The sequence below is a fragment of the Pseudoalteromonas sp. genome, assembly GCF_036960685.1.
Classification (GTDB): domain Bacteria; phylum Pseudomonadota; class Gammaproteobacteria; order Enterobacterales; family Alteromonadaceae; genus Pseudoalteromonas.
On sequence record NZ_JBALXK010000027.1, the window covers coordinates 1 to 57,671 of the forward strand.

Annotated in this window: 41 protein-coding genes, 2 pseudogenes and 1 CRISPR repeat array; of the genes and pseudogenes, 27 read left to right on the forward strand and 16 right to left on the reverse strand. The window is 40.9% G+C overall.

What is annotated here, in order from left to right:
* The first annotated feature begins 78 nt into the window (after positions 1-78).
* Together V7783_RS18015 and V7783_RS18020 are read left to right on the forward strand one after the other, a co-directional pair.
* On the forward strand, positions 79-861 hold the full coding sequence (locus V7783_RS18015) for a TlpA disulfide reductase family protein (protein WP_335679893.1): 783 nt from the start codon (positions 79-81) through the stop codon (positions 859-861).
* A gap of 4 nt (positions 862-865) precedes the next feature.
* Positions 866-1,177, forward strand: coding sequence for a hypothetical protein (locus V7783_RS18020; protein WP_192541342.1), 312 nt, complete (start codon positions 866-868; stop codon positions 1,175-1,177).
* 340 nt (positions 1,178-1,517) lie between these two features.
* Here V7783_RS18020 and V7783_RS21220 read toward each other — a convergent pair whose 3' ends face one another.
* The 7 genes and pseudogenes from V7783_RS21220 to V7783_RS18045 all read right to left on the reverse strand — a co-directional run bounded on the left by V7783_RS21220 (position 1,518) and on the right by V7783_RS18045 (position 10,389).
* Entirely contained in the window at positions 1,518-1,814 is a 297-nt protein-coding gene (locus V7783_RS21220) for a hypothetical protein (RefSeq protein ID WP_442961394.1), read from the reverse strand.
* A complete protein-coding gene (locus tag V7783_RS21225) occupies positions 1,786-2,577 on the reverse strand; it encodes a methyl-accepting chemotaxis protein (protein ID WP_442961396.1) in 792 nt (263 codons plus the stop codon). The genes V7783_RS21220 and V7783_RS21225 overlap by 29 nt, the downstream gene beginning before the upstream one ends.
* A pseudogene (locus V7783_RS21230) lies at positions 2,560-3,074 on the reverse strand (Cache 3/Cache 2 fusion domain-containing protein); the annotation flags it as partial. The pseudogene V7783_RS21230 and the gene V7783_RS21225, both read right to left, overlap by 18 nt.
* A gap of 116 nt (positions 3,075-3,190) precedes the next feature.
* Complete coding sequence (locus tag V7783_RS18030) at positions 3,191-3,610, reverse strand: hypothetical protein (RefSeq protein ID WP_335679894.1); 420 nt, start codon at positions 3,608-3,610, stop codon at positions 3,191-3,193.
* A 111-nt stretch (positions 3,611-3,721) separates the two neighbouring features.
* The gene (locus V7783_RS18035) at positions 3,722-5,305 is read right to left on the reverse strand and encodes a carboxylesterase/lipase family protein (RefSeq protein ID WP_335679895.1); all 1,584 of its coding nucleotides are present in this window, start codon (positions 5,303-5,305) and stop codon (positions 3,722-3,724) included.
* 199 nt (positions 5,306-5,504) lie between these two features.
* Positions 5,505-8,930, reverse strand: a complete 3,426-nt coding sequence (locus tag V7783_RS18040) for a LamG-like jellyroll fold domain-containing protein (protein WP_335679896.1) — start codon at positions 8,928-8,930, stop codon at positions 5,505-5,507.
* 496 nt (positions 8,931-9,426) lie between these two features.
* Positions 9,427-10,389, reverse strand: coding sequence for a glycoside hydrolase family 43 protein (locus tag V7783_RS18045; protein WP_335679897.1), 963 nt, complete (start codon positions 10,387-10,389; stop codon positions 9,427-9,429).
* 555 nt (positions 10,390-10,944) lie between these two features.
* Between V7783_RS18045 and V7783_RS18050 the strand changes: the two genes are divergently transcribed.
* From V7783_RS18050 to V7783_RS18070, 5 genes are all read left to right on the forward strand, one after another.
* Positions 10,945-13,776 (forward strand): TonB-dependent receptor, encoded by a 2,832-nt coding sequence (locus V7783_RS18050; RefSeq protein WP_335679898.1) that lies wholly within the window; start codon positions 10,945-10,947, stop codon positions 13,774-13,776.
* A gap of 525 nt (positions 13,777-14,301) precedes the next feature.
* The gene (locus tag V7783_RS18055) at positions 14,302-17,100 is read left to right on the forward strand and encodes a TonB-dependent receptor (RefSeq protein WP_335679899.1); all 2,799 of its coding nucleotides are present in this window, start codon (positions 14,302-14,304) and stop codon (positions 17,098-17,100) included.
* Positions 17,101-17,335: 235 nt separating this feature from the next.
* Complete coding sequence (locus tag V7783_RS18060; RefSeq protein ID WP_192541347.1) at positions 17,336-18,673, forward strand: MFS transporter; 1,338 nt, start codon at positions 17,336-17,338, stop codon at positions 18,671-18,673.
* Between the two features lie 59 nt (positions 18,674-18,732).
* A complete protein-coding gene (locus V7783_RS18065; RefSeq protein ID WP_335679900.1) occupies positions 18,733-21,186 on the forward strand; it encodes a beta-L-arabinofuranosidase domain-containing protein in 2,454 nt (817 codons plus the stop codon).
* Between the two features lie 10 nt (positions 21,187-21,196).
* On the forward strand, positions 21,197-21,628 hold the full coding sequence (locus tag V7783_RS18070) for an FKBP-type peptidyl-prolyl cis-trans isomerase (RefSeq protein WP_335679901.1): 432 nt from the start codon (positions 21,197-21,199) through the stop codon (positions 21,626-21,628).
* Between the two features lie 82 nt (positions 21,629-21,710).
* On the opposite strand, the gene V7783_RS18075 is transcribed toward V7783_RS18070, so the two are convergent.
* Positions 21,711-22,721, reverse strand: coding sequence for an arabinan endo-1,5-alpha-L-arabinosidase (locus tag V7783_RS18075; protein ID WP_192541348.1), 1,011 nt, complete (start codon positions 22,719-22,721; stop codon positions 21,711-21,713).
* A gap of 104 nt (positions 22,722-22,825) precedes the next feature.
* Here V7783_RS18075 and V7783_RS18080 point away from each other — a divergent pair, with 104 nt between their 5' ends.
* The gene (locus V7783_RS18080) at positions 22,826-23,848 is read left to right on the forward strand and encodes a glycoside hydrolase family 43 protein (protein WP_335679902.1); all 1,023 of its coding nucleotides are present in this window, start codon (positions 22,826-22,828) and stop codon (positions 23,846-23,848) included.
* Positions 23,849-23,903: 55 nt separating this feature from the next.
* Here the strand turns inward: V7783_RS18080 and V7783_RS18085 are convergent, their stop codons facing one another.
* The 5 genes from V7783_RS18085 to V7783_RS18105 all read right to left on the reverse strand — a co-directional run bounded on the left by V7783_RS18085 (position 23,904) and on the right by V7783_RS18105 (position 27,847).
* Complete coding sequence (locus tag V7783_RS18085; RefSeq protein ID WP_335679903.1) at positions 23,904-24,263, reverse strand: hypothetical protein; 360 nt, start codon at positions 24,261-24,263, stop codon at positions 23,904-23,906.
* A 103-nt stretch (positions 24,264-24,366) separates the two neighbouring features.
* Positions 24,367-25,137 carry a BNR-4 repeat-containing protein gene (locus tag V7783_RS18090; protein ID WP_335679904.1) on the reverse strand — a complete coding sequence of 257 codons (771 nt, stop codon included), beginning with the start codon at positions 25,135-25,137 and terminating at the stop codon, positions 24,367-24,369.
* An 8-nt stretch (positions 25,138-25,145) separates the two neighbouring features.
* Positions 25,146-25,526, reverse strand: a complete 381-nt coding sequence (locus V7783_RS18095; RefSeq protein WP_335679905.1) for a glycoside hydrolase family 88 protein — start codon at positions 25,524-25,526, stop codon at positions 25,146-25,148.
* Positions 25,492-26,070 carry a DUF4861 family protein gene (locus tag V7783_RS18100; protein WP_335679906.1) on the reverse strand — a complete coding sequence of 193 codons (579 nt, stop codon included), beginning with the start codon at positions 26,068-26,070 and terminating at the stop codon, positions 25,492-25,494. Before V7783_RS18100 ends, V7783_RS18095 begins: the two co-directional genes overlap by 35 nt.
* Before the next feature lie 148 nt (positions 26,071-26,218).
* Positions 26,219-27,847, reverse strand: a complete 1,629-nt coding sequence (locus V7783_RS18105; protein ID WP_283709101.1) for a sodium:solute symporter — start codon at positions 27,845-27,847, stop codon at positions 26,219-26,221.
* Between the two features lie 232 nt (positions 27,848-28,079).
* On the opposite strand from V7783_RS18105, the gene V7783_RS18110 reads away from it, so the two are divergent.
* From V7783_RS18110 to V7783_RS18135, 6 genes and pseudogenes are all read left to right on the forward strand, one after another.
* A complete protein-coding gene (locus tag V7783_RS18110; RefSeq protein ID WP_064665161.1) occupies positions 28,080-28,826 on the forward strand; it encodes a FadR/GntR family transcriptional regulator in 747 nt (248 codons plus the stop codon).
* A 40-nt stretch (positions 28,827-28,866) separates the two neighbouring features.
* Positions 28,867-29,646 (forward strand): SDR family NAD(P)-dependent oxidoreductase, encoded by a 780-nt coding sequence (locus tag V7783_RS18115; RefSeq protein WP_335679907.1) that lies wholly within the window; start codon positions 28,867-28,869, stop codon positions 29,644-29,646.
* 97 nt (positions 29,647-29,743) lie between these two features.
* Positions 29,744-30,451: a sulfite exporter TauE/SafE family protein gene (locus V7783_RS18120; protein ID WP_064665159.1), complete on the forward strand. Its 708-nt coding sequence runs from the start codon at positions 29,744-29,746 to the stop codon at positions 30,449-30,451.
* A gap of 37 nt (positions 30,452-30,488) precedes the next feature.
* Positions 30,489-31,364, forward strand: coding sequence for an SMP-30/gluconolactonase/LRE family protein (locus V7783_RS18125; protein WP_335679908.1), 876 nt, complete (start codon positions 30,489-30,491; stop codon positions 31,362-31,364).
* Between the two features lie 80 nt (positions 31,365-31,444).
* Entirely contained in the window at positions 31,445-32,662 is a 1,218-nt protein-coding gene (locus V7783_RS18130) for a J domain-containing protein (RefSeq protein ID WP_335679910.1), read from the forward strand.
* Between the two features lie 102 nt (positions 32,663-32,764).
* Positions 32,765-33,283 (forward strand): annotated as a pseudogene (locus V7783_RS18135) (WYL domain-containing protein); the annotation flags it as partial.
* A 29-nt stretch (positions 33,284-33,312) separates the two neighbouring features.
* A CRISPR array of direct repeats spans positions 33,313-33,647; the repeat unit is 30 nt; unit sequence TGTGTTCCCCGTACTCACGGGGCTGAACCG.
* Between the two features lie 352 nt (positions 33,648-33,999).
* Here V7783_RS18135 and V7783_RS18140 read toward each other — a convergent pair.
* A complete protein-coding gene (locus V7783_RS18140; RefSeq protein WP_335679913.1) occupies positions 34,000-35,442 on the reverse strand; it encodes a sensor domain-containing diguanylate cyclase in 1,443 nt (480 codons plus the stop codon).
* Between the two features lie 219 nt (positions 35,443-35,661).
* On the opposite strand from V7783_RS18140, the gene V7783_RS18145 reads away from it, so the two are divergent.
* Positions 35,662-36,549: a cation diffusion facilitator family transporter gene (locus tag V7783_RS18145; RefSeq protein ID WP_335679914.1), complete on the forward strand. Its 888-nt coding sequence runs from the start codon at positions 35,662-35,664 to the stop codon at positions 36,547-36,549.
* 134 nt (positions 36,550-36,683) lie between these two features.
* The gene (locus V7783_RS18150; RefSeq protein WP_335679915.1) at positions 36,684-38,054 is read left to right on the forward strand and encodes a cache domain-containing protein; all 1,371 of its coding nucleotides are present in this window, start codon (positions 36,684-36,686) and stop codon (positions 38,052-38,054) included.
* A gap of 1 nt (position 38,055) precedes the next feature.
* Here the strand turns inward: V7783_RS18150 and V7783_RS18155 are convergent, their stop codons facing one another.
* Positions 38,056-42,597 (reverse strand): EAL domain-containing protein, encoded by a 4,542-nt coding sequence (locus V7783_RS18155; RefSeq protein WP_442961395.1) that lies wholly within the window; start codon positions 42,595-42,597, stop codon positions 38,056-38,058.
* A gap of 291 nt (positions 42,598-42,888) precedes the next feature.
* On the opposite strand from V7783_RS18155, the gene V7783_RS18160 reads away from it, so the two are divergent.
* The 4 genes from V7783_RS18160 to V7783_RS18175 all read left to right on the forward strand — a co-directional run bounded on the left by V7783_RS18160 (position 42,889) and on the right by V7783_RS18175 (position 47,365).
* Complete coding sequence (locus V7783_RS18160; protein ID WP_335679917.1) at positions 42,889-43,452, forward strand: isochorismatase family protein; 564 nt, start codon at positions 42,889-42,891, stop codon at positions 43,450-43,452.
* A 156-nt stretch (positions 43,453-43,608) separates the two neighbouring features.
* The gene (locus tag V7783_RS18165) at positions 43,609-43,869 is read left to right on the forward strand and encodes a hypothetical protein (protein ID WP_084447997.1); all 261 of its coding nucleotides are present in this window, start codon (positions 43,609-43,611) and stop codon (positions 43,867-43,869) included.
* A gap of 116 nt (positions 43,870-43,985) precedes the next feature.
* The gene (locus V7783_RS18170; RefSeq protein WP_335679918.1) at positions 43,986-46,133 is read left to right on the forward strand and encodes a TonB-dependent siderophore receptor; all 2,148 of its coding nucleotides are present in this window, start codon (positions 43,986-43,988) and stop codon (positions 46,131-46,133) included.
* Positions 46,134-46,150: 17 nt separating this feature from the next.
* Entirely contained in the window at positions 46,151-47,365 is a 1,215-nt protein-coding gene (locus V7783_RS18175) for a PepSY-associated TM helix domain-containing protein (protein WP_335679919.1), read from the forward strand.
* Here V7783_RS18175 and V7783_RS18180 read toward each other — a convergent pair.
* Positions 47,362-47,919, reverse strand: coding sequence for a TMEM165/GDT1 family protein (locus V7783_RS18180; RefSeq protein ID WP_192542548.1), 558 nt, complete (start codon positions 47,917-47,919; stop codon positions 47,362-47,364). The genes V7783_RS18175 and V7783_RS18180 overlap by 4 nt on opposite strands.
* 493 nt (positions 47,920-48,412) lie before the next feature.
* Between V7783_RS18180 and V7783_RS18185 the strand changes: the two genes are divergently transcribed.
* The 7 genes from V7783_RS18185 (at position 48,413) to V7783_RS18215 (ending at position 57,475) form a co-directional block, all read left to right on the forward strand.
* Positions 48,413-51,115 (forward strand): TonB-dependent receptor, encoded by a 2,703-nt coding sequence (locus V7783_RS18185; protein WP_335679920.1) that lies wholly within the window; start codon positions 48,413-48,415, stop codon positions 51,113-51,115.
* Positions 51,116-51,191: 76 nt separating this feature from the next.
* Entirely contained in the window at positions 51,192-51,968 is a 777-nt protein-coding gene (locus tag V7783_RS18190) for a family 16 glycosylhydrolase (protein WP_335679921.1), read from the forward strand.
* Between the two features lie 49 nt (positions 51,969-52,017).
* On the forward strand, positions 52,018-54,540 hold the full coding sequence (locus V7783_RS18195) for a glycoside hydrolase family 3 protein (protein WP_335679922.1): 2,523 nt from the start codon (positions 52,018-52,020) through the stop codon (positions 54,538-54,540).
* Between the two features lie 61 nt (positions 54,541-54,601).
* A complete protein-coding gene (locus V7783_RS18200) occupies positions 54,602-55,654 on the forward strand; it encodes a sensor histidine kinase (protein WP_335679923.1) in 1,053 nt (350 codons plus the stop codon).
* A complete protein-coding gene (locus V7783_RS18205) occupies positions 55,654-56,448 on the forward strand; it encodes a LytR/AlgR family response regulator transcription factor (RefSeq protein ID WP_192542552.1) in 795 nt (264 codons plus the stop codon). Before V7783_RS18200 ends, V7783_RS18205 begins: the two co-directional genes overlap by 1 nt.
* 16 nt (positions 56,449-56,464) lie before the next feature.
* Positions 56,465-56,923 (forward strand): GNAT family N-acetyltransferase, encoded by a 459-nt coding sequence (locus tag V7783_RS18210; protein WP_335679924.1) that lies wholly within the window; start codon positions 56,465-56,467, stop codon positions 56,921-56,923.
* Positions 56,924-57,268: 345 nt separating this feature from the next.
* Positions 57,269-57,475, forward strand: a complete 207-nt coding sequence (locus tag V7783_RS18215) for a hypothetical protein (RefSeq protein WP_335679925.1) — start codon at positions 57,269-57,271, stop codon at positions 57,473-57,475.
* The last annotated feature ends 196 nt before the right edge of the window (positions 57,476-57,671 follow it).

A 57,671-nucleotide genomic window follows, 5' to 3' on the forward strand; every position in this document is an offset into this window, starting at 1 on the left:
AAAAAGAAAATGGCAGGGCTAGACGATGATTATCGCTCAACCCTGTTAGAATCTGGGATTAAAATGCGCTAGCCGTGAGTGATCCCCTTATCACTGTTAATTATTTTCGTTGGCTTGTTTGCTTTTTGGAGTTTTACCTATTTGCAAACACGCAAGAATCCTCAACAAAAAGCAATCTTAGACGCTGTATCTAGGGCGATTATAGTGGGCTTTTTCGCTGCACGGGTGGCTTTTGTGATCACAATGTGGCAATCCTACCAGGCTAACTTATGGCAAATTATAAATATTAGCGATGGTGGCTTTGTCGCTTTTTATGGTTGGCTGAGTGGTGGTGTCGTGCTGCTATTTTATGCGCGTAAGAACAAGCAACTCATCAAGGTTTATTTTATTTCTGCGATGTTAGCGGCTTTAGGGATGGCGATTCCGACCTTTAGTTTGGCGATCTATCAAACGGGCATCGAGCTACCCAGCGCCAAAGTTCATAATATGCAGGGCCAAGAAATTGATTTAACAGATTATAAAGGTCAACCTGTAGTTATTAACTTTTGGGCCTCATGGTGTCCCCCGTGTCGCAGAGAAATGCCTGTATTAGCAAGTGCACAACAGAAATACGCTGACGACGTAGTGTTTATATTTTTAAACCAAGGAGAGAGTAAAGCAACCGTTCGTCAGTTCATTAACTCTGAGCAGTTGGCATTACAGAATATGTTTCTTGATCCTGCCAGTAGGGTCAGTCGAGAGTCAGGCTCAGCAGGCTTACCCACCACATTGTTTTATGATGCCCAAGGTGGGCTGGTGGAGAGCCACATGGGTGAGTTGTCGCAGGCGAGCCTCAATTACAATATCCAAAAAATAAGGTAGCTTTATGAATAAGTTCGCTTTTTTAATATTTTTAGTGCCATTTCATTTAGTTGCTGCGATTCTTGGTTCAGATAACCCGGAGGGAGAATTTAACAAGTTTGAAAGTGGCATAACTTTTAATTCCTTAAAATCTTTAGCAACAATACCTGAAGAACTTAGAGCCAAGCTAGAGCAGAATCATCAGATCATGTCTGCTATGGGGGCAAGAGCAACACCTGCGACTTTTTATCATAACCAAGCTGGGCAGTTGAAAATGCAGATGGGCTTACCGCCACAGGCTGCGATGGAAGATATTTTAGGAACGCTTGAAGATTAGCCGTGTTTGCACTCCTCATATTTAATTGATGATCTAACTCTTTAAGCGAAGCGGCTCTTAACCTCTTTGTGAATAAATCACTTAAATCTTTCGCGGTGGCAAGCCACTCGCTTACAAAACCATTTTACACAAAGAGAAGACAATGAGAGGAAATGAGCGCTTCAATCTTAGAAAACAACTTAACACGATTGGTATAACATATGAAAAGCTAAGTCTAGACCACTTATTAAAAAGCATTAGTATTACATGGCGTCTTAAACAACAAAACACAGCCCTCATTGCTGTAAAGTGGTCAGGACTACTCGTCATGAACTTAGATGACAAGTAGCCATTGGTATGTTTATTTAACTTTAAAGAAGCTGATTTGCTGTTTTATTTTATTTGCTAATTGAATCAACTCATCAGCCGAATAAATTGTTCTTTCTGTTCTTGATTCAGCATCTTTGGCCAGTTGGCTTATCAAGTGTAAGTTTTGCGTGATCTCATTAGCAACGGTACTTTGTTGCTCGGTTGCTTCGGCTATATTACTGGAAGAACGGGTTAAATCACCGATGCTTGCGGTGATCAAGTTAAGTTGTTCTCCAGTTTGTTTACCTTCATTTGCTGACTTAATTCCTAGTTGCTGACTTTGCTGCATTTAGCGCTAATAAGTTAGTTTGCTCTGCAATCGCATTAATCACTTCAGTGACTTTACTGATTTCATTACTCGCCAAATTAACTTGTTCAACCGCTTGATGGCTACTATTGAGTTGTTCACTAAGTTGCATTAAATCTTCGATCACTTGATTAAGCTGTGAGCGGCCCGATTGTGCATCTTTATCTACTTGTCCAGTGCGTTCAGCACCTTCATTGGCGTTGTTTGCAACATCTTTAATTGAACATGACATTTGCTCAATCGCAGTGGCGATTTGTGCTGTTTGCGCCATCATTTCATGAGCTTCTTGACCATTGGTTTGCGCTTCGGTTTGACTTTTTACTGCGTGGGATTCAAGTTGTTCCATGGATGATTGCAGGGCAAAAATAAGCTTACGTAATTCTTCAGCCATAGCACTGACACTGACACTGACGGTGATTTGATCAACTTCATTGTTACTATGTCTATCTGAGCCCGATAGTTGCTCAGATAAGTCGCCATTACCCAGTCTATCCACTGTTTTAGTGAGTTGCTTTAATGGTTTGAGGGTTTTCACGAGTACCCATGACAGTAATGCCGTTATCATAGCAATACCAACAACAGATGCTATGGCATTGACCGTCATTAGCTGAATACTTTCATCAGCTAGTTCATTTGCATTTACTCGTGAGAGTATGGTCCAGTTCCAGCCTTTAATTGGCTTATACACAGTCATATATTCATTGCCAAACAATTGGGCATAGCCTTGATAGGTATCACCTGCCATTAAGGTTTGATAGCCAGGGTGCTTTTTACCTAAGTAAGTGCCTACAGCTCGTTGACCGTCCGATTTTTTTAAAGAAGTCGCAATACGGAAAAATCATCGCCATCTCTGACGAACACAGTAGCATTGCCTCGTGTGAGTGCCGCATACTGATCAACGACTGCCATGTCATTATTTACGGCTTCATTATTGTGTAATAGTACTGGCACTTGCTGATTAACCACAGTTACTCTTTCATTTGAGAGCTGAAAGTCACCTGGGTACATGGTTTTAAAAACATCGGCGTTTTTTGATGCTATTGCCAGCAGACTGTTGTATTGCAGTTCGAGTAAGTTAACGATTTGATGGGTTTCAGATTCAATGGCTGATTCACTTTTATCGGTGAAAATCGCGGTGGCGACCATATAGGAAGAAACACCAACGATACTAAAAACACACAGTGATAGCAAAAATGCCAGTGCACCAATCTGTTTGGCAATAGGCCAGTTTCTATAACTCATATTAATACCCACTTGTTGATATTGCGCTTATTTAAGTATAGTGAAAAAAACACTAATGCTAATAATAGAATATGAGCAGTACTACAATAGTAATAACTAATCGCGTTTTCAGCTGATCACACCATGGCACTGACAAGCGAACCAGTGTCGGTAATACCAGCTTCTTTCATTGCTTCAGCGATTGTTTGCACTAACGAACCCATTTGAGCTTGCATTGATACAATCATATTAGTTTGTGCTTCGACTTGTGCTTTAACAGCTTCATCTTGCTGGTTATCTAGCGCTTTTAACTTAACGAGTTGTTCTTTTTGTTGTTCAATCTGTTCTTTGATTTTTTTCAGCTGTTCGATCATTTTAGCGATATGATCTGGCATATCTGAACTGGCCTCTTTTTCCGCTTTCTCTTTAGTTTCCCTGCCTGATAAGTTGTCTAACTCTTTTTCTGACAAGCGGTAGCCAGTAGTATCGTTACTTTTTACCGTTGACTCTGATGGTGACGCAATTGGCTGTCCCAGTGATTTATGTATCTGCATCATGGCTCTTTATAATGTGGTATAAGCACATTTATCGGCTGGATGAGGTGTAACTAAAGAGGTGAAGAGTAAAAAGCCAACGATTAAATTGGCTTTTATTTATATCGCTGCAAATTAGTGAATTTGGTTAGCCCATTTTTCACCGGCTGGTGTGCGGCGCCATTTAAAATACTCATCAAGTATTTCTAGCGCTTGTTTGTCGGGCACAGGGCCTACTTTCGCTTGTTGTTGAAAATACATAGTGCTTGGTTTGCTTTCATTAAAAGCGGGCCAATGGGGCAGTGTATTGTCATTTGGGTTGCCATTTTTGGCAAAGTTAGTCCAATAGGTGGCCATAGTATCTGACATCTTTAAATCATTTTCAGTTACATTCGGATCTGCTTTATTAAGGTTTTTAAACATATAGGCAATTTCATGACCGTGGCCAGAGCCATGATCTTCATCTTTGCCGCCAAGTTTACGCTCAGGGTGATGATCAAAGTAATAAAGGTAAGCGGGTGCATTACCATACTGGCTTTGTAATTTAGCCCAGCTCCAAGTATGCCAACCAAATGCCGCATCGCGTACAAGGTTTCGAGCACTGCGAGGAATGCTATTTTTTGCCACCGGGTAAGCTTCAAGCAGACTTGGCGCAAACTGACCGAAACGAGTCTTTACTCCGTCAACAAAGTTATTTACATCAGGGTCCCATACAAAGCTGACGCCTTCATCCGAGTTATAACCAATTAAAGCGGGTACGTCATTAAACTTGCCTTGCTGATAGAGTTTATATTGATCGCCTTTGATCACATAACCGTCAACGATAGGCCAGCCACCAGGCAGCGACCAACCTTTTGGAATAAAGGTGTCTGCGCTCATTTTTCGCAGTTGTGTAATGGAGGTTGTGCCAAACTGTTTTACATAGTCGAAACCTTCTGCTTGAGCCTGTTGTAAGGTCGACATATTTTCACCGGGGTAATTTTTTATGCGAGTAGGGCCAAATGAACCGCCACTTTGTGAGATAACTTTGTTAATTAACCCTTTCGCTAACGGGGACGCTGCAAGCATACTCACTGAAATACCGCCCGCGGATTCTCCAGCAATAGTGACATTATCAGCATCACCGCCAAACGCAGCAATGTTCTGTTTAAGCCACTTTAACGCGGCAATTTGATCGAGTAAGCCGTAATTTCCAGAGACACCTGCTGGGCTTTCTTTGTTAAGCTCTGGGTGAGCTAAAAAGCCAAGTTGACCAACGCGATAAGCAATCGAAACAACTATCACGCCTTTATTCGCAAGTTCACTACCATCAAAAATGGGGTCTGATGAACTGCCAAAACTAAAACCACCCCCATATATCCAAACGAGTACAGGGAGCTTTTCATTATCGGATTGTGCGGGTGTCCAAATATTCAAATATAAACTATCTTCGCTGATCCCAGATACAGGGTCACCAGCTTGAATTGGGGCGGATGCATATGCTTGTGCTTTAAGCACACCTTGCCATTTTTCAGCCGGTTGAGGGGCTTTCCAACGTAATTCACCAACGGGTGGTTTAGCAAACGGCACACCTTTAAAAACTGCCAGGTTTTGCTGTGCAGTGCCTTCAAGTTTGCCTTGTGCCACGCTTACTTGGGTTAACGGCTCAGCGTTTACACTGGCCGCTGTTGTAGCAAAAAATGCAGCCCATAAAAGCCGCTTAAGTGTTGAGGTGTTCATAATCATTCCTTTTAAAATTGCTTTGCTTTTAAGGTGATTAAAAAGTGTTACATAGCTCCTTCCTTAGTTAATATTGTATTATAAATATCACTGTATATGATGTTGTGTTTGTTGAAAATAAAAAGTTAAAAAAAGCCAGACTCTCGTCTGGCTTTTTATGACAACAAACTATTGGGTAAGGCAGCTCACCCTAAATAGCTTACTCTTGTGCATTAGCTGCATCGTAGAGTGCTTTGATTGCGTCAGCATCGATTGCTCCGTTAAATATTTTTAACTCATCAACCGCGCCGTTGAAAGGTGTATCCCAGTAGTTTACACCTAACGCAAATTCATTGGTTTCGCCTGCAACAGTAAATACGCGAGGGAAGCCGCCTGCTTCAATTTTAAGCTCACCGTTTACATACATTTTCAGCGTATCACCATTATTACCATCTACCGTCATAACTAAATGAGTCCATTCACCTTGTGGGATACGGGTATCAAGTTCACCATTATCAAAGAACGCACCGGCAGTAGCCCATAGGCGCGTTTTGTTGGTGCCATCCATTGAAGGTACTAAGCTTATCCATGCAGACGAGCTTGCACCTGCGAAAAATGCTGTGGTGTAACTAGTAAATGCATCAGGTTTTAACCACAATGAAATTGAATAGTCATTGGTGGTGATCAAGTTATCAGGTAATCTTACCCCTGTGGAGCCATCTAGGTGAACCGCTTGGCCAATGATTCCGTCTGTAAAGGTGACTGCACCACCTTGATTATCAATACGGTTGCCTGTTGATTTGCCGGCCTCATAAGCTGCTTTAAGTTCAGCTAAGTCGCCTTCAAAACTATATTCTGCAGGGGCAAGTGATTTAACTGTAACTTCAAAAGTTTTAGTATCGGTAAAGTCTTTATAGTTAATTGTTGCTGTTAAAGTAACAACTTGGTCACCAGCATTGGCGCTTGGCTGATTAACAATGGCAGTGCCATTAACCGGTTTTAAGAACTCCTCATTATTTGATGTCCAGCTAATCCCTGACACAAATGGCCCAACACGGGGTAAGGTAAAGCTTTCACGGATAGCCGTTGTATCACCTAAATCAAGTGCATCAGTAATGAAGGTTTCAAACTTAGTTGGATCAGTTAGGTTGTTTATCGCTGCACCATTGATATCTAAGCTGTTTAATGCGTAATCATAGACAATAAATTCATCTACTTGACCTTGGAATGGTGTATCCCAGCCAAAATTTACACCAAGTGCAAATTTAGCTGTATCAGCACTAAACATATCAGGGCGTGGCATAGTGCCCACAAGCTGACCATTTCGATAGTATCTCATAGTCCCATTTGAATAGCTCAGGGCGACATGTGACCATTGGCCGGCAGTTGCGCCGCTCGTACCTTCAATTTGATTCCATTGCTCAACCTCTGGTTCAACTAGGTAGCGGCTCCATACTAGATGGTTAGTTGTGAAGTGAGGGGCGCCGCCAGGAATATAGCTAATCCAACGATCGGCATTTTCAGCAGCAAAAAATGCCGGAGTATAGCCTGAAACGACATCTGGCTTAGACCAAAATGAAACGGTGTAGCTGTCAGAATTGATAATGTCATCCGGTAACCGAACACCGGTTGCGCCATCAAAGTTAAATGCTTGTCCTGTTTGACCAGCAGCATAGGCTGGCGTACCAACACCTGTGTTGTCTAAATTGTTATCAGTGGTCATGGCATCAGCAAGGTTGCTTAAATTATCTGTTAAGCCGTTTTCAAAGCTATAGTGCGCAATCGCATTTTTAAATACGGGGCGTGCTTTTAGATTAACATTGAACGTTTTGGTGATAGTTTCACCATTAAGTGACATATTAGCGGTTAATGTAACAGCTTGGTCGCCACGATCAGGGGTGGGAATAAATACGGAGCCATTTGCATCAATGTAGTATTCATTGCTTGATTCCCAGCGAATAGTTGTACCCGCTTTCCCTTTGGTTGGTAATGAATAACCTTCATCAGCAATTGTCAGCTCAGTTTTTATATCCAGTGCATCGCTCACGGTTGCTAAAACACTGGCAGTTTCATCAATTTCCGCTACTTTACTGCCCCAGACGGTGGTGTTTTCTAGTGATACTGCAGAGAAAGTAACCACTAAATCTTGCTTGCCATCATCCCATTGCCATTTAGCCACACCATAGTAAGTGCCAGATTCAAGTTCAAGTTTAACGCTTGAATCATCAACCATATACCAAATACCTGCTTCATCACCTGTTACTGAATGATCGGCATTTAAAGCAATGTGAGTAGAGCGCACTGCGCTGGTATTAACATCAGTCCCATGGTTTATAAATTTGTAGTAACCGTATAGCTGCTCAGCCACCACTAAATTATCACCCTCTAATGGCACATAACGTTGCGGTGAGGTTACCGGCCAACCGGTTGAATTAATGAACATCTCATGCACGCGAACTTGGTGAGCTTCACTCGCTGTCGGAAACGGTGTAGAGGTTTGCGGGAAACGCGTGTGGGTAATCAATAAGTGACGGCCAGTCGCTTCGTCATAATGTGCTGAATTATGGCCCGGTGATTGATAACCCCAAGCAGGTGAGGTTTCACCTAGCTCTTGAGTGTACTCAAAGCCACCTAATAGTTTTTCACCAATTTCTAGACCACCAACAGCGGCAATATCATTGCCAGCGGTATCTAAGTATGGGCCATCTGGTGTTTTTGAACGTGCTACACGGATATTGTAACCACCGTTTACATCAAAACCAGCTACTGAGTAAAATAAGTAATAGTAGTCACTTTCTGGGCTATACATAGCAAACGCCCCTTCGATAGCCCTAAAGTCACCACCCACTAAGTGTTTACCATAGCCTTGGCCTGCTTCAGGCATACCCGTTTCTTCATCCATTGCCAGTACAAAAATACCGCCAGAATATGAACCATAAACCATCCATAATTGGCCGTCTTTATCATAAAAGGCGGCAGGGTCAATGGCATTCGGGTCAACCGCACCATTCCACGTTGTTTGGCCATTATCAAGAGGGTATGCAGTAAATTCTTCAGCATTTCGATAGCCACTGCGTAAAAATACCCCTTGGTCAATGTAAGGGCCCTCAATGGTATCAGCTTGAGCTAAACCTAAATAAGAGCGGTTCCAGCATACTTCATCAACAACACCTGGAGTATCTGGATTATCTTGTGCACAGTGGTTGTAGTAAAACCAAAACTTACCATTGGGTGCTTGTACTACATCAGCAGCCCAGTTACCTGTGAAGCCATCAGTCCACTCAATACCTTCGGCGATTTCGCTCGTGTAATTAAAGTCAAAAAGCGGGCTTTCATTCACGGCTTCATTAGCGGAAAGACTTGAAATCATTTCCCAATTTAACAAGTCAGTAGATTTAGCGGCTGCTAAATGCGAGCCAAAGATATAATAGGTGCCATCATTTTCAATGACTGATGGATCGTGTACGCCAACATAAGTTACTGCTACCTTACCTTCTTCGTTGTACTCAACACTATCACTGACGGTTGGTTTTGCACTTTGTGGCTGGGCAACTGCTGGTGATGACTCAAGCTTAGTGCCTTCCTCAGAGCATGCTGTAACAGCTAAAGCGCAGGTGATCACCATCGCTAATTTGGTTAGTTTCATTTTGTGTGTCCTCTTATTACTGGGATTTTTGTTATTTAATGTTGTCAATAAAATTGCTGCGCATTGAACGTAAAATAGCAACTACGTAGTATTGTAATTTTATAGTACTATTAAAAATGTGCAAATACTTTTGCAAAAGTAATTGGTATGTAAATAAAAAGTACTTTATTTACAATGCTTACAGCGCTGTTTTAATTATTTTTAAGTAATGATTTGAACTGATTTTTCGCTTCTTTGCAGCGAAAAACCTAAGTTTTGCGAGTAAGTGTCAGTATTTCAGACCTGAGCTGATTAATGGAAGTTACCAATATATTGATTTGAAAATGTAAATAACCAAAGATTTGTATAACAGGCTTATCGGTAGTTAATTCAACCCTAAACTAACTTTTGGAGTGTTGAGATAGTTATTGTAGCAAGACGATTAATTTTCCGAACAGCAGGCTTTTTAAATCATAGTATTGAGGGCTCTACAATAAGAGCCCATTTATTGACTGAGTTATTTACCTTTACTCAATCCTTCAGTGGTCATGATAATACGCTGTAAGGTGCCATCTTCATTGTAAAGCAGTGGCTCAATAGCAACAGAGCGTCGAAAACGACCGCCACTTGGCTTGCCGTCTTTCGGTGGTACTGCACCGGTATGGTAAATAAAGTAACTTTTACCTTTAAATTCGATAATTGATTGGTGATTGGTTTCGCTGTTACCGGCAATCTCATTGAGGATACCTTGGTACTGCCAAGGCCCATGGATACTTTTGCTCATTGCATAGCAGATTTTTTCAGGGAATTCGCATGCATAAGAAACATAATAGTATTCATCTTTTTTATGAACCCACAGTGCTTCGGTAAAGTTTGGTAAATCAATGGTTTTAATTTCGCCATCTAAGCTGAGTAAGTCATCGCTTAGTTTTACATATTTAGGCACTAAGTTGCCAAAAAACATGTAGGTATCGCCGTTTTCTTCTTCATAGATAGCCGGATCAATATCGTCCCAATCATTTGGAGTGTGTTTAGTCATGTCATCGGTGACCAGGGCATGGCCGATAGCATCTTTAAATGGCCCAGTAGGAGATGTAGAGGTGGCAACACCAATTGCAAAACCAGGTTTAGTATCATCATGGCGAACGGTAGTAAAAAAGTAGAAAGTGCCGTCGCGCTCTATCATATGCGATGCCCAAGCTTCACCTTTAGCCCATTTGAAATCAGTGGCTTTCATTATTGGGCCGTGCTTTTTCCAATTCACCATATCGGTTGAAGAAAAGGCAAGCCAATCATGCATCTCAAAGAAAACATCATTATTAGGAGCTTCATCATGACCGGTATAAAGGTAAACCGTATCTTTATGTACAAGTGCGGCAGGATCTGCGGTAAAAACATCGGTGAATAATGGGTTTTGTGCAACAGCCATCGTGCTAGATAACAGTAATGGCAGGGCAAGGGCTTTTAATTTAGTTTTCATGAAGTGTCCTAGGTGATTAATAATTGTAATTGAACATGTGCTCTTCACGGTTACTGACTCAAATTGTATTATAGAGTATACATATGGCCTCAATTGGTACAAATAAGTAAACATACAGTGAAAAACAATTTTTTATTGTAGTATTGTATTTTTTATTATCTTAGCATCAAAATTACTAAGGTAAATACCTGGTTACTCATTTTTTGTCAGTCAAAAGCCTGCTAATATGTGTTTTCTCCACGGCTTAATGTTTTAATTGATTGAATTTAATGGTTTATTTTTATGTTTTACGTATCTGTAAACATATGAGCAAGGTTAAATTGCGTGAGAACTTTAATATATTTTTTACGGATTGTTTTAATTTAGGTTTTAGTATTGACCCCTGATTAGTCATACAATATGATTAAAGTTCGGGCGTTATTCTATTAACAAAATAATACGTAGATCCCCGTGTACTGTTTTGACAACATCTCTGGACAATGCAGTGGTAATTCTCGGTAGCTAAATGGAGCAATTCAGCGTGCCGATAAAACTATAATTTGGAGAACACCGCTTATGTTTAAAAGAACACACATAGCCAGTGCGATGGTTTTGGCATTCACTTGCCAATTTGCCTATGCACAACAAGAAGCAATTAACACAACTGAAGAAAGCGCTGATGATATCGAGGTTATTCAGGTTACAGGTATTCGTGGCAGTCTAAATAAAGCGTTAGATGAGAAACGTGCTAGCGTGCAAATTGTTGACGCTATTATTGCTGAAGATATTGGTAAATTCCCAGATAACAATGTTGTTGAAGCCTTGCAGAGGGTAACTGGGGTACAAACTACAGGCCGCGGTGCTGGTGAAGTAAGCCAAGTATCAATTCGTGGTTTAACAGATGTCCATACAACCGTAAATGGCCGTGACATTTTTACTGGCGCCGGCCGTGATGTATCACTACAAGATATCCCTGCAAGTTTACTTTCGGGTGTGACCGTTTATAAAACGCGCTCGGCAGATCAAGTAGAACGTGGTATTGCTGGTTCAATTGATATTAAAACAAACCGTCCATTTAACTTTGATGGTGAAAAAGTTGTACTTGCTGCGCGAGGTATTTATTCAGACCAGCCAGATAAAGTTGATCCAAACATTAGCGCTTTATTAAGTAATCGTTGGGAAATAGATGGTGGTGGGGAATTTGGTGCATTAGTGAATATCTCATATGCGCAAACTCATTACCGTGATGACACCATGACCGCCGGTGCTGCATTTCCATTCTTCACAGATAAACCTGCTACAGGCTATTCTCCTTACTCACGTATTCCGAATCGAGATCCACAAGACAACTTGATTTGGCAAGCAGGCCTTGAAGGCGGACTTCCTTCTGCTGCGGGTTCTACGTTGAATATCGATGGGGTGCCAACCGAGTACTTGCTTGCCCGCGATGCTATCTTTGGTACGTCTTTCACCGGTCTTCGTAAGCGTCCAGCTGCATCAGTATCTTTACAGTGGGCGCCGGTAGATACATTAGAAATTACCGCTGAAGGTTTTTACACAGGTTATGAAAATGAATCACAAAATGCGCTTTGGTTCTCTAATACTTTCGAAAACGGTAACGGTAATATAGAGACGCCAATTACGTTTGACGGCACTAACGTTGTCAAAGAAAAGCAAGCAATTGCTGCTGGTGGCTTCCAAAGTGGTGACTCAAATTCTGAAAAAACCGACAGCTACTTATATGCCTTAGGTGCTAAGTGGCAGGCCAGCGATTATCTGACGATAAATACAGAAGTGGTATACCAAGAAAGTGAATTTGAAAGTGACTTCATTGGTATGCGTTTTGATCGTGTTGCTACAGGCCTTGATGTTGATTTTAATGATAACGATGGCATGCCAGGCATTGCTTTTTGGGATGATCCAAATACCGCGGTAAATGAAGCTGATATGGCTGCTGTGGAAAATTGGAATGCCGGCACACTTTATGACAATGGCGGTGGTAATAGTGGCGATTCACTTGCTTTCACCTTTGACGCTGAGTATTTAGTTGGCGGCACTTACATCGATAAAGTAAAATTTGGTGGACGCTATGAAAACCGTACAGCGCAAGAGTTCACTCGAACAAATGAAGGCGGGATTGCCAATACATCGGTAGCACAGTTAATTGATTTACTTGCCGCCAATGGCGCATCTGGTGATGGCTCAGGTATGGTTTATCAAGTTGATGATTACCTTGATGGGCGTGCTGATGTGTTCGATAGTTTCATCACCGCTGATGGTGGTTACTTACTAGATAACGTTAATGTAATTCGTGGTATATATGGCCTAGAAGCTGAAGACAAGTATAAAACCTTTGATATTGAAGAAAAGTCATATGCGTTATACGCCACAACAAACTTCTTCTTAACTGAAAATATCAGTGGTGAGGTCGGTGTACGTTACGTGAGCTACGAACAAGACATGCAATTCACTGCTGAAACGGGCACTAATACCAATGTGTTTGATTCAAGCTCAGCGAATGCTGATGTTAGCAAGGTGCTGCCAAGCTTAATGCTTAACTGGAATATTACCGATGAATTAGTGGGCCGTGTTGCTTATACGCAAACACTGCGTATGCCAAATTTTGCTGACTTAAACGCGCTGCGTTATTGGACTGATCCTTTAACCGAAGGGGCAATCTATGGTGAAGGTACTGGTGGTAACCCAGATCTTAAGCCAACTGAATCTAAAAACTATGACATCTCTTTAGAATGGTATTTTGCAGATTCAAGCTCAATTTATGGTGCTTACTTTAAGCGTGAAGTTGAGGGCTTAGTTGTACCAGGTCGTAAAACAATAGTGCGTGAAGATAACAATGGCGAAATGCGTCCCTATGTATTAAGCACACCAGACAATGCATCAAATGGTGAGCTATCAGGGTTTGAGTTCGGGGCTGTTTACTTCCCTGACAATATGCCTGATATACTACAAGGTATAGGTGTACAAGCGAGTTTAACCTTACTTGACTCGTCACAAGATACGCCTGATTTTGATGAAGAGGGTAATTTATCAGGTTATATTGATTCTAATATGGCCGGTGTGTCGGATGAGTCCTATAGTATTGTTGGTATTTACGAGCGAGATTCGTTCGATATGCGTTTATCGTATGTATGGCGCTCTGAATTCTATACCGGTAACGAAGCGGCTATTTTTGCTAACCCGCTACAGTTTTGGAGCCGACCAGAGCAAAGCTTAGATTTTCAATTTAGTTATGACGTGACAGATGATTTTGTTGTGACATTTGATGCAACAAACATCTTAGATGATGTATATCAAAGCTATTACGGTGAAGGTAACGATAACCTATTCAACTTCAGTAATGCTATATACTCTCGCACATTCGCGATTGGGGCACGTTACACTTTCTAAGTGTTTATGTAATCCTAAATCTATAAGTTAAAAAGTCCCAGCATGTCTGGGACTTTTTGTATCCTGCTTAGCCTTTATTCTACGATAGAAAAATAGCAACGTTTGTAGCAGAGGGAGCCTGATGAGCATCAGCATGCAGGTGTGTAGAGTGGGAAATTGCTTTGCTGAATTGTAATATTGTAGCTTTATTGGTCGTATAAAATAAAAAATAATTTTATTTAATTGTTGTTAAATATAATTAAATTCTTCACCTTCTCCATAATTAAATATCTAACCCTATGTTATTCATTTACTTTCACTTCTTATTTACCGTTCTGAAGTCTTTATTTTGATTTTTTAAATTAACATTTATTTAGCGTTATAAGTTGACTGTTAATTAGTCATACAATATTATCAATGTCAGGCAGCAAATAATTAACATAATAAAACGCAACCTTAGTTGAGGCTCTGACAACACGCTTCATAAATAAGGGCAAGCAGAGGGCAATTAGTCTTCTGGGGAAACATACAATGGAGAACACCAACATGTTCAAAAAAACACACATAGCAAGTGCAATAATAATGGCAGTTACATGTCAATTTGCATATGCACAGCAAGAAGATAATACATCAGTGAATGCTGAAAAAGACGATATGGAAGTTATTGTTGTTTCAGGTATTCGTGGCAGTTTAAATAAAGCATTAAACATCAAGCGCCAATCTTTTCAAGTTGTAGATGCGATTGTTGCCGAAGACATTGGTAAGTTTCCAGATAATAACGTTGTTGAAGCACTGCAACGTGTAACCGGTGTACAGGTTACTGACCGTGGTGCAGGTGAAGTTAATACGGTTTCTATCCGTGGTTTAACAGATGTAACAACAACGGTGAATGGTCGTCAAATATTTACAGCTGCTGGTCGTAATGTAGCGCTTGCCGATATTCCTGCGGCGTTACTAGAAAGTGTTGATGTTTATAAAACGCGTTCATCATCACAAGTCGGTAGTGGTATCGCTGGCCAAATTGATATTAAAACGCAGCGTCCATTTAACTTCGATGGCTCAAAAGTGGTTGCTTCCGCTCGTGGCATTTATCAAGAGCAGGCTGATGAGCTGGATCCAAATGTCTCTTTATTAGTAACGAATCGTTGGGAATCTGGTGTTGGTGAGTTTGGTGCGTTAGTTAACGTTTCATATGGTGAAACTCATTATCGCGACCAAAATATCGCTGCAGGTGCCATGGTACCGTTTATGACATTAAACCCAGCTGCCGGTTATGGCCCGCTTGAGCGTATTTTCCCAAGCAATGGTAATGTAAGTGAAAGCCCAATATGGGAACCTGGTCTTGAAAACGGCCTGCCGTTTCAACAGGGTTCAACATTGAATATCAATGGTGTGCCAACTGAGTATTATTTATCTCGTGATGCTGTTTTTGCCAGTGATTATACCGGTAAACGTGAGCGCCCAGCTGCTAATGTGGCGTTCCAATGGCGTCCGAATGACGACTCTCAATATACTTTCGAAGCGTTTTACAATGGCTATCGTAATGAGTCATTTAATTCACTTAGCTTTACCTTTGTAGATTGGTGGGGCAATGTTGATACGCAAAATCCACCGGTTACCTTTGATGGTACTAACATTATTAAAGAACGTTATGTTGATGCACCGTATGGCTTTAATAGCGGTGATTTGACGGTAAGCAAAACCGACAGCTTTGTGTATGCACTCGGTGGTGAATGGGCCATTACAGATACTTTTAACCTCTCTTCAGAGATTTATTATCAAGACAGCCAATACGAAACAGAATTTCTTGCAATGCGAAGTGACCGTGTTGCATATGGCTTAAATGTTGATTTTAATGACAAAGATGGTATCTCAGCATTAGAGTATGTGGATAACCCTGATACTCCAGCGAATGAAGCTGATTTAACCGACACTGCGCAGTGGAATGTCGCTGAACTATACGACAATGGCGGTGCTTCTAAAGGTGATGCCCTGACGTTTACTTTAGATGGCGAGTTGTTTGTAGATAACTTCGGCTTTGACGGAATGCAATTTGGTGTTCGCTACGACAAGCGCGGCGCAACAGATTCAGTACGTGAAGCAGGTGGTAATGCATTAGGTCAACCATTTGGCTCATTGGATGCGGGCCTTGCAGCTGTAAATAACGGTTTCTTTGATGGTAACGCAAACTTCCCATCAAGCTGGGTAGCTCCAAGTGGAAATTATATTTATAACAACCGCTCACAGTTCCGTGAACTTTATGGCATTCAAGCTGCAGATCTCGACTTAGAAAATACCTTTGATATCGATGAAACCTCGTATGCCGCTTATGTTCAAGGTGATTTCTCAACAACCTTATTTGGCCGTGATTTTGATGGTCAAGTAGGCCTTCGTTATGAACGCGCTAAAGCAGAAATGACCTTTTTTGATATCAACCAGAACCCAACGGCAGTGAGTACTGCTGAAAATAGTTCATCATCTTGGTTACCAAGCATCGTGGTTCGTTATCATTTAGCGGAAGATTTCATTGCCCGTGCAGCCTATACAGAGACAATTCGTCGCCCTGATTTCGCACAGTTAAATTCGTTTATCTATTATACAGAAGACGTGACTAACATTGGCTACGGCACAGCAAGTAGTGGTAACCCAGATCTTGAGCCTGTTGAGTCAAAGAACTATGACCTAACACTTGAATGGTACTTTGCTGATGACAGTTCATTATACGGAACCTTGTTTAAGCGTGATATTGAAGGCTTTGTATTTGATTCAAGAAGTATTGTGGATTATCAAGGCCCAGATGATACTGAACCTTATCCATATATTTTAAGTCAGCCAGATAACTCATCTAATGGCACATTAGATGGTTTAGAGCTTGGTTTAGTTTATTTCCCTGATAATTTACCTGATTGGTTAATGGGTGCAGGTATTCAAGCCAGCGCGACATTCCTTGATTCAAGCCAAGATCTGCCAATATACGAAGAGGGTGAACTTACTGGGTATACTTCACGAGATATGTTTGGTGTATCTAAGTCGTCTTATTCAACAGTACTTATTTACGAGCGCGAAGATTTTGATATGCGTTTAGGGTATGTATGGCGTGATAACTTCTTAAATAACTACGAAGCAGCCCAGTTTGCTAACCCTCTTGGAGTCTATCGCCGCCCAGAGCAAAGCTTGGACTTCCAGTTAAGTTACGATGTAACAGAAAACTTTATGATTACCTTTGATGGTACTAACTTAACTGAAGAGTTAGCACAAACTTATTATGAGTACCCAACCACTCATAATTCTAACACTGCTTTATTTAGTCGTACATTCGCATTGGGTGCACGTTACTCATTCTAATCTGTGTTTAAGTCGAAAGCCTCGGATTATCCGGGGCTTTTTTATTTTCTAGAATCTGGTCTTAAAATGGTTGCGTTACAAATAGTATGATAATACTATTAATCAAGTTAGCATTAAATTTACAATAATAAGCAATACAATGGTCACCAATGTGATAAAACAAAGAATAGGTGACCTTTATTCTTTTAAATATGAAGTATTTAGGTACAACGTATTTTAAAAATCAGGTAGTTGTATGGAAAATCAAAAGTTATCAGTGGTAGAAAAAGTCGGTTTTGGTGCCGGCGATATGGCAGTCAATGTGATGGTTGCTGCGTTATTTTATTTTATGTCGTTTTTCTACACCGACATTTATGGCCTTGACCCTGTTGATATGGGTATCTTATTTTTAGTGGCGCGTTTTGTCGATGCGTTTACTGATCCATTAATGGGCGTTATTACCGATAAAGTAAAAACTCGCTGGGGTCAGTTCCGCCATTGGTTCTTATTTTTATCAGTGCCTTATGGTATTGCAATCGTTTTGCTATTCACCACCCCAGATTTTGATTACAACATGAAGTTGCTTTGGGCATACCTTACCTACCTATTTGCTACTTTGATGTTTACCGGTGTGGCTATCCCGTATATTTCATACATTGGTGTATTAACGGCTGATCCTAAAGAGCGTTTATCGGCGAATGGTTATCGGATGTTTTTTGCAAAAATTGCCAATGTAATCATCGTGTTTTCTGTGCCTTTGTTAGCATCAATGTGGGGCGGTGGCGATATTGCCCATGGTTATAAACTGGCTATGATTTTAGTATCTACTTGTGGTGTAGCACTATTCTTATTTTGCTTTTTTACTACGCGTGAGCGTATTACCCATGAACCACAAACTGAAAGTATTGCTACGCAATTTAAAGCACTACTGAAAAATGACCAGTGGTTATTACTGTGTGCAGCCTGTGTGCTTGGCACGTTAGGCTATGCAATTCGCGGCAGTGTTGCTATGTATTATGCCACCTATTATTTAGGTGAACCAAGCCTTGCTGGCGCGTTCACCAGTGCTGGTATTGCAGCCTCAATCGTGTCTATGGTTGCCAGTACTTGGATCACTCAGCGCTATTGCAAAATGAAGTTATTCCGCCAGTCACAAATCGCTGTACTCGTGATTTCTGTTGTGATGTATTTTGCTGTGCAACCTGGTGATGTTTACCTCGCCTTTGTTCTATACATTATCTTGTCTTTTGTGGTTGATTTACATGCGCCAGTATTTTGGTCTGCAATTGCCGAAGCTGTTGATTACGGGGAAATTAAAGATGGTGTGCGTGCGTCTGGTTTATCGTTTGGTGGCATCTCATTTTGCCAAAAAGCCGGTGGTGGTTTAGCTGGTCTTGCAGGGGGGTTATTACTGGCGTTTTTCGAGTACAAGCCTAATGTTGAACAATCTGAATTTACACTGATGGGCTTGGCTTTAATGCTTACCGTTATTCCAGGTGTATTCCATGCGTTGCTTGGATTTATTTTAAAGAAATACAAAATTACCGACCAGTACTATACAGATATGGTGATCAAACAAAGTTTACCTAAGTAACCAGCGCTTTGTTTAAATAACGTGATTAAAAGAATAATAAAATAATAAGGACTTTGGATATGTTTGCAGCAATAAAAGTAGGCTTGTGCCAACTGGTAAGTGTTGGTGCTATGTTAATGATGCTAACTGCGTGCAGCGAGCAAACTGAACATACTGGCACTGCCGTTAAAGATACTAAGCAAACTGACAAAAGTAGCCAACAGCTCTTTGCACTTGATCAAGTAAGTTTAAGTGCAGGTCCTTTTTTACACGCACAACAAACGAATGTGCGTTATTTACTCGCGTTACATCCTGATCAACTGTTAGCTCCCTACTTACGAGAAGCTGGTATCGAGCAAAAAGCGCCATCGTACGGTAACTGGGAAGACACCGGCCTTGATGGTCATATTGGTGGGCATTATTTATCAGCGCTAAGCCTTGCTTGGGCAGCAACCGGGGATGAAGAATTAAAGCGTCGTTTAGATTACATGTTAAATGAGCTACAACGAGCGCAACAGGCTAATAACGGTTACTTAGGCGGTATACCAGATGGCCAAGCAATGTGGCAACAAATTCACGATGGTAATATTAAAGCTGATTTATTTAGCTTAAATGATCGTTGGGTGCCACTTTATAATATAGATAAAATTTTCCACGGCCTGCGTGATGCTTATTTAATTGCTGGCAGTGAGCAAGCTAAAACCATGTTATTCACATTAGGTGAATGGTTTTTAAACTTAACGACTAAATTAAGTGACGAGCAAATTCAACAGATGCTCTACTCAGAATACGGTGGTTTAAATGCGGTATTTGCCGATATGGCAACAATCAGTGAAGACAAACGTTACTTAAAGCTAGCGCGCCAATTTACCCATAACAGCATTATCGATCCGCTTTTAGAAAAGCAAGATAAGCTAACCGGTTTACACGCGAATACGCAAATCCCAAAAATTATTGGTATGTTAAAAGTAGCCGATGCAAGTGATGATGAAGCGTGGCAGCAAGGCGCAGATTACTTTTGGCAAACAGTGACTAAACAGCGTTCAGTAGCCATTGGTGGTAACAGCGTACGTGAGCATTTCCACGATAAAAACGACTTTACCCCTATGGTTGAAGATGTTGAAGGCCCTGAAACCTGTAACACTTACAACATGATGAAACTCAGTAAATTACTGTTTCTCAAAACCGCTGATACCCGTTATTTAGAGTATTATGAGCGCGCAACCTATAACCATATTTTATCGTCGCAACACCCTGAACATGGTGGTTTGGTTTATTTTACCTCAATGCGACCAGGCCATTATCGCACCTATTCATCGGTGCAAGATTCTATGTGGTGTTGTGTCGGTTCAGGCATTGAAAACCATAGTAAATATGCTGAGCTGATCTACAGTAAACATGATGATAACTTATGGGTAAATCTATTTATTCCCAGTACGCTTGATTGGCAGCAACAAGGCTTAAAAGTAACTCAACAAAGCCATTTTCCTGATGCTAATAATATAACCTTAGTGATTAACACATTAGATAAAAAACATAACTCATCAGCACAGCTGCATATTCGAAAACCAAGTTGGGTTAATGATGAGTTGCTATTTGAACTTAATGGCAAAGCAATAAATGCCACTGCAGAGCAGGGGTATTACGCAATAAAACATGATTGGCATGATGGCGACAAATTAACTTTTACTTTAGCGCCAAAGCTGTACACAGAGCAATTGCCGGATGGCCAAGATTATTATGCAGTATTGTATGGTCCTGTGGTTATGGCAACAAAAGTTCAGGCGTTTAAAAACGAGCAGTTGAATTTTGTGGCAGACAACAGCCGCATGGGTCATATTGCTGCGGGACCAACCTGTCCACCTGAAGCACTGCCTATCATGCTCAGTGAACCTGAGCAGTTTATTGCTGATTTAAAGCGTACGCCTAGCGCAGAGTTGGCATTTACCACAGATAAAAATGTCGCTATTGCTGAGCAGGGCATAGGAAGTACACAAACAACTCAGTTAATTCCGTTTTTTAGGCTGCATGATAGTCGCTATCAAGTTTACTGGCCGCAGCAAAGTGAAGCCGAATTTACTCAGTTCGTGAAAGATTCAAAAGCGGCTGAACAAGCAAAAGAGCAGTTACGATTATTGACGGTTGACCAAATTACTCCGGGTGAGCAACAGCCTGAAGTAGAGCATGATTTTAAAGGCGAAAACACCCGCGCAGGCGTAAATAATGGTCACCATTGGCGTGATGCAACAGGTTGGTTTGAATACACATTAGCCAACCCAGATCAGCAAGCAGTGGCACTGCGTATTCGTTATTTTAATGCTGATGTAGGCCGTAAATTTACCATCACTATTAATGGTGAGGTGTTGGCAAAAGTAAGTTTGCCGACTCAGCAAACTGATACAGAATTTTATAGCATTGATTACCCGTTAACCGATGTAATGCAACAAGCATCATTGCTAACACTGCGTTTTAGCGCCGAGCAAGGCTCTATTGCCGGTGGTATTTACGGTATTCGCTTAATTAATAATAAGTAGCAGAGTGAGCATGACTTTACACCATACCCAGAGTAAACACTCAAAAGTGAGTGAACGACGCTACCCACTTGCAGAGCAATATATCACACAGCCTGGCGTGCACGTCACAGGTTCTGGCTTAATGTATCGCGTAATTGAGCTTGGCAGTGGCGAACCACCTTCATGGGATGCCACTGTTAAGGTGCAGCAACGGGTTATGACTGCAACAGGGCATGTGCTTTATGATACGCGGCAAATCGAGCAATTGGCAGAGTATGAAATTGCAGAAGCGATAGATGGTTTGCAAGAAGCACTCATGCTGATGCCTAAAGGCAGCCGTTATGAACTTTTGATTTTACCGCATCTTGCCTATGATATTTACAGTGTGCCACTTAACGAGTCATTAGCGGCCAGTAGTGAACAGCTTATTTTTATGGATATTACTCTAATCGATTTTAATTAAGACGCAAATTTAGTATTAAATTAAAGTGTAAAAAAACCTGCAATCTGCAGGTTTTTTTAGTTTCATTATTTATACCGTTGCATTACTTCTCAATCAGCTTAGTGGTGCGCTTGTTTAGATCTTTGCTATCAACTACTGGCCAGTTATCGTCCCAAGTCATTGGTAAAATACGTAATTTTTGTAAGCCGTTATCAGCGCTTTCGTAGGCATGAAGTACTAAATAGTCCTTGCCATCAAAGGTGTAGGCGGCATTATGGCCAAGTGCTGCCCAGTCTTTATTACCTTCGATCACCAGTGAACCACCGCCATTATTTAAGTCACGACCTTCTTTATCAAGGTAAGGGCCTTCTACATTCTTACTGCGCCCTACACGAACATTGTAAGTACTGTCTAAACCTTGGCAGCATTTATCAAACGATACAAATAAATAGTAATAGCCATTCTTTTTAAAGATATATGGCGCTTCTACAGGGCCGTGTTCAGTGTTAGGGCGTGCTGAAATACTATGCCATTCTTGCGGTTGTGCAATACGAACCATATCATCATCAAGTTTTACTAATTTAAGGCCACCCCAAAACGAACCAAAGCTCATCCACGGCGTGCCGTTATCATCTTCAACAATAGCAGGGTCAATCGCGTTCCAGTTATCACGCTCAGGCACAGACTGTATAACTATACCGTGATCTATCCATTTATAATCTGGTGATTTAGGGTCTAGAGTTTCGTTAACCGTTACACCAATCGCAGAGGTGTTTTTACCAAACGCAGATACGGAATAATAAAGATAAAACTTACCGTCTTTTTGGTATACATCTGGTGCCCAAAGGTGGCCACCAAAGTCATTGGCCACTCGTTTTGCCCAGCTTGGCTCGTCTTTAAATACGCGGCCAGTAAGCTGCCAATTTTTCATGTCTTTGGATTCGTAATAAGTGATCCCCATACCCGTACTAAAGACGTAATATGTATCGCCTTCTTTGGTCATTACCGGGTCGTGTACTTCAACTTGTTTAGCCATGGCATTACTCGCTAAACAAAGTAATGTACTTGCACCGATCAGTTTACATGTATGAGCAAACTTTTTTGCGTGTTTCATAGTTGCCTACCTTTTTTATTTTAATCATTACACTTATTCAGCTACTATAATATATGTAATACAATATTAACAATGAAAACAAGATAAATAACAGGATAAAAATTATGCTAAAAAAGCGCTCTCTATTTCCTATTGTGAGTATGTTACTTGCTATGCCAACATTTAGTTATGCTAATAGCAGCACCAGTGTCGCACCCATCGATAACCCAATTGTATTGCAACGTGCCGATCCTTGGCTAGTCCGCGATGACAAAACGGGTTGTTATACCTTTATTGGTACCTCCCCTAAGTTTGACGAAATAGAGCTACGCCAAGCGTGTAGACTTAATGATTTGAAGCTTGCAGAGCCAAAAGTGATTTGGCAAAAAAATGCCAAAGGGCCTATGAGTACCAATATTTGGGCACCAGAGCTGCATAAGGTTGACGGCAGTTGGTACATTCACTTTGCAGCGGGCGATGTTGAAAAGCCATTCAGTATCCGCATGTATGTCCTTAAAAATGACAGTGAAAATCCCATGCAAGGTAACTGGCAAGAAATGGGGCAGTTAAAAACACACCTCGATAGCTTTTCGCTGGACGCCACAACATTTAGCCATAATGGCAAACGCTACTTAGTCTGGGCACAGCAAAACCAGCCTGCAACATATAACTCCGCATTATGGATCGCCGAAATGGATTCACCCACGTCAATCAAAGAGCCAATTGTAGCCATAACAGAGCCTACTCTAGATTGGGAAGTGCAAGGCTATAAGGTTAATGAAGGCGCTGCAGTGATGATCCGTGAGGGAAAAGTGCTACTTACGTATTCTGCCAGTGCGACTGATCATCGTTACGCGATGGGTTTATTATGGGCCGATGCTGATGCCGATTTACTCGACCCTGCAAGCTGGCATAAAAAGCAGCAGCCGATTTTTGCTAGTAACGAAAAAGTAGGGCGCTTTGGTCCTGGTCACAGTAGCTTTGTAAAAGCAGAGGATGGTGTCACCGATTTATTAATTTACCACAGCCGCGATTATAAAGAGTTACAAGGTACACCACTGACAGATCCAAACCGCCATGCGCGTGCACGTATTATTGAATGGGATGAAAATGGCTTTCCGGTTTTATCACCTGACAAACCAGACTAACACAAATGTAAATGGGAGCCTTGGCTCCCATTTTAATCAATAATTTAAGGGGCTATTATTCAACAATAATTCCCACAGCATCTAAATAATAGTCTGTCCAACTATTATATTGACCTTGTAACCACATAATGACTTTATGCTTATCTGAATTGACAATCATAGGGCGTAAATTTTCATTGTTTTTATCATGCGTTAACTGTTGCCACTGGATACTTTTAGTGTCATCATCCAGCGCTACGCGTGCGCTAAATATTTGATGTGGCATCGCGAGCGATTTACCCGTAGTCGGATTTACATTGCTTGAAATAACCAGATGCGTTGGATCACTCGGATCAACCGGATCAACCGGATCAACCGCTATAAGGCCTGTATAACTTGCTTCTCGGTCGTATAAACGGCTTCCAGCGAAAGCCACTTCTCGGTCGTGCCATTTATTGCCATCCCATGACGCTAAGCGATAACGCAGATCTTGGTTACTTAGGTAATACGTGTAAGCGATATGTGGATAGCCTTTATCATCAAATGCGACAGAGCTGGTCCATGCGCTTTTTTTCGACGCTTAAGTCATGGCCACGAAAATCACCGCCGCCACCTTGAAATATCTTTTTCGCTTGAGAGGGCTTAAGTGGACCGTCATTTTTCAAGTTTTTAATAAAGCTCCCATCAACGTTGTAGAAATTGCCATCACGAAACTCAGCATAATAAATACTGTTACCAAAATCACGCGGGTGAGCGTCGGTAAACGATAAGCCTATGGTGTCTTTGCCATTTCCGGCATAGCGAGCATACGGTCGTTGCACACCTGGTACTTCATTTTGAATTAAATGGAGGTGTTCATCGTCCCACGTTGCACCATCATCTTTAGATGTTACATAAGTAGGGTTCCAATCAATACCACGATAAAGGTTATACAGTGTTTTTTCACCTGACAGGTTATACAAGTTCATGTAAGTAACGTTGGCGGGGCTTTGTATGGTTTTTTCTTCGCCCCAATTTAAAAAATCGGATGACGTTGAAATACGGTAATAATGCACTTTTTCACTATTATGGCGGGCATACACAGTTAATAGACTGCCATCTGGGCGGGTATAAAAAACCGGTGAGTTATGATCGTCATGATCAAAATCAGCTTTTAATGTGGTGCGCCCTAAAAGTTGCTTATTGTCGAGATCATATACACCTACTGCTGCATCACCAATGCCGTTACCGGCAACACTGCCAATAACAAGTTTTCCGTCTTGGATAATAGCGCGGGGGTCTTGGAACCAACACCAGCCCGCGTTATGCATTAAGGTTTTTACGGGGTTATTTGCGAGTTTTTTTTAGCTTGTTCGCTGTCTAATAATTTATAGACTTCAGTGCCTGCGGCTAAAAATGCGCCCACACCGTAAACTTCTGTGTAATCAGGGAATGAATCACCGGGAGCGGCGCCTACAGGTTGGACAAAGCCAAGCATGCCTTCATCAGTGACTGACTTTTCCAAGGCGCGCCATGCTTTCATTAACGCTGGACGGTAAGTGGCTTTATCTAAGTAACCTTGGTTAATACCACATACAATACCATACGCATAAAACGACGTACCGCTGGTTTCTTTTATTGGGTAACCTTCTGTTCCGCCTAATAATCCCATTGACCAAGTGCCATCATCGCGTTGAATTTCGATTAACCGTGCGGCCATTTTGGCTAAATTGGCTTTGGGCTTTATAAAACTGATTGCCTTTTTCAAGGGTGATGCGTTTGATCTCATCAATATTTTTAGTGTTGTAGTGATAAGTTAATTCAAAAACCACTTTATCGGCGGATTTTTCTATTATTGCATAATCTGTGTAGACATTTGGCTGAATAAGTTTATCTGTGGTTTTTGCCTCAGTATCCCAAAGCGCAATGGAACCACAACCAAGGGAAGTACCTACATGATAAGGATCATAACCTTCGCCATGATCTTCATGATACGAAATACCTTGCTCATGGCCTTTATACCACTTATCAACAATCGGGTAATCAACCCGTTTTAACCAACAGTCCGTACCGTTGTTTTCAGCGGAGTCTGTTAAAGCAGGGCCATAAACACGAAAGGCAACCTTGTCATTTTCAAACGCAAAGTCGTCCATACGCTCTGGTACATAGCGGGCATGTACGCTAGTTTGGGGTGTTTTAGTTGAGCAACTACTGAGTAATATCAGAGAACTTATAGATGCAATTTTAAGCAGTGTGTTCATCATTACCTCTTATTTGATTATTCATCAATCGGCACCGAGGCTAACAATACAAGAGGAAGCTAGATAGCCTGATTAATGAGTGTCTTTATCTGTGTGCAAAAAAAGGGGGGTGATAACACCCCCCATAAACGTGGGAACAACTAATTATGTTTTACCAGAAACGGTAGTAAATAAACGCGGTGATACCGATGATCCCTGCGGTATGAATGTAATCCCATTTATCTAGGCCATCAGCAACCTCTTTTAATGTAGCTTTGTCTAGACTTGAGAAGGTAAGGCCTTTTAATTGCTCTTCACTTGCTTGCTTGGTGAATATACTCACTACAATCATAATGCCGACAACGAGTACGAATAGTAAAATACAGTAGTATAACCAGTTCATTGTGGTAACCCACTCCACTGGTGTACCCACTAGGCTGTCTTTAAATGGCAAAAGTACTAAGCGGAACATACCCATCACAAAACCAGATACTAAACCAACAAATCCCGCTGTAGGTGTAATACGTTTACTACATAAACCTAATAAGAATACGGCAGCAATACCAGGGGCAATCAGTGATTGCACGCTTTGCAGATATTCATACAGTACGTCTGCAATCAAGCTCATAATAGGTATCCACAATAAACCTAAAATAACAATGGCAACGGTTGCCAAACGGCCTACTTTTAACAGGTGTTTTTCGCTTGATTCAGGTTTGAACTTTTTATAAAAATCGATAGTAAATAAGGTGGCTGACGAATTAAATAACGAGGCTAACGAGCTCATTAATGCGGCAACAAGACCACCAATTACAATGCCTTTAACACCAGAAGGGAGTAGCTCTGCAACTAATGTTGGAAATGCCTGATCGGCGCTATCATAGCTAATAATGCCTTTTGCTTTTAATGCGTAAGCGATCATCCCTGGTACTAAAAAGATAAAAATAGGCAGTAACTTTAAGTAACCTGCGAACATAGTACCGCGACGCGCTTCTTTAATGCCTTTCGCTGACAGTACTCGTTGTACAATATATTGGTCGGTACACCAGTACCAAAAACCAATAATAAATGAACCAAAAATGATGCCCGGCCATGGAAACTCTGTATCAGAGGCGCTGCGAATTAAATGCATATTTACATCATTTAAACGCTCAACTTCTGACCAGCCACCGACTTTATCTAAACCAACGACTAAGATAACCACAGAGCCGATGATCAGCACCGGCGTTTGTAATACTGATGTCCACATTATCGCTTTCATGCCACCAAGTACGGTGTAGATACCCGTGATCACCACTAAGGCAATGGCGGAGATCCAGAAAAAATCAATGCCCCAAATGCTCTCGATACCGAGAATTGTTTTAAAGGCAATCCCCCCAGCATAAACGGTAACCGCGACCTTAGTGAGTACATAACTGATCAGGGAAATAACGGATAGGAAAGTGCGCGATTTGGAGTTAAAGCGGCGCTCTAAAAACTCCGGCATGGTATATACTTTACTACTCCAATAAAATGGTACGAAGACCCAACCAAGTAATAATATTATCCACGATTGCATTTCCCAGTGCGCTAACGCCATACCTGATTGTGCACCCGCGCCGGATAAACCAACTAAATGCTCAGAGCCAATGTTGGAGGCAAATATTGACGCCCCAATCACTAACCAACTAGCATTACGACCCGCTAAAAAATAATCTGTAGTATCTTCTTCTTTTTGCCTCATTGAGACGACGACAACGGCTAACAACAAGACAAAAAATCCTGCCAGCACCAGCCAGTCTAGTGTACTTAATTCGATCATCTTTGATTCCATTTAAGCCCGAAATCGACTTCGGTAAATTTGTGTGTAATAAAAATATTATAATACAAATAAGTTAAATGAAAGATATTTGTTAAAAATAGTGTGGTTATAAGTTAAAGAACTTTATGAACGAAAATGACCCTACATTAATCTTGGTAAGTGATTTGTAAGATGACGCAGGAAAATTATAGTAGTATCATACAATAAGTATTTTTAAAGGAACTGTTTGTTTATGGCACGCATTGAAAATTTAAATTTGTCACAACAGGTAACCAATGAGCTCGGTAAAGCCATCATTAATGGCCACTACACAGCGGAATCAGGTTTACCTACAGAAGCAAAATTATGTGAAGAGTATGGTATTAGCCGTACTGCTGTTCGTGAAGCTGTAAAAATGCTTGCGGCAAAAGGACTTATATCATCACGACCACGCCAAGGCATTCGTGTTGAGCCTGCAAATACGTGGAATTTATATGATACCAGTGTATTAAAATGGCTACTCGAAAGCAGCCCATCACTGTATGTATTAAAAGAATTTTTACAAGTGCGTTTAGCGATTGAGCCACAAGCGGCGGCACTCGCGGCAAGGCGTGCAGATAAAGACGCGATTGCAGAAATAGCCCTTGCACTTGATAATATGCAAGCAGCTGCAGATGCGCCCGATGGTGAAATTCACGAAGCTGATTTGTCTTTTCATACCGCTATTTTATTTGCCAGTGGTAATCGGTTCTTTTTCCAATTACGCGACTTTATTCGCACCGCATTAAATGTCAGTATTCAGCATACAACACCAGCCAAAGGCAGTAAAAAAGCGATTGCTGATGAGCATTTTAAAGTGTATCAAGCAATTTTAAATGGTGAACCTGAACGCGCTAAAAATATGATGACTTATATGATTGACGAAGCGATGTCATTCATTGAAAAAGAAATAGTTGAAAAAGAAATTGCTGATCAACAGTCAAGCAAGGTATCAAAATAGCCGCGTTTATTAATGAATTATCTTAATATTTAAGGAAATCATGCCAGCTTCAACAACACAAATAACACGTTATCCAAGCCTAGCTGGTAAAAGTGTTTTTATTACCGGCGGTGCCACAGGCATTGGTGAAATAATGGTAAAACGCTTTTGCGAGCAGCATGCAAAAGTGACTTTTATTGATATTGCCAAACAACAAGGCGACAAGCTCGTTACACAGTTGGCAGGGCAGTATCGCTTTGATCCACTCTATATTTACTGTGATCTGCGTGATATTGAGCAATTAAAAGCAGCCATTGAAACGACCGGTAAAACACAAGGCGAAATCAGTGTGTTGATCAACAATGCTGCTGACGACACGCGCCATGTTGCCGATAAAATGAGTGTTGAATATTGGGATGATAAACTTGCTGTGAACCTTCGCCCGTGTTTTTTCTCTGCACAAGCTGTGGCGCCACAAATGCAACGCATTGGTGGTGGTAGTATTATAAATATGGGGTCAGTGAGTTGGCGGATCAAACAAACTGGTATGCCAGCGTACACCACAGCAAAAGCGGGTATTGAGGGGCTGACACGCTCATTAGCGGCAACATACGGCAAAGATAATATTCGTATCAATACCTTAGTACCTGGCTGGGTGATGACTGAGCGGCAAATTACCCATTGGTTAACACCAGAAATGATTGAAGATGTTAGGCATAACCAATGTATTAATGAAACATTACAAGCTGATGATATTGTTAATGCGGCATTATTTTTAGCAGCCGATGACAGTAAAATGATGACAGCACAATCACTTGTTGTTGATGCCGGTTGGACCTAACACGAATAAAAAAATTTACCTTTTGGTAATCATATTATAATATTAAAATACTGTTGGCTGTATATTAGTCAAAACCAGCTTAAAAGGTAGAAAGGCGTTGCCCGATATTGTACTCGTTTATTTTATATTGATAATTGGCGCATGTTTACAGTGCGTAATTGGCTTTGGGCTAGGGTTACTCTGCGTACCAGTTCTGTATTGGCTAATGCCAGAGCTAGTGCCCGCGCCTATGATCCTCAACGCGTTGTTGATCACCGCATTACTGACAATAAAGCACCGCGGCGCAATTGATGTCAAACAAACTGGTTATTCCATTTTTGGCGGAGCTATTGGTGTACTCAGTGCCGCTGCTGTTATGGTCTATGTAGATTCTGAGCAATATCGGCTGCTATTAGGTAGCTGTTTATTACTTGCTGTCGGCCTGTCTTTAACGGGTTGGTCGCCTAAATTAACTATGCTATCAAACCTTGTTGCCTCCATTGCATCAGGTTTTATTGGCACCACCACCTCAGCAGGCGGCGCGCCGATGGGGCTGCTTTACCAAGCACAAAATAAAGATAAAATTAAAGCAAATCTCAGTATTTTTTTTGTGTTTATCAATCTGTTCGGCATCATTGCTTTATTAGTAACAGGCTCCGCTGATATGCAAGATATTGTATTATTTTTAAAGTGCTTACCAGCAATATTAATTGGCTGGGGAGCCTCGTATTTTGTTAATAATAGCATCAACGAAAAAGCCACACGGATACTCATTATTTTGGTCGCCAGTTTTTCAGGTCTAGCACTTATTTTTATTCACCGTTAATATAGTCGGCCTTTATGTGCTTTTAAGTTAGGTTTTCATGGCAGTTAACGCAATAAAAATGATCATCCCATGCCAATGCTTACTTGGCGAAGGCCCTTATTTCAGTCGTACTTTTAACTGCTTGTTTTGGGTTGATATTTTAAGCAAAGTTCTGTATCGCTTTGATTGCACACAGCAAACATTACAGGCAGTGCAAATGCCTGAGTCTATCTGTTGGCTGATGGAAAGCCACGATCAACAGCTTATCGCTGGGTTTGAAAATGCCATTTATTACCTCGATAGCAACACCCTGCAAAGAACATCGCTGTATTGCCAACTAAATGAGCCGCAAGGTAACCGTTTAAATGATGCCAAAACCGATCGCCATGGCAATTTGTTTTTTGGCACTATGGATAAGCTTGAGCAACAAAACGTGGGTTCATTGTATCGACTTGGCAATGGTAAAAGCTTGCAAAAAGTTGATAGCAATTATGTGATCAGTAATGGCCCTGCAATTAGTAAAGATGGTCGCACACTTTATTCAACAGAATCTTCAACTCAGACTATTTATCAGTTTGATTTAAATGCCCAAGGTGAGCTTAGCAACAAACGCGTATTCGTAAAATTTGACCAAACAATGGGTTTTCCCGATGGCATGACAGTCGATAACGACAATCACTTATGGGTCGCGTCATGGAATGGTCATGGCCTTTATCGTTTTTGTGAAAATGGCACTCTTGTGCATTTTTATCGACTCCCCGCACCTAGGATCACCAGCCTCACTTTTTTTGGCGATGATCTAACAACCATCGCCGTTACCTCCGCCCGCATTGGTCTTGAACCTGAGGTACTAACACAATATCCCTACAGCGGCGCTGTATTTATTTTACAAGCCAATATACAAGGAATAGCAGAAACGCCCGCGCAGCTGTGAGCACAATCGGTCAAGGCGTCTTTTTTAGTGCTAGGATAAAATGTTAGTATGTAAGTATATATTTGCATAAATGAGCCGCTATGAAAGCAAACACTACTTTTTTACAAAATGTAAAACAATCAACCACAGCAAAGCCAAGCTCTGAGTTAGAACTATTATGGCAACGCATAGAAAAACACACTAAGCGCAACGCTAATTTTGATACTAAAAAGCAAGGTTTATTTACTCAGTTCAAAGAACAAGTAGAGCCGCATGAGCAGTATCAAGCACAGATGATTGCACAGCAAGTTATTCATTTAAGTCAATTTATTCCCCGTAAGAGCTTAACTGTTGAGCAGCGAAGTGAACTGGTGGATTGGATAAATGCAGATTTAGATTATCTATCAAATCACCCGTTTACAGGTGACATAGATATAGCAGCAATATCACATACATTTCGCTCACAGCTGGATAAGCACAATCAAGCAGCGGTAAACGAGATTCCCGCATCTGAGTTGAATATGTTCAGGGCCATGCTACAGCAAGATTTTCCTGGTTTAGAATTAACCGATGAACAATTAAAGGAAATTACGCTTGATCCTAAACTGCTTTATCAACACTTAGATGAACAAGGCTTGGGTGATAACGCAGAGCATGAGCCAAACAGCACTGATGAAGCGTTTAATGCCGGCGATGCGTATAGCGATGATGATGAAGATTGGGAAGACTTTTTTGACCAATATGAACATTTTGATCGTGATGAAATTAAACAACAAAAGACAAACTCAAAATTAGAAAAACTCTTTAAGAGTTCGCAATTAAACAAAATGTATAAACGTTTAGCGTCAAAATTGCACCCCGATAAAGAGCCAGATCCAGCAAAAAAAGCTGAAAAACACCAGTTAATGCAACAACTCGGCGAAGCACGCAAAGCAAAAGACGGCTTTACCTTATTGCAGCTTTATATAACGCATTTTGACGACGATGTAGACTTTGACGAAGAAACCAAAGCAAACCTAGTACCGTTACTGCAAAATAAAATAGCTGAGTTAAATGCGCTTCATCGCAGGCAAAAACAAGGCAACGATGAACATACACTGGTATGGCGCAAGTTTAACGGCCGTAGTAAAGCACAGATCAAAGAAAACTTTGTAAATCATATAGCAGCTTTAAATAATGAATGTGATGAAATTGCAGAGCGCTTAGGCTATTGCACAACCGTAAAATTACTCAAAGAAGAACTAAACGATCGGATTTTAGACAAACGCCATATGCCAGCATCTTTTCAAGCCGCGCTCGAAAGTATGTTTAATTTTTGATCTAAAACAAACCATTCACGCAGAAAAGGAATTCTGCTTGTAAACAATAGTTTTTCTGATAACTTATGTTAACAACAATAAAAATAATAGTGCAGGGAGTGCATGACCCCACAATTTGATTATATTTGCCAACGTCGTTTTCACTTTATTGAACTAATCGTACATTGGGAAGGGCGGTTAACGACCAACCACTTGCAAAAACATTTTGCTATTAGTCGTTCAAGTGCTTCTAACATCATTCAAGATTACGTTAGGTTTCACCCCGATTTCTTACGCTACAATAGTTCGCTTAAAGGTTATCAAGCGACTGAATATTTTAACCCTTGCTTAAATGAGTTAGACCTAAGTGCATACTTAAAAATCGCTAAGCAAAGTGAAGATACCGTGAGCTGGCAACAGTTCACTTGGCTCAATTCACCACTTGCTGATATAGCCCCTAAAAAAGTGCGGGGTGTATTACAAGCACTTAATAGCCAATTAAGAGTGGATGTAGGTTACGCATCGGTGTCGAGCCCTGACTTTGAAGCTAGGATCATCAGCCCGCATAATCTAGTGTTTGATGGTATGCGCTGGCATGTACGCGCCTATTGTGAAAAGAACCGTGATTTTAGAGACTTTGTACTGACCCGTTTTAATGGCGAATATGAATTTGTGTTCCCCGTACTCACGGGGCTGAACCGCACCAATACCAGCCATGAAAGCGGGTGTTTCTGTGTTCCCCGTACTCACGGGGCTGAACCGATAAAACAGCACCGCATAAGTAAATGGCTCGTGTGTTCCCCGTATCCACGGGGCTGAACCGCTCATTCTAAGGGGGCGGTATGTTCAATTTAGGTGTTCCCCGTACCCACGGAGCTGAACCGCAAACCAACAACTTAATTTACCAGTGCCAGTTGTGTTCCCCGTACTCACGGGGCTGAACCGCAGATTCTATGCATGGAGACTTACTACAAGGCGTGTTCCCCGTACCCACGGGGCTGAACCTGACAGTTAACACCAGGTAACCAAGCTCCATGGATGGATTATTGACACGATAGTTTGTTTGAAATTAAGTCACTTTCGCGCTAAAGCACGACCTACAATTTAAAAGCTTCGCTTTCGCGTGAGCAAGCTCTACGCCTACATCCATAAACACCAAGCTACCAAGAAGCACCTGTTACTATCGTAGGAACTGGTGCTAGGGTAAGCCGCAGCTCGTTACCTTTTGTCTTCTCATTTACTCTCATTCACTTCTCATTGTGCAAAATGATTTTAAGTGATGTATTCACAAAGAGGTTATGAGGCGCTGCGCTTTGGAGCAGTGATATAAAAAGCTGTTAGGTTTGGGGTATTGGAAGTTAATGCGTTTCGTCAAAAACTTGAATTTGATTGCGGCCGGAGTTTTTTGCCATATACAGTGCGCTGTCGGCGGCGAGGATCATCATATCTGCGGTGGTGTTTTGATCTGGTTTGCAGCTATAACATCCGATGCTGATGGTGAGGTAGTCGGCTACGTTTGAATTTGGGTGAGGAATTTTTAGTTGGCTTATTTGCTGTTGCAGTAACTTGGCAAATTTTAAGCAGTGGGTTTTGTCAATGCTGGGTAATACAATTGCAAATTCTTCTCCGCCATAGCGGGCTGCTAAATCACCTTGTCGCTTACATAAACTATGTAATGCATGGGCAACTTGTTTGAGTGCGTGATCACCTTGTCTGTGGCCATGGTTGTCGTTATACAGTTTAAAATAATCGATATCACAAATGATCAAACTCAAGGGTTGCTGTGAGCGTGTTGCTCGTTGAATTTCACTGAGTAAGGTTTGATCAAAGCATCGGCGGTTGGCGATATTTGTTAGGCTGTCGAGGTTGGCTTGTGATTGCAGTTCTTTATTCATTAACAGTAGTTGTTGTTGGGCATGTTCTAAACGTTGTTTATAAAAAACATTTTTGAGGGCGTTGGTAATAATTTCACCAACGAGTTTAATGCGCATCAGATCGGTGTCGGTCCAGTGGCGTATATGTGTTACGCAATCACAGCCAATAAACCCGAACAAAGCATTTTCTGAGCGCAGCCCAATACATAAAACAGACTTGATGCCTTCTGATTCAAATTCAGCTTTTTCGGCAGCGGCGGCGCTTGGCAGCATTTTAACGTCAGGCACGTTAAAAACGTGTTTTTTGTTCATTGTGGCAAAAAAATACGGTAATAAATCTTGTGGAATATTTTGTAGTTTTTCTTTAAATGGTTTGATTTGTGTATTAACCCACTCATGCGTGTTGCTCATGGCTGTGCCGTCTTCGCTAAATTGAAATAAATAGCTGCGGTCGGCATCACAAAATGTACCAATGGTTTTTAACGCGCTTTCAATTTGTTGATCTAAGTTGTCACTTTGTATATCGATTAACTGAGTTGATATTTTTGCGATCACTTCATCAAAATCAGCCTGTTGTGACATGGCTGACTGAGGTTCGCACGCGAGTATCATTAATTGCGGGGCAATCAAACTATAAGTAACTTTTATGCACAGAGGGGTCTTTTTTTTAACGATTGTGAAGATGTGTTCAGCGTTATTACTAGGTGCTAAGAATGATTGATAATCAATAGGTTCATTATTATCTAATTGTAAAATTGATAAGTGTTCAAAGGCATTTTTGACAGGGTTGGTTGCAGGCATTAAGCCTAATAATTGCTGGCAGGAGGCATTAGCATGCAGCGTATCAGCTTGATCATCAAACAGCATGATTGCAATGGGTAATGCTTGTATTGATTGCCAAATTTCATCGACTGAATACTGTTTCACTGGCTTTCCAACTTCCTATTAACATATGTAGCTTACATACAATTATAGTTAAATGGTACTTTAATTGCGCATTTAACAGAGAAATTAGCGCAATATTAAGTTTTATAGTGCGTTTGAGCCTCGGAAGTATTACAATTGATACTGTATATCATTACTCCTTTTCGATATTTCTTTAATGATGATTTTTAGCACCCTTAAGCACAGGTAAAACCGCTTTTCATGACCGATATAACAACGCATCAAGCCTCTCGGCGCCGATTATTAATTGCATTAGCGATCACTTGCTCATTTATGATCATTCAGGTGGTTGGCGCTTATTATGCTAACTCATTAGCCGTATTGGCGGATGCCGGGCATTTATTTGTTCACAATAGCTCTTTATTCATTGCGTTAATAGCCTCTAGTTTAGCTATTCACTTGGCGAAGAATTATAACGATGGTTATCAAAAAGCTGAGCTAACCGGTGGTTTGATCAATGGTTGCTTGTATTTAGCGATCAGTTTAGTGATTTTATACGAAGGTGGAGAGCGCTTTTTACATCATCATGAAGGGCAAGGGCCTGAAGTAAATAGCTATTTAATGTCAGTGATTGCTGCAACAGGGTTTTTATTTCATGGTGCTGCAGCGTGGGTTTTATACAAAGGACGCAAGGCGAGTATTAATGTTTATGCCGTCTTTTTGCATTCATTTTTTGATTTAATATCAACAGTTTCTACCTTTATAGCAGGGGTCCTTATTTACCTGACTGGATGGAGCGTGATTGATATTCTCTCCAGTATGCTGATCGCCTTATTTGTCCTGTTTACCGGTGTAAAAGTGATTATTGGTTGTGTGAAAGGGTTGCGCCTTAATAAAGCTAAATTGCCAGATGTAGCCGATATTGAGCAGGCAATTTCGCATGTGGAACATGTAGAAAATGTACATAACGTAACGGTTACGCGTCGTGATAAAGAATTGGTCGTTGGTGCCCATGTGGTATTAAAACAACATTGCACTAAAGAAAAACATGACGAAGCATGCCGTTTGAAGGTTGAGCAGTTATTGGCGCAACAATTTAAGATTACCATTAGTGTGTTACAGATAGAAAGTAATGGCTGCAAGCATTAAATATAGGTAGCGTACTTGGCAAAACGGCTTTTTTCTTTTACTTTTAGATATCGTTCGTATTATTTTTGGACAAGCTATTGTCAATTTCTCAGCATCGATATTTTGCAGTTTGCTGCTCCGTATTATTAGGTATATTGGCGGGTTTTGTAAATTTACTGCCTTTTTGGTTTCTCGATAGCTCTGAATTTTTATTTGGCCAGTTTTTTGTTTTAATTTGTTTGTTGTTGTTTGGTCTGCGTTATGCGCTGATCACTTGTGCAATTAGCGCCATGTTTATCTTTTATCGCTGGGGGCATTGCTGGCCGTCGTTGGTATTTGTTGGCGAAGTCATTTGGCTTTATTATTTTAGCCATAAAAAAGCGCGATTATTGTTTGTTCGCGGCATAGTATATTGGCTGGTAATTGGTATTCCAGTTTTAGCTGCGATCGGCTATTTTATTATTGCTTTGCCTTGGTTAGCGATTGTTACAGCGCTAGTCAAGTACCTATTAAATGCAGCAATTATATTATCTATTGTTGATTTAATTAGCTTTTTCTTTATTCAGCAAGCCTGGCACAAACGTGCTTATTCACTCTATCAAATCCTTAATTACATCGTTAGTATCCTTATCATTTTAGTTGTTTTAATCACCTCTATTGTACTGACTAATAACCACTACGCCCGGATTGAGTATGAAGTAAAAGCACAGTTATCTAAAAAGTCGGAAGATATAGCGGCTAAAATAGATCTGTATTTAAATGACTATCGTCGAGGCATTGTTTTAACGGCAAAAGCAATTGAGCAGGGGGTGGCTAAAGAGGTTGCACTGGATCATTTAATGACACTTTATCCAAGCTTTTTGACTTCCATAGTGACCGACGAAAACGCCATTGCACGTGTATTTAATCCTCTTAGTTTACAAGAAAGTTTAAAAGGTAACAGTCTGTCGGTAGCAGACCGTGATTACTATATCAAAGGCAAAGAGTCGCCTAACGGGTACATCTCTGATATTTTCCGCGGTCGCGGCTTTGGTAATGTGCCTATTGTAGGGGTTTCTGCACCTGTATATATCGACGAACGTTTTCAGGGCGTGGTAGAAGGCTCATTAACGTTGGGATCGTTTGAACAGTTTCGGCCGTCGATATTTGATAACCAAGGTGAGTTAGTGGTACTTGATGCCAAAAAGCAAGTGGTATTCAGTACGTTAACATCTCATTATAAAGTGTTGGCACAACTATCCGCAGAGGAATTTTCGCAATTAGAAGGGAACGATCAAGCGATTATGACCACCACTATTGATGGTGAACAATACTATGTAAAAGTGTACTTATCTCAACAGCAGGGTTGGTATGTAGCCAGTTTATTACAACGTAAGTACGCCAATTTAGTTGCAGCTAGTGCTTGGGGGCAGTCGCTATTACTTATTGTGTTGGTGATTTTATTGCCAAGCCAGTTGATCGTAGCCAACTTTATCGCTGCCTTAACAAATGGGCTAATCGCTAAAGCTCACCTGTATTTAGTGTAACTTAAACCGATCGTAATTGGTTATGGACAGTTTGGATATAATCGTCGTTCAGTAGGTTGTCGGCAGTGGTTGGCTTAGAAAAATAGTACCCTTGTAAATCATCACAGCCGATGCGATTTAAAAATTGTATCTGTTCAATTGTTTCTACCCCTTCAGCAATACAATAGAGGCCAAGATTTTCAGCTAAAGTGTGAATTGTTCTAATAATTGATTCGTTACCACTATCTTGCCCAATGTTACGTACAAAGCTTTGATCTATCTTAATTACATCAATGGGGAAGTGACTCAAATAGGTTAAGGACGAGTAGCCAGTGCCAAAATCATCTAATAATAATTTAAAACCAGCACCTCTTAGCGCACGTAATTGCTTAGCAGCTTTGCTCTTGTCATCTAGCAAGGTGTTTTCGGTAATTTCTAACCGCAATTGAGCGGGCTTTATATGATGTTGATTGAGAATAAGCAATAACCGCTCAGTTAAATTAGATTTTAAAATATGCATGGGTGAGAGGTTGAGCGATAAATAGAAGCGCGAATTGGCACGAAATAATGGTGCGAGATCTTCAAGTGCACGGGTAAGCGCTTGCTCGGTAAGCACATCGATTAAACCAGTTTCTTCGGCAATTGGGATAAACACCGCGGGTGATATCAACTCTGCTTGATGTTGCCAGCGCATTAATAGCTCTACACCGTTTATTTTTTTAGTTTTATTATTAACGATGGGTTGATAATTATTAAAAAATAAATCGTCTTTGTAGGCATCTTTTAAGGCATTTTCAAGTAGTAACTTTTGCGTGAGCTGATTATTCATTTGCTCAGTGAAAAATTTAAAGCCATTACGACCAGATTGTTTCGCATGCATCATTGCAATGTCTGCATTACGAATAAGCTCATCCGTTGTATTGGCATCGAATGGGTATAATGCAACGCCGACACTGGCCGATATATTGATGGCGAAATCGTTGATCACAACGCGTTTTGCCAGTTCATCTGTCAGCGTTCGTACTAGCGTACTTAAGCTTTGCGGCGAATCTAAGTTTTTAATTAGGAGTAAAAATTCGTCACCACTTTGTCGCCCGACAATGGCATTTTTATCGAGCATGCTATTCATTCTATTGGTTATATCACATAACAGCTGATCGCCTACTGCATGGCCAAAAGAGTCATTAACGGGCTTAAACTTATCTAAATCAATGAACAGCAAGGCAACTAGGCTGTTACGATTATCGGCTTCTTTAAGGGCATTGGCTATTTTTTGATACATTAATGAGCGATTTGGCAACTTAGTTAATGGATCATAGTTTGCCAAATAGCGCAGTTCATTTTCAGCGCGTTTTTGCTCAGTTAGATCTGATATCACCACCACATAATAACTTACAACGTCACTGTCTTTTGCCACTGCAGTAATACTAATATGGATTGGGTGCGATGAGTTCATTTTGGTCTTCACATATGCATCTCCTCGCCAATTTTGTTTGGGCGATAATGATTTTAATATTGTGAGGAATTCACGATACTGCTTTTTACCCATTGCAGTTAAAAAGTGCTTTAATTCAAGCTTAGTGGTGTTTGTGTTAATAGAGAACGCTTCGGCAAAACTATTGTTGACCGAAAACGGTAGTAGTTGAGAATCTAAAATTAGTAACCAATCGTTGATTTGGCTGAATGCTTCACCGAGCACGGCAGCCTGCTGTGCGGTGGCACGTTGCTCGGTTATATTAGTGTAGATCCCGGTCACTTTTAATGGTAAACCTTGTGCATCGGTCTCGATTACTTTGCCAATATCTTGATACCATAGCCAATGCCCTTTGGCATGCTTGAGGCGGTAAGTTATTTGCCATTGATCATGACTGCTTTGATTTAAAAATGTTTGCCAATCATTGCTAAATTGACGCTTATCATCAGGGTGAATAAGTGCAAAGTAGGCGGCAAAGTTTAGTTTTTGCGGCCATCTTGTGTTGTAGCCTAGTTCTTGTTTTAAACGTTGTTGGCTGATCCACTGTGCTGCAATATCGACTTCCCATACGCCGCTCTTACTACTGTTTAAAGCAAGCTCTGTCTGTTGCTGTGATTGCAATATTTCATCATGAGCATGCTTAATAACAGCTTGGCGAGCGCGGTACTGCCAAAAAATGAAAAATAACACCGCAAAAATAATCAATGCATAGGCAGTTATAGCGAGGGGAGAGCGCCATGGCGCATAAGCCACATTAAACTTCAGTGTTTTTGTATCTCCTAAGCCGGCACTATCTAAATTGTAAGTTGCAATTGAAAGTGTGTAGTCACCTGGTGGCAGTTTTGTGAAAAAGAGTTTATTGCTTTTATATTCATCATACTTAACCGAGCTTGGCCCATGTAGCGATATTTTGTAGCGCGTTTTATCAATATTTTGAAAGTCAAAATTTGAAAAGCTCACTTCCAGTCCCAAGTCTTCATCGCTAAGTTGTAAGTTTTTATAGGCGTATTGCTGAGGGTGATAATTCAGCTCCCTTGAAAACAATGTAATATCAGTGATCTCAGTTTCTGATCTATGGCTATCAGCTGGCACGGCTAAAAAGTCTTGTGGTGCGAGCGTGAGCATTCCACGAGTACTGCCAAATGCTAATCGACCGTCTGCTAATTGCAGGTGTGAATCAAAATTAAATTCGTTGACGGTAAGGCCATCTTTTACTGTGTATGAATGTACTTGCATCGAGTTTAAATCGAGCCGGTAGAGACCGTTATTGCTACTCATCCATAAAAAGCCAAAGTGGTCTATTTGTAGAGCCGTTAATGCCATAGCTTTTAAGCCCGTTTTACCATTAACTCGATATTTTTCTTCGTAGCTGGTAGCGTCAAGCCCTATCAAGCCTTCTTGGTTTGAGGCCAACCAAAGCGTGTTGTTATAATCGAGCACCCAATCTTCTATTGTTACGTAATTTAGTGGATTATAGTTTTCAACAGCGTAAATGAGGGTAAGTCGTTGGGTTTCTTCATTATAACGATATAAAGCACCAGAGGCGCTGATCATGTATTCATCAGGGTGACTCGTTAACGGTTTTAAAAATCTATGTGCATTTAGCGGATCTAGTTGCTCTTTTAAGCCCTTTATAATCCTAGTATGGCCCGTTTTGCCGTTGTACAAAAAGTAATTATTGTCGCTAAAAAAAGCAAAGGTATCAGTGTCCATCTGGTGATGGCCATACATAAAATCTTGTTGAAAAACTTCCTTTGTGGTGTCGTCCATTGGTAAAGGAATTCGTTGTTCCGTGAAGGTATCAAATAAGGCGAGATTGTCGTATAGCAACAACCATAGGTAACGCCCTGGCTCATTTAGATTTGCAGGGGCAATGCCAAACACACCAAATTGGCCGTAAAACGCTTTCTTATCCTCGGTTGTCAAAAAGAGGCTGGTACTTGAGCCATCATCAGTTACTTGTGCTAAACCATTTTCAGTACCCAACCATATACCATTCTCATCTTGATGAATTGCAAGAATAATATTGCTATGCGGCTTATCTTTAGAAGTAACTTGCAGATTACCAAAGCGCCTTGCCATGCTTGACCAAGTGAATACACCTTGAGAGCGTGAAGCTAGCCACATCAGCCCTGTTCTATCGACCATCACATCAACAATCGTATTATCGGTCATGTGAAATTTACTTTGGTCAAAACGTAATAAAAATTCGCTTTTACCAGTGTCACGGTGATACTGATACAAGCCATTTTCAGTGACAATAAACTCTCCATAGGAGGTGTTCACATAGTCCCAAATATTATGTTCAGGAAATATCACTTTAATAGCATCAAAGTTGAGCCTGTTGTTATCATCAAACGGAATCGCATAAAAGCCCTCAACGGTGCCCACTAACAAACCTAGCTGCGGATCGACTGCTAAAAATTTGGTATTGTTTTGATCTTCAGTAAGTTGCTCTTTAGGAACAAGAGGGATTTTAGTTATATGCTCATCAATGAGGGATTTTGAATATAAGCCATCGCTTGTGGCGATGTATAAAAAATTGTCATGGATGGTAAGCGCTCGCACCATATGATCATCTTTATTGATCGAAAACTCATGGCTAAATTTTTTATGCTTATTATCAGAAGTATACACATGCTGGTTAATTGCATAGTAAAAATGTTGTTGGTATTCAGTAATGGCTAAAATAGGGGAGTAGTGGCTATCTTCGGCATTTAATTTACCAGAGTACACTTTTTCCACTTTAAGGGTTACCGGGTCGATAAGAAATGCACCAGAATACTCAGTAGAGACAAAGATATCGCCGTTGCTTGTTTCATATAAAAAATTAATCAACCACTGATCGAGGTTGTATTCACCAGCAAAGGTTTTTACTTGGTAGCCGTCAAAACGGTTTAAGCCTTGCAGCGTACCGATCCAAATAAAGCCGAGTTTATCTTGCAAGGTACTCGTAACATGACCTTGTGATAGCCCTTCATCAGTCGATATTCGCTGTAATTGTTGAGCATAATTTTGAGCATTGACAGCTACACTGCAAAAACTGAGAACGATGCTAAATAAGATGAGAAAAATGTTGCTCAACCGCACTTATGTTATTGCTCCACTCATGTAATAAACGTTAGTCGTTAGTAAATATAGCATAACAATTTGCAGTTCTATTAAAGAATTAGCCACAAATACACGCTATAACTGTCAAATGGAACTCTACAATGAAGACCGTAAGCATTGAATTAAGAATAGTGCCTCTATTCTTAAAATCAACAACATAAAATACTGCGCCTTTAAGTAAGATTGCCATTTTAATTGATTAGCTGTTTTTGATAAAGTGACTTGGCTATCACAAATGCATTATGCTGATCACAATGTTTATACTACAGGATGTTTAAGTTGTTGCACTCTTTTAACGCACATGCGGCGCAAAGCCTATTATTAGTTATCGATATTCAAGATAAATTACAGCCAGCTATGCAGCGCTATGAGCAGGTGAAGCAGATCACTTTACAATTAGCTAAAGCGGCTGATTTACTGGCCGTGCCGACCCTTATCACTCAGCAGTATAAACAAGGCCTTGGGGAGACTGATTTGCAATTACAACAGCAATTAAACCAGGCTCGCTATTTTGATAAGACGCACTTTAGTGCCTGTAAAGAGCCAGGCTTTCTACAGCAAATTGCGGCCTATGAGCGACCACAAATCATTGTCGTCGGCATGGAAGCACATGTATGTGTGCTGCAAACATGCTTAGATCTGTTAGCAAATGGCTATCAAGTATTTTTAATTGCTGATGGTGTGAGTTCGCGTAATGACCTTCATCGAGATCTTGCAATCGCTCAGCTTAGGCAAGCAGGGGCAGTGATCAGCTGCGCTGAAAGTGTGATTTTTCAATGGGCAGAAGTGGCGAATACCCGCTTATTTAAATCAGTTTTAGAAATTGTGAAGTGATTTGTCATTTTTATTGTATTTTCTTTTAGAATGACGTCAATTTAGTTCGAGATATTCAATTCAATACTTTAAATGGTCACCAGAAATAGCTTAGTGGTAAGCTTTATGGTTCAAAAAGTGTAACCATCATTATTAATAATTACATGGAGGGTTTAAATGTCATTTTTTTCTAAACTGGGTAAAGGTCTAAAAGGTGCAATGGCAGCAGTAAGTTCTGATGAATATCAGCTCAATGGTGTTAAAGCTAAGTGTATTCATTGTGGGGGTAGTCACTTTGAATTAGGTGATGCGCAATTAAATACTGCTGGTTTGACTTTCCTCAATTTGGATTGGGCAAATGGCAGCGCATCGCTGTTATCGTGTAAGAGTTGCAGCTATATCATGTGGTTTGCGACTGAGCCTAAAAAAATAACTTAACAAAGTAAATAATAAGGCTGAAATGCTAGGATAAGATTAATGACTTTTCAGTATTGTAAATGATAGTTGTTTTCATTATCATGCGATGAATTATTTTGATTGCTGTATAAATATCAATGAAACACTCTTTAATCTCAATCGCACTAGCTAGCATATTTGTTACTCCTGTTGTAATAGCACAAACTGAAACCGAGCAACAACAATCGGTAACTGTTGCAGAAAAAGACATAGAAACCATTTCAGTGGTAGGACGTGCTTTTTCAATGTACCGGCCTACTGAGTCAACATTTGGCACGCGTACAGATACGCCGCTTGAAAAAATTCCGCAGTCGATACAGATTATTCCACAAGCATTGATAAGCGATCAGGCTGCACGTCAGGTGACCGACCTATATAGCAATATTGCAGGTGTAAATGGCTTTAGCTATTCAGGGGTGACGTTTCGTGGTTTTCGTCAAGACGAAATTTTGTATGATGGCGTAAAAGGTGACCCATTTAGTGGTTTTGCAGTACCGCAGTTATTTAATATTGAACAAGTGGCAGTATTAAAAGGCCCTAGTGGCGCGGTATATGGCAGTGGTAACCCTGGTGGCATTATCAATTACATGACCAAAAAGCCAAGCTATACCAGCAACACCACTTTAGCACTGGAAGTAGGCAATGATGACTTTTTTAGCGCAGCTTTAGAATCGACTGGCAGTGTTAACGATGAGCAAACACAAGCTTACCGAGTGGGCCTTTATAAAGACTCAGATAAGCCATTTCGTGAAAATACCAGTGAAGACAACACCATCATTGATTTAGGCTATCGTTTTGATTTTACAGACGACACCAACCTAGTATTGCAATATACCCATATTGATCAAGAGCTTGGTGGAGCACGATTACGCGGTGTGCCAGTGGATGAGAATGGTCATTTTATTGCTGACATTAGCTGGAATCATAATGAAGCAACAGATTACCAAACTGTGCTTGCCGACGTGTTTCAAGCCAGCTTTAAACATCAATTTAATGATGTATTTAGTACCGATGTCACTGCCCGTTATTTTAATAATGAAGCGAATCAAAATTATCATGAGCCGCGTGGACTCAGTGATACCGACGGTGATGGCGTATTGGATTGGAGTGAGCGAGAGTTTCGTGATCAACAACGCGAAAATACCGGGCTAAGCTTAACGGCTAATTTGATTGCACAAACGCAGCTGGCTGCTATGCAGCATGTCATGCTGGTGGGGGTTGATTGGTACCAACATGAGTTTGACTCAGAATATAGAACAGCGGTACAAGCCAGTAAAGGTGGGCCAGTACCAGGGATCTCAATTTTAGACCCTAAATACGGACTTACCGCAAAAGAGAATTATGATTTAGAAAACGTAACACCACGTTTATCAAGTACTGAATCAACACGCATTGGTCTGTATGCACAAGATCAAGTAGATGTAACCGATCATTGGAATGTTACCTTTGGTCTACGATACGACCGCTTTGAAGATACCGATGTACTTAATAATACTGAGTTTTCAGATAGTGATGTAACGTACCGTATTGGTACTAGTTATAACTTAAACGACACTTTCTTCCCGTATGCGCTGTATGGCACCGGTTTTATGCCACAATCGGCCAGTAACCAAAACCCAGAGGTGGGCGGCCCATTTAAACCAGAGCACAGCAATATCGCCGAGCTAGGTTTACGTACTAAGTTATTGGATGACTCATTAGCTGTGAATATGGCAAGCTATCGGATCATTCGTAATAATATTTTGCAAGCCAGTACTGAGTTATCAGACACAGGTATTGACCAAATGGAAGCATTAGGTGAAGTTGATAGTCGTGGTTTTGAACTAGAGATTGTTGGCGATGTTACCGAACGTTTAGTGATCACAGCAAGTTACGCCTACAACGATACGCGTATTGTTGAGCAAAGCGAAAAGTTTTCAGCACAAGCAAAGGGCAGCGATAAATTTGCCAATGCGCCACAAAATACCGCAGGATTATGGACACGCTATGAGTTACCGCAATTACACTCATCAATCGCAGCGGGTCTTGATTATGTTGATGAACAAGTAAGCCTAGATGGTTATAAAGTGCAGCCGTACACCGTTTATAACATGGCATGGAAAACCGAGTACCAACAATGGATTTGGCAGCTTTCAGTGAAAAATGTGTTTGATAAAGAATACGCATCAAGCGGTTTTATCACCCGTGCAGGGCATTTCCCTGGTGAACCACGCCGTGTGTATTTGTCGGCTAAATATACATTCTAAGCTGATTATTGCGCGCTATGAAAGCAAAGCAGTGGTTTAACTTACATGCTTGGGCAGGACTCTTTGTTGGCAGCTTGTTATTGATAACTTGCTTATCGGGCACGTTGGCAACCTTGAGTCACGAAATTGAGTATCTTAGTGATAGTAAATTTCGAGCGCTCTCGCATTCCCCTAACATTGACTTTACTGCTATAGAAAATACCCTGGCTGAGCGTTACCCTGGTAGTCAAATCATTAGCATATTGCGACATCAGCAATCTTACCTAGCAACCGAAGTGTCGCTTAAGTGGCAGCAACAGTTTTTGTTTGTGTATGTTGATGGAGCAACTGGTCAGTGGCTTGGCGAAGGGCAATGGGGCAGAGTATCGCGCTTTTTACGTAACTGGCACATGAATTTATCCATGGGCTGGACGGGCAAGCTGATTGTCACTAGTTTGGCTATTTTATTGGTTATTTTAGTGTTTACTAGCCCTATAGTATACCGGCAGTGGTGGCGACATTTGTTAAAAAAACCACGGCAATTGCAGACAAACAATCGCAGCAGCTGGGCTGATTGGCATAAACTACTAGGACTTTGGAGTTACTGGTTTATTGTAGTTATGGCCGTTACTGGCGTGTGGTACTTAGTCGAGCATGGCTTACAAACAGCGAAAGTTGAGCACTATGTAAAACCGCCTGCAGCAGTTAGCCAATTGCAAAGTAATGCTCAACAACCTCGCTCTAGCGCTACCATAATTAGTGCTGCACAGCAGGCATTTCCAAGTTTACATATTCGCGCCATACAATACCCAACCAAAGCAAATAAAGCGGTGATGGTATTAGGTGATAACAATGACATTTTAGTGCGCTTACGAGCCAATAAAGTGTACTTAGATGCAGCTTCAGCAGATGTATTAGCAACTCAAAAGGCGGCTGATTTACCAATTGTTGCGCGCATTAAAGACACTGCGGATCCTTTGCATTTTGGTAACTTTGCGGGGCTTGGTACTAAATTAATTTGGGCGCTATTTGGTTTTTTGATGACGTTTATTTGTGTAGCGGGGCTTTATATGAATTGGCTAAGAGTTAAACGCAAGCAACCGTCATTATTAAAATGGTTTGGTATTATGGGAGCGGTAAGTATGCTGCTGATAGGTTATTCACTGTTGCTTACCATACAAACTTTTAGTGTTCGCCAAGCACCGGCAACTGTGTATTCGCCAGTGCTTGGAATAACTCAGTCAAATAATTAACTAGTGACTAAGCCGTAGCAACCCAGTGCCACAAATACTAAGGCTGCTAGCATTCTAACTTTTGCCAGAGGAATACGTTTTAGTAACGCATTACCTGCAAAAATCACTGGCACATTGGCAAGCAACATACCGACTGTAGTACCTATAGTGACCCATAATACCGATTGATATTGCGCACCAAGTAACACGGTCGCTATTTGAGTTTTATCACCTATTTCAGCGATAAAAAATAGCACTAAAGCAACTAAAAATGCCCCGTACTGATCGTATTTATTGCTTACTTCTTCATCCTTATCGGGGATCAAAAGCCATAAGCCAACAATAATAAAACAGCTGTTCACAATCCAAGGTAAGTATTCAGAGGTAAAGCTTCCCGCGAGATAATCTCCTAACCATGCAGATAAGCCATGATTGATGATAGTCGCGACCAAAATACCTAATATAAGTGCGGTTTTATTAGCAAAACGGGCAGCCAGTAACAAGGATAAAAGCTGGGTTTTATCGCCTATTTCAGCTAGGGCAACGGTGACGGTTGATGTGATAAAGGTATCCATTTTTACTTCTACGAGGCGGGAACATTAAACCAAGGTAAACACCTATCTCCCGCCATGAGGATAGTGTTTACCCAGGTCTTGCCGATAATGCTTGCTACATTACAAACTTACCATGCACATGTGGTGCAATTATGTTGATAAGTTTACTTGCCGCGCTTTAATAACAAAGCGGTCAAGCAGGCTACTCCCCCGAGAAGCGCGCACTTTGCCATAATTTATTTTTAAAGTAAAGGTACAAGCATGGCATTATGTATTAAATTGAAATGTGACCATATCAAGAAGCAGCCTGACATAATTGGCAGCAATAACGCTTTAAGCAGGCAATTTATTAAACCAGTTTGTTTATTGTGCTGTGTTTAACTTCGGCTTGTATTATATCTCACTCGCTTTAGCGTATTTGGCTAGTAATCAAAAAAGACCCTATGGATACTGTGTGACTGTTAAATAAAAGTAACAAAATTTAACATTTACACACACATCAAAAAGGTCGAACATGCACACAATAAATAAAAAAGCATTATCAATAGCCGTGGCACTGGCTTGTTCATTCCCAGTACATGCCCAACAAGCAGCTACTGATAACTCAATAAATGCGAATGAAAGTAAAACTGCTGACGCACAAAGCACCTCATTAGAAGTTATTTCAGTTACAGCTACCAAGCGTAAAACCAAGTTAATGGAAACACCCGTTGCCATTACTGCATTATCAGAAGCGGATCTCAGGCAAAATGGCGTAAATAGTGTTAAAGACATTGCCAACCTAGTACCTGGCTTAGATATTTCTACAGCGACTGATCAATCAGCGCCAGTTATTTCTATGCGTGGTGTACGCTCCACTAATATTACTGAGCTTGGCGATCCCGCTGTTGGTGTGCATCTTGATGGTATTTACTCGCCAAGAATGCAAGGCGCACTTGCTTTGATGTATGACATTGATCGGGTAGAAGCACTGAGGGGACCGCAAGGAACACTATTTGGCCGAAACTCAACAGTTGGTAGCATTAATGTTATTTCAGCAAAGCCTGAATTCACGCATTTATACGGTAACTTAAATATTGAAGGGGGAAATTTTAACAGCAAAAATATTGATGCTATGATCAATATTCCAGTCAATGAAGAGTTTGCAGTGCGGTTTTCTGCCAAAGGCCTTAAGCGCGACTCTTATCTTGAGGGTTATTATGACCCCAACCAATATGACTCAAGACGATTAAGTGACGATATACTCAACGCACCAGTTATCTCTGAAGACTCTTATCAAGGTATCGGACAAACCGTTACACAGCGTGAAAACTGGTGGATAGATGGTGCAGGCACAGATCCAGAGGCGCAAAAAGTACGCCAATTAACACCTGCTGATAAAAGCGATTTTTACAATAATGCCAACGAGTACTCGTTCAGAATTAGTACTCTTTGGGAGCCATTAGATGGCAGTTTTTCGAACCATACGGTTTTTCAAAAGTATGTTAATGACAGCAATAATAACCTTGATTTAGTGAACTGCGATAAAATTCGTGGTAGAAGTGCGGAATTGGGCGGCGATTGTTCAAACTTTTTACCCAGTGACAATACCTATCAAGCGGTTGTTAATGTACCGGGCGAGCTGAATTTAGATATTACTTACCTGAGAAACACCCTTAACTATAATATAAATGACCAATATTCACTGGTGTGGTTACTAGGTTATGAAAATATGGAGCGCTCTTCAGCACAGGATAGCGAAGTTGGCCTCGATCCGTGGGATGGGGCAACCTACTTCTTAGATGGCACTGGCGCTGAATCTTTTTCAACAGAAGTGCAATTACAGTCAGATGAGTATGGTGACTTTATCTGGATTGTTGGTGCTAACTATTTCCACGAAAAAACCACCACCTTAGGTTATTACGATAACCCGATGGATGATAAAGCCTTTTGGGATCAACCAGATCGTTCAACAGATGCATTCGCTTTGTTTGGGCAAGGTACCTACAAATTAACCGATAAATTGCATGCCACATTCGGTTATCGCTTTAGTGACGAAACCAAACAAGACAAAGGCGGTAGAACATACCGTTGCTCTAATGCGGATGGTTGCGCGGTAGGCTGGTTAAATAGAACTGATCTGAATAATCTACCCGCTGATTATTATGAAGATCCCGCTATTTATGCCTCATACTTTGCAAACGACAACAAAGGCAGTTGGCAACAACATGATTTTCGTGTTGGTTTAGACTATGACGTTTCAGCACAAACCATGATTTATACTTACCTTGCCAGTGGTTTTAAGGCCGGTGGTATTGGTGATGTTTATGAAGTTGTCAATGATAGAACAGGCGATGTAACGCGCTTTGAAACCAAGTTTAACCCAGAAGAAGTACTCACTTGGGAACTTGGTGCTAAGTCTAGCTTTTTTGATAACTCTTTGAACTTAAAAGCGGCATTTTTCTACACAGATTATACCGACATGCAATACGCCTCTGTTGGCTCAATTGGTAACGTTGAGCGTTTATCGGTTGTTGAAGACGACAATGGTACACCGGTTTTAGATGAAAACGGGGAGCCAGTACTGGATTTTCAAAACCAGCCTGTGATTGCTTATTACACGCAAAATGTACCGGGCTCGACAATCAAAGGCCTTGAATTCGAATTTGATTGGAAGCCGTATCCAAACGGCCGTATTACCGGTTATATCACTTGGACGGATGCAAAAATCACTGAGGATTGGAATACTAAATGGGATTATGATTCTGAATACCTGTTTGATATCTCTTACGAGGAGTCGATTGATCCTGAAAATACCTTGCTTGCAACCAACCTTAAAGGCAACAACTTAGCAATGACGCCTAAGTACACGGCGAACATTAGCTATACCCACACATTTAATTTAGGTGAATATGGCTTTATTCATAGTTGGCTTAATGCTAGCTGGAAAGATGACTCGTACTCAACGGTATGGAATGTTGATAAACACTTAGATGACATGGATTTTAGTGTGTCGGATGAGGCAACTCAATATATTGACGATAGCCGTGATGCCTTTGCTGTCTATAACGCATCAATCAAGTATGAACCGCAAGGGCAAAACTGGTACGCAGAAGTATTCGTTAATAATGCCTCTGATGAAACGATTCAATATTGGAATAATACCAGCAAAGGTGTGCCAAAAGGCAGCTTTGGTATGCCAAGGTATTACGGTGTAAGAGCTGGTTTTTCATTCTAGATAACCTCACCACAATTAACCTTCCCACAGTCACGATGCCACTGTGGGAGGTATAAAATTCAAATAAGGATCAATTATGAAAACAACGCTTATTAGCTCGTTAGTTGCGGCTTGTGTGTTTATTTCGCCATGTACTTATGCAAATTATTTTAAAGATAATTTTTCGTGGGGTTACGATAATTCCATTTGGAATGCCCGAAGTGGCGACAATGGTTCGCCTTTTGGCTGTGTTTTTAGCCCCGCAATGATCAACCCAAGTGAACATGGCGTTACACTTTCCTTGGCTCAAGGTTCATGTGCAGAGCTGCAAAGCAACAATTTTTATAGTTTTGGTAAGGTGCAGGGTAGCCTTAAGTCGGGCAATATCGCAGGAACGGTGTCTTCAATTTTTACTTACACATCGTGGTGGGATGTGCCCGGGCGTGCCTGGCAAGAAATTGATATAGAACTTTTGCCTTCTCTTGGTAATGTGGTTCATACTAATGTTATTTATCAGCCGCAAGGCGGTACGTATCAAAGTTGGGAAAAGGACATCGATCTCAGTCAATATGGGCTTGATTACCGAGAAAATTTATTAACTATTGGCTTTGCTTGGTCTAGTACCTCAATTCGCTGGTATTTGTATGATTCGCAAGGCACAGAGCAAACAATAAGAGTGCTTTACAAAGACAATGGCGATGGTCATTTAGCTGAAAATGAAATACCAGCGTATGCATGGCCGGTGGATAATACAAAAATAATGATTAACCACTGGAATGGCGATAATTCGACCGAAGGCAATTACTTTCCTGGTCAATACTATGGCAGCCCTTCGTGGGCGTATTATGATTTTATTGAATACATTCCTCAATAAAATTAATAAGTTTGTATTTATAAATAGAATTTAAACTCGAAGGTTTTTAATGTCTCAAATCAAATATTCTAAATTAGCACTGTGTTTATTGCCCGTCGTTGCCACGCTTACTTGTCAATCATCATTTAGTGCAGTGAGTGAGCACGTCAGCTGGCCGTATGTAAACAACAAGCTTAAGCGCGACCCAGCTGTTGAAGCGCAGATTGACCAACTACTGGCAAAAATGACCATAGAGCAAAAAGTGGCGCAGATGATCCAGCCTGAAATTGGTTATTTAAGTTTTGAACAAATGCGTAAGTATGGTTTTGGTTCATACCTCAATGGTGGGAACACTGCGCCTTATGGTAACAAACGGGCGGATCAAGCAACGTGGCTAAAATATGCAGATGAAATGTACCTGGCCTCAATAGACGCAACCCTTGATGGGATTGAGATTCCTACTGTTTGGGGTACCGATGCAATGCACGGTCATAGTAATGTGTATGGCGCAACGTTATTTCCACATAATATCGGGCTGGGTGCTGCGCGCGATGCTGATTTGATCAAGCGCATCGGTCAGGCCACTGCAAAAGAAGTGTCAGCGACTGGTATTGAATGGAGTTTTGCCCCTACTGTTGCTGTAGTAAGAGATGATCGCTGGGGTCGCACCTATGAAAGTTACTCAGAAGACCCTGACCTAGTGAAAAGTTATGCAGGGGAAATGGTTACGGGCATTCAAGGCACAATCGGTGATGACTTTTTAGCGGGCAGTAATCGTATTGCCACGGCAAAACATTTTGTTGGTGATGGCGGCACTGAGCGAGGCATAGATCGCGGCAACACACTGATCGATGAAAAAGGTTTAAGAGACATTCACAGCGCCGGTTATTTTTCAGCAATCAATGAAGGCGTGCAGTCAGTGATGGCATCGTTTAACAGCTGGAATGGTAAACGTGTGCATGGCGATAAATACTTACTGACTGACGTACTGAAAAATAAACTTGGTTTTGATGGTTTTGTGGTCAGTGATTGGAATGCCCATAAGTTTGTTGAAGGCTGCGACCTTGAGCAATGCGCGCAAGCAATAAACGCGGGTGTTGATGTGATCATGGTACCAGAGCATTTTGAAGCGTTTTATCATAATACCGTAAAGCAAGTGAAAACGGGCGTGATCGCAGAATCAAGGATCAACGATGCCGTGAGGCGTTTTTTAAGAGCTAAAATTCGTTGGGGGGTGTTTTCTAAGGGGAAGCCATCAGCGCGTCCTGAATCACAGCATCCGCAGTGGTTAGGGGCTACTGAGCATCGCACCTTAGCACGAGAAGCGGTGCGCAAGTCTCTGGTTTTACTAAAAAACAACGAAAACATCCTACCAATCAAAGCGAATAGCCGTATTTTGGTCGCTGGTAAAGCCGCAAACGCAATAAATATGCAAGCGGGTGGTTGGAGTGTTTCTTGGCAGGGCACAGACAATACCAATAGTGATTTTCCTAATGCTACGTCTATTTTTTCGGGTTTACAGTCGCAAGTAAGCAAAGCGGGTGGGAAGATCACTTTAAGCGAGTCTGGTGAATATACTCACAAGCCTGATGTAGCCATAGTGGTAATTGGTGAAGAGCCTTATGCAGAATGGTTTGGTGATATCGAGATGCTAGAATTTCAGCATGAAACTAAACATGCTCTTGCATTATTAAAGCAGCTAAAAGCTGATAATATCCCAGTCGTTACCGTATTTTTAAGTGGCCGACCACTGTGGGTTAATAAAGAGCTCAACGCATCTGATGCGTTTGTAGCTGCTTGGTTACCAGGCTCTGAAGGTGAGGGCGTTGCAGATGTATTGTTAACGGATAGCCAAGGTAAAACTCAGTATGACTTTACGGGTAAGTTGAGCTTTTCATGGCCTAAATATGATGACCAGTATACGTTAAACTTAAACGATGCAGACTATGAGCCATTATTTGCTTATGGCTATGGCTTAACGTATCAGGACAACATAACTGTGCCTGTTTTAAGTGAAAAAACGAGCCCTAAAAAAACGGTTAACCGTGATTCACATCCCTTGTTTGTAAGAAACTTAGCCAAAAATATGACTTGGCAACTGGCAGACACAAGCACAGAAAAAGTGTTATCCAGCGGTGCCTCTGCAACCAGTGGGGATAAACAAAGTTTACTGATGCAGTCAGTCAATCTATCGTATCAAGAAGATGGCCGAGGCTTTAATTGGCGTGCAAAATCTGTCGTTAGCTTGAGTTACTTAATGCCAGAGCAGCTAGATAGCAAATTTAATACAGGTTACCTTGAGTTGAAAATGCGCATAGATAAAGCCCCTAAACAGGGTGCTAATATGCAAGTGATGTGCAGCGAAAGCCACTGCTTAAGGAATATTGATTTTTCATCGTTTTCACAATCAATGGCAGATAAACGTTGGCATACTCTAGCTATACCTTTGCATTGTGATGACAGCGCAAAAGCTGAACAACCAATAACAGACGCGCTGCGCATTGCGAGTGAAAATTTAAGTTTAGCAATTGCAGATGTCGCGTTGATGATAAAACCGAGTGATGACTCAATATTATTAACGTGTGCAAAATAACACGCTCAGGCCGTTGATTAACCTTTGTTGATCAACGGCCTTTTATATTGGATTTAATAATGTGAATAGCAATAACCCTAGAAGTCAGTTGTTCTGGTTATTCCAAAGTTGTGGTTGGATTGTTTATGCAATGCTGACCGAATTAATGATCAAAATACCAAGCGAAGAGCCGTGGACAATACATATACCGCATCTCATAATTGATGTAGCGTGTGGCTTTTTGATCACTTTAGCTTTAAGGCGCTTTTATAATTGCTCTAGCCAGCAAGAGCTCAAAGTTAAAGTCGCGTTTCGAATTTTGCTGCTGTTAATTGCCACCCTATTGTGGACGCAAATTAAATGGGTTTCTCTGCAATGGTTATACGGCAACTGGTGGCAGCCAATGTCATGGTTTGACTTTGGAACGTGGACGTCGGCCTCATTAACTATGCTCTCCACTTGGACTGCTTTTTACTACGGCATTAAAATTTATTTAGACAACCTCGAGCAAACGCAAAAGGCTGCAGAAGCCACTCATTTAGCCAAAGAGTCACAGCTAAAAATGTTACGCTATCAGCTTAATCCACATTTTATGTTTAACAGCATTAATGCCATTTGCACGTTAATTTTGAAAAAAGAAAGCTTGCAAGCCGTTACTATGCTTGAAAAACTATGTGACTTATTACGCCATAGTTTATACACCGATCCCCTTGAGAAAGTAGCGATCAAAGAAGAAATAGCAATATTAAGAACCTATCTAGATATTGAGCAATGCCGATTTGCCGACAAATTAGAGGTTAACATCACAGTTGCACAGCAGTGTAATGAGCTGTTGATCCCATCTTTATTGATCCAGCCCTTAGTCGAAAATGCGTTAAAGCACGGTATGCGTGCCGATCAAAAAATGGTGATCACCATTAATATCGAAAAAACTAAAAATGCATTACTCATTAAGGTCGCCGATACCGGTAAAGGCTTTGATGACAATAAAAAAACCAACAGAGGTATCGGCTTGGCTAATTGTGAGCAACGCTTAAAATTAATCTATGGTAATAGCCACCGAATTGAAAAAGGCAATGCCAGTACTGGCGGTGCATGGCTATGTATTTCACTACCTATTAATGAGTTGCAATAATGATTCAATTAAAAACGTTACTTGTAGATGATGAATACAGTGCTGTTGAAGGCTTACGTATTCGTCTTGAAGCATTTCCTGAAATTAATGTGATTGGTAGTGCTGCAAGCGTTGACGAAGCAATTGCATTGCTCAACAAGGTTGACGTAGATTTAATTTTTTTAGATATAGAAATGCCATCTAAATCAGGCTTTGAGTTAATTAAACATTTTCAACCTGAAAGTTGCCCTGCGGTTATTTTTGTCACTGCATTTCACCAACATGCAGTGCAAGCATTTGAGGTGAGGGCACTGGATTATTTACTTAAGCCAGTTAAATTAGCTCGCCTAGCAGAAGCCATTGAAAGGGTTGTTACAACAGAAAAGCTACACCGTAAAACGGCACTTATTGAAGCTCACCAATCACTGGTCAACAACGATCCTCAAGAAGTCGGGGTTACGGGGAATTCTGAGTATAAGTTTGAAGCTGAAAACTTAGTGATCCAAGATGCAAAAAACCCAATTCAAATCATCCCGTTTAAAGATATTTTATGGATTGATGCGGCAGGGGATTATATGTGTGTGCACACACCCGCTGAAACACACGTAATGCGCGCGCGTTTAAAAGAGCTTGAAAAAAACACCCTTCCTGAAGGTTTCCTGCGAATACATAAATCAACGATTGTTAATTTAAGCCATATAAAACAACTTAATCCACTGCGAAACTCTGAATACATGGCAGTATTACAAAGTGGTAAAACACTTAAAGTTAGCCGTACTTATAGTAAAAATTTAAAGAGTTTGTTTAAACAGTAACGAGGGAAATTAATTTATGAAAATCATTGTAGATGATTTATCGTCAGGTGAGGTTATTAAGTTATTAGAAGAGCACTTAGCGGATATGTACGCGACATCACCGCCTGAAAATGTACATGCTCTGGATGTTGATAAGCTAAAGTCGCCAGATATTACTTTTTTTAGTGGCTGGCTTGATGGCAATTTGCAAGGCTGCTTGGCTGTTAAAAAGCTCGATTCTTCGCACCTTGAATTGAAATCAATGCGAACTAGCACCTCCGCTCGAAAATCAGGTGTTGCAACAAAGCTGCTGCAGCATGCGCTGAACTTTGCAACCGAGCAAGGTTATCAACAAGTAAGCTTAGAAACCGGATCACAAGCATTCTTTGAACCAGCGCGAAACCTCTATGAGAAGTTTGGCTTTAGTTACTGCGGCCCTTTTTCAGATTATATTGAAGATCCACACAGCCGTTTTATGACGATAAACCTGTCTTAAGGCGTTTTGATGATAAATGCATAATACAATGAATAACTTATCTGGAATGGGGTTTTTTGGTTCGCTATTTGGTTTATCGTATTTTAGTGATTCAGGCTGTGGAGGTAGTTCTGGCGGTGATGCTGGTGGGGGAGAGTGATACCCCTATCAAAGGGGAAATAAACGCGAGCTGGTCGCATTATCTTGGGATTGCGTGCAATTCAAAATGCCAATTAATACAACAGCAAATCCTTTTTATATTTTACGTATAATCGAAGTAACCGATTGAATCAAAATAGCAACTCGGCTATGGTTAATGCATCAATAAAAATAAATTAAAAACGGGTTATTTTACAGGCTCGTTAAATGGCAAACATGAATGAAGAAAATTATAGGCTCTACGCTGGCAAAGAAATCTTCTGCTTTTCAACGTTCGAAGATGCTCAGTCAGTCGCAAAAGAATTCATGGCAAATAAAGTCGAGCTTCGAATTGAAATATTGGTAGAGCTAGAGCCATTTGAAGCTGATTTTTGGGCTTACGAATACGAGAATAATCAATGGGCACCATCATGAATCTGCAAGTTGGTGCCCATTTAACAAGTATATTAACGAGCGCCATTTCCACTACCTGGCAGGACTGTTATGGTCAACTAATTCACTGTTCGGAATTAGTCGACCATAACATAGCGTTGATTCAGGAGCTCGTTTTTTAATTGAATTTGGCTGTTGGAGTTATTCTACAGCCTCTTTATGAAGCTAGGATGATTTC

What these genes read in the sequence shown, in the direction of transcription:
- V7783_RS18020 (WP_192541342.1), top strand. Translation starts at nt 866, where the DNA reads ATGAATAAGTTCGCTTTTTTAATATTTTTAGTGCCATTTCATTTAGTT.
- V7783_RS21220 (WP_442961394.1), bottom strand. Translation starts at nt 1,814, where the DNA reads ATGCAGCAAAGTCAGCAACTAGGAATTAAGTCAGCAAATGAAGGTAAA.
- V7783_RS21225 (WP_442961396.1), bottom strand. Translation starts at nt 2,577, where the DNA reads ATGGCAGGTGATACCTATCAAGGCTATGCCCAATTGTTTGGCAATGAA.
- V7783_RS18030 (WP_335679894.1), bottom strand. Translation starts at nt 3,610, where the DNA reads ATGATGCAGATACATAAATCACTGGGACAGCCAATTGCGTCACCATCA.
- V7783_RS18035 (WP_335679895.1), bottom strand. Translation starts at nt 5,305, where the DNA reads ATGAACACCTCAACACTTAAGCGGCTTTTATGGGCTGCATTTTTTGCT.
- V7783_RS18040 (WP_335679896.1), bottom strand. Translation starts at nt 8,930, where the DNA reads ATGAAACTAACCAAATTAGCGATGGTGATCACCTGCGCTTTAGCTGTT.
- V7783_RS18045 (WP_335679897.1), bottom strand. Translation starts at nt 10,389, where the DNA reads ATGAAAACTAAATTAAAAGCCCTTGCCCTGCCATTACTGTTATCTAGC.
- V7783_RS18050 (WP_335679898.1), top strand. Translation starts at nt 10,945, where the DNA reads ATGTTTAAAAGAACACACATAGCCAGTGCGATGGTTTTGGCATTCACT.
- V7783_RS18055 (WP_335679899.1), top strand. Translation starts at nt 14,302, where the DNA reads ATGTTCAAAAAAACACACATAGCAAGTGCAATAATAATGGCAGTTACA.
- V7783_RS18060 (WP_192541347.1), top strand. Translation starts at nt 17,336, where the DNA reads ATGGAAAATCAAAAGTTATCAGTGGTAGAAAAAGTCGGTTTTGGTGCC.
- V7783_RS18065 (WP_335679900.1), top strand. Translation starts at nt 18,733, where the DNA reads ATGTTTGCAGCAATAAAAGTAGGCTTGTGCCAACTGGTAAGTGTTGGT.
- V7783_RS18070 (WP_335679901.1), top strand. Translation starts at nt 21,197, where the DNA reads ATGACTTTACACCATACCCAGAGTAAACACTCAAAAGTGAGTGAACGA.
- V7783_RS18075 (WP_192541348.1), bottom strand. Translation starts at nt 22,721, where the DNA reads ATGAAACACGCAAAAAAGTTTGCTCATACATGTAAACTGATCGGTGCA.
- V7783_RS18080 (WP_335679902.1), top strand. Translation starts at nt 22,826, where the DNA reads ATGCTAAAAAAGCGCTCTCTATTTCCTATTGTGAGTATGTTACTTGCT.
- V7783_RS18090 (WP_335679904.1), bottom strand. Translation starts at nt 25,137, where the DNA reads ATGCATAACGCGGGCTGGTGTTGGTTCCAAGACCCCCGCGCTATTATC.
- V7783_RS18095 (WP_335679905.1), bottom strand. Translation starts at nt 25,526, where the DNA reads ATGGCCGCACGGTTAATCGAAATTCAACGCGATGATGGCACTTGGTCA.
- V7783_RS18100 (WP_335679906.1), bottom strand. Translation starts at nt 26,070, where the DNA reads ATGATGAACACACTGCTTAAAATTGCATCTATAAGTTCTCTGATATTA.
- V7783_RS18105 (WP_283709101.1), bottom strand. Translation starts at nt 27,847, where the DNA reads ATGATCGAATTAAGTACACTAGACTGGCTGGTGCTGGCAGGATTTTTT.
- V7783_RS18110 (WP_064665161.1), top strand. Translation starts at nt 28,080, where the DNA reads ATGGCACGCATTGAAAATTTAAATTTGTCACAACAGGTAACCAATGAG.
- V7783_RS18115 (WP_335679907.1), top strand. Translation starts at nt 28,867, where the DNA reads ATGCCAGCTTCAACAACACAAATAACACGTTATCCAAGCCTAGCTGGT.
- V7783_RS18125 (WP_335679908.1), top strand. Translation starts at nt 30,489, where the DNA reads ATGGCAGTTAACGCAATAAAAATGATCATCCCATGCCAATGCTTACTT.
- V7783_RS18130 (WP_335679910.1), top strand. Translation starts at nt 31,445, where the DNA reads ATGAAAGCAAACACTACTTTTTTACAAAATGTAAAACAATCAACCACA.
- V7783_RS18145 (WP_335679914.1), top strand. Translation starts at nt 35,662, where the DNA reads ATGACCGATATAACAACGCATCAAGCCTCTCGGCGCCGATTATTAATT.
- V7783_RS18160 (WP_335679917.1), top strand. Translation starts at nt 42,889, where the DNA reads ATGTTTAAGTTGTTGCACTCTTTTAACGCACATGCGGCGCAAAGCCTA.
- V7783_RS18165 (WP_084447997.1), top strand. Translation starts at nt 43,609, where the DNA reads ATGTCATTTTTTTCTAAACTGGGTAAAGGTCTAAAAGGTGCAATGGCA.
- V7783_RS18170 (WP_335679918.1), top strand. Translation starts at nt 43,986, where the DNA reads ATGAAACACTCTTTAATCTCAATCGCACTAGCTAGCATATTTGTTACT.
- V7783_RS18175 (WP_335679919.1), top strand. Translation starts at nt 46,151, where the DNA reads ATGAAAGCAAAGCAGTGGTTTAACTTACATGCTTGGGCAGGACTCTTT.
- V7783_RS18180 (WP_192542548.1), bottom strand. Translation starts at nt 47,919, where the DNA reads ATGGATACCTTTATCACATCAACCGTCACCGTTGCCCTAGCTGAAATA.
- V7783_RS18185 (WP_335679920.1), top strand. Translation starts at nt 48,413, where the DNA reads ATGCACACAATAAATAAAAAAGCATTATCAATAGCCGTGGCACTGGCT.
- V7783_RS18190 (WP_335679921.1), top strand. Translation starts at nt 51,192, where the DNA reads ATGAAAACAACGCTTATTAGCTCGTTAGTTGCGGCTTGTGTGTTTATT.
- V7783_RS18195 (WP_335679922.1), top strand. Translation starts at nt 52,018, where the DNA reads ATGTCTCAAATCAAATATTCTAAATTAGCACTGTGTTTATTGCCCGTC.
- V7783_RS18205 (WP_192542552.1), top strand. Translation starts at nt 55,654, where the DNA reads ATGATTCAATTAAAAACGTTACTTGTAGATGATGAATACAGTGCTGTT.
- V7783_RS18210 (WP_335679924.1), top strand. Translation starts at nt 56,465, where the DNA reads ATGAAAATCATTGTAGATGATTTATCGTCAGGTGAGGTTATTAAGTTA.
- V7783_RS18215 (WP_335679925.1), top strand. Translation starts at nt 57,269, where the DNA reads ATGGCAAACATGAATGAAGAAAATTATAGGCTCTACGCTGGCAAAGAA.